At 33.0% G+C, this 57,671-nt stretch carries 60 protein-coding genes (2 of these 60 cut by a window edge); 42 read left to right on the forward strand and 18 right to left on the reverse strand.

Annotation, left to right across the window (positions count from 1 at the left end):
* A protein-coding gene (locus CIGN_RS03720) for an EamA family transporter (protein WP_086302252.1) crosses the window boundary here: on the reverse strand, positions 1 to 169 show its 5' portion. Its footprint begins 704 nt before the window's first position; the window shows 169 of its 873 coding nt (coding positions 1-169); it begins with the start codon at positions 167 to 169; its stop codon lies off the left edge, out of view.
* Between the two features lie 103 nt (positions 170 to 272).
* Here CIGN_RS03720 and CIGN_RS03725 point away from each other — a divergent pair, with 103 nt between their 5' ends.
* The 4 genes from CIGN_RS03725 to CIGN_RS03740 are packed head-to-tail and all read left to right on the forward strand — an operon-like array spanning position 273 to position 4,110.
* On the forward strand, positions 273 to 677 hold the full coding sequence (locus CIGN_RS03725; protein ID WP_086224586.1) for an RrF2 family transcriptional regulator: 405 nt from the start codon (positions 273 to 275) through the stop codon (positions 675 to 677).
* Positions 678 to 679: 2 nt separating this feature from the next.
* Positions 680 to 2,848 (forward strand): flagellar biosynthesis protein FlhA, encoded by a 2,169-nt coding sequence (gene flhA, locus CIGN_RS03730; protein ID WP_236844789.1) that lies wholly within the window; start codon positions 680 to 682, stop codon positions 2,846 to 2,848.
* Positions 2,849 to 2,860: 12 nt separating this feature from the next.
* Positions 2,861 to 3,874: a DHH family phosphoesterase gene (locus CIGN_RS03735; protein ID WP_086279819.1), complete on the forward strand. Its 1,014-nt coding sequence runs from the start codon at positions 2,861 to 2,863 to the stop codon at positions 3,872 to 3,874.
* Positions 3,874 to 4,110, forward strand: a complete 237-nt coding sequence (locus CIGN_RS03740) for a hypothetical protein (RefSeq protein ID WP_086302253.1) — start codon at positions 3,874 to 3,876, stop codon at positions 4,108 to 4,110. The genes CIGN_RS03735 and CIGN_RS03740 overlap by 1 nt, the downstream gene beginning before the upstream one ends.
* Here the strand turns inward: CIGN_RS03740 and CIGN_RS08195 are convergent.
* On the reverse strand, positions 4,096 to 4,266 hold the full coding sequence (locus tag CIGN_RS08195) for a hypothetical protein (RefSeq protein ID WP_179187299.1): 171 nt from the start codon (positions 4,264 to 4,266) through the stop codon (positions 4,096 to 4,098). The genes CIGN_RS03740 and CIGN_RS08195 overlap by 15 nt on opposite strands.
* A gap of 245 nt (positions 4,267 to 4,511) precedes the next feature.
* Here CIGN_RS08195 and CIGN_RS03745 point away from each other — a divergent pair, with 245 nt between their 5' ends.
* Genes CIGN_RS03745 through dnaK form a run of 3 tightly spaced genes read left to right on the forward strand, consistent with a single transcriptional unit; the run spans position 4,512 to position 7,721 of the window.
* A complete protein-coding gene (locus CIGN_RS03745; protein WP_086241341.1) occupies positions 4,512 to 5,300 on the forward strand; it encodes an HrcA family transcriptional regulator in 789 nt (262 codons plus the stop codon).
* Positions 5,297 to 5,827 carry a nucleotide exchange factor GrpE gene (gene grpE / locus CIGN_RS03750; RefSeq protein ID WP_086302254.1) on the forward strand — a complete coding sequence of 177 codons (531 nt, stop codon included), beginning with the start codon at positions 5,297 to 5,299 and terminating at the stop codon, positions 5,825 to 5,827. The genes CIGN_RS03745 and grpE overlap by 4 nt, the downstream gene beginning before the upstream one ends.
* A 22-nt stretch (positions 5,828 to 5,849) precedes the next feature.
* A complete protein-coding gene (dnaK, locus tag CIGN_RS03755; protein ID WP_086232130.1) occupies positions 5,850 to 7,721 on the forward strand; it encodes a molecular chaperone DnaK in 1,872 nt (623 codons plus the stop codon).
* Positions 7,722 to 7,737: 16 nt separating this feature from the next.
* Here the strand turns inward: dnaK and hemW are convergent, their stop codons facing one another.
* Positions 7,738 to 8,772 carry a radical SAM family heme chaperone HemW gene (gene hemW, locus CIGN_RS03760; RefSeq protein WP_086302255.1) on the reverse strand — a complete coding sequence of 345 codons (1,035 nt, stop codon included), beginning with the start codon at positions 8,770 to 8,772 and terminating at the stop codon, positions 7,738 to 7,740.
* A gap of 113 nt (positions 8,773 to 8,885) precedes the next feature.
* Between hemW and CIGN_RS03765 the strand changes: the two genes are divergently transcribed.
* The 12 genes from CIGN_RS03765 (at position 8,886) to CIGN_RS03820 (ending at position 19,721) form a co-directional block, all read left to right on the forward strand.
* Entirely contained in the window at positions 8,886 to 9,356 is a 471-nt protein-coding gene (locus CIGN_RS03765; protein WP_086224579.1) for an RNA pyrophosphohydrolase, read from the forward strand.
* Positions 9,356 to 10,573 carry an aspartate kinase gene (locus CIGN_RS03770; RefSeq protein WP_086302257.1) on the forward strand — a complete coding sequence of 406 codons (1,218 nt, stop codon included), beginning with the start codon at positions 9,356 to 9,358 and terminating at the stop codon, positions 10,571 to 10,573. Before CIGN_RS03765 ends, CIGN_RS03770 begins: the two co-directional genes overlap by 1 nt.
* Positions 10,573 to 11,112 (forward strand): HobA family DNA replication regulator, encoded by a 540-nt coding sequence (locus tag CIGN_RS03775; RefSeq protein WP_086302258.1) that lies wholly within the window; start codon positions 10,573 to 10,575, stop codon positions 11,110 to 11,112. Before CIGN_RS03770 ends, CIGN_RS03775 begins: the two co-directional genes overlap by 1 nt.
* Complete coding sequence (locus tag CIGN_RS03780; protein WP_086302260.1) at positions 11,109 to 11,732, forward strand: DNA polymerase III subunit delta'; 624 nt, start codon at positions 11,109 to 11,111, stop codon at positions 11,730 to 11,732. Before CIGN_RS03775 ends, CIGN_RS03780 begins: the two co-directional genes overlap by 4 nt.
* A complete protein-coding gene (gene folP, locus CIGN_RS03785; protein ID WP_086302262.1) occupies positions 11,729 to 12,868 on the forward strand; it encodes a dihydropteroate synthase in 1,140 nt (379 codons plus the stop codon). Before CIGN_RS03780 ends, folP begins: the two co-directional genes overlap by 4 nt.
* Positions 12,865 to 14,811: an NAD-dependent DNA ligase LigA gene (ligA, locus tag CIGN_RS03790; RefSeq protein ID WP_086302264.1), complete on the forward strand. Its 1,947-nt coding sequence runs from the start codon at positions 12,865 to 12,867 to the stop codon at positions 14,809 to 14,811. Before folP ends, ligA begins: the two co-directional genes overlap by 4 nt.
* A complete protein-coding gene (tlyA, locus tag CIGN_RS03795; protein ID WP_086233154.1) occupies positions 14,801 to 15,502 on the forward strand; it encodes a 23S rRNA (cytidine-2'-O)-methyltransferase TlyA in 702 nt (233 codons plus the stop codon). Before ligA ends, tlyA begins: the two co-directional genes overlap by 11 nt.
* Positions 15,471 to 16,364, forward strand: a complete 894-nt coding sequence (locus CIGN_RS03800; protein WP_086302266.1) for a bifunctional riboflavin kinase/FAD synthetase — start codon at positions 15,471 to 15,473, stop codon at positions 16,362 to 16,364. Before tlyA ends, CIGN_RS03800 begins: the two co-directional genes overlap by 32 nt.
* A complete protein-coding gene (gene cmoA, locus CIGN_RS03805) occupies positions 16,361 to 17,065 on the forward strand; it encodes a carboxy-S-adenosyl-L-methionine synthase CmoA (RefSeq protein WP_086238380.1) in 705 nt (234 codons plus the stop codon). Before CIGN_RS03800 ends, cmoA begins: the two co-directional genes overlap by 4 nt.
* Positions 17,066 to 17,267: 202 nt before the next feature.
* A complete protein-coding gene (locus CIGN_RS03810; RefSeq protein ID WP_086228038.1) occupies positions 17,268 to 18,701 on the forward strand; it encodes a catalase in 1,434 nt (477 codons plus the stop codon).
* A gap of 83 nt (positions 18,702 to 18,784) precedes the next feature.
* Positions 18,785 to 19,261 carry an ankyrin repeat domain-containing protein gene (locus CIGN_RS03815; protein ID WP_086224569.1) on the forward strand — a complete coding sequence of 159 codons (477 nt, stop codon included), beginning with the start codon at positions 18,785 to 18,787 and terminating at the stop codon, positions 19,259 to 19,261.
* Between the two features lie 46 nt (positions 19,262 to 19,307).
* Positions 19,308 to 19,721, forward strand: coding sequence for a hypothetical protein (locus CIGN_RS03820; RefSeq protein ID WP_086228036.1), 414 nt, complete (start codon positions 19,308 to 19,310; stop codon positions 19,719 to 19,721).
* Positions 19,722 to 19,748: 27 nt separating this feature from the next.
* Here the strand turns inward: CIGN_RS03820 and cysK are convergent, their stop codons facing one another.
* The 3 genes from cysK to CIGN_RS03835 are packed head-to-tail and all read right to left on the reverse strand — an operon-like array spanning position 19,749 to position 22,348.
* Complete coding sequence (gene cysK / locus CIGN_RS03825; protein ID WP_086228035.1) at positions 19,749 to 20,657, reverse strand: cysteine synthase A; 909 nt, start codon at positions 20,655 to 20,657, stop codon at positions 19,749 to 19,751.
* 9 nt (positions 20,658 to 20,666) lie between these two features.
* On the reverse strand, positions 20,667 to 21,080 hold the full coding sequence (locus CIGN_RS03830; protein WP_086232121.1) for an RrF2 family transcriptional regulator: 414 nt from the start codon (positions 21,078 to 21,080) through the stop codon (positions 20,667 to 20,669).
* Positions 21,077 to 22,348, reverse strand: coding sequence for an O-acetylhomoserine aminocarboxypropyltransferase/cysteine synthase family protein (locus CIGN_RS03835; RefSeq protein ID WP_086302268.1), 1,272 nt, complete (start codon positions 22,346 to 22,348; stop codon positions 21,077 to 21,079). The genes CIGN_RS03830 and CIGN_RS03835 overlap by 4 nt, the downstream gene beginning before the upstream one ends.
* Positions 22,349 to 22,605: 257 nt before the next feature.
* On the opposite strand from CIGN_RS03835, the gene pseA reads away from it, so the two are divergent.
* From pseA to CIGN_RS03915, 16 genes are all read left to right on the forward strand, one after another.
* Positions 22,606 to 23,742: a pseudaminic acid biosynthesis protein PseA gene (gene pseA / locus CIGN_RS03840; protein WP_086302270.1), complete on the forward strand. Its 1,137-nt coding sequence runs from the start codon at positions 22,606 to 22,608 to the stop codon at positions 23,740 to 23,742.
* A gap of 141 nt (positions 23,743 to 23,883) precedes the next feature.
* Positions 23,884 to 25,110 carry an argininosuccinate synthase gene (locus CIGN_RS03845; protein WP_086224564.1) on the forward strand — a complete coding sequence of 409 codons (1,227 nt, stop codon included), beginning with the start codon at positions 23,884 to 23,886 and terminating at the stop codon, positions 25,108 to 25,110.
* Between the two features lie 17 nt (positions 25,111 to 25,127).
* Complete coding sequence (locus CIGN_RS03850; protein ID WP_086302272.1) at positions 25,128 to 26,189, forward strand: tyrosine-type recombinase/integrase; 1,062 nt, start codon at positions 25,128 to 25,130, stop codon at positions 26,187 to 26,189.
* A 9-nt stretch (positions 26,190 to 26,198) separates the two neighbouring features.
* On the forward strand, positions 26,199 to 27,386 hold the full coding sequence (locus CIGN_RS03855; RefSeq protein ID WP_086233162.1) for an FtsW/RodA/SpoVE family cell cycle protein: 1,188 nt from the start codon (positions 26,199 to 26,201) through the stop codon (positions 27,384 to 27,386).
* Positions 27,383 to 28,399 carry a UDP-N-acetylglucosamine--N-acetylmuramyl-(pentapeptide) pyrophosphoryl-undecaprenol N-acetylglucosamine transferase gene (locus CIGN_RS03860; RefSeq protein WP_086242928.1) on the forward strand — a complete coding sequence of 339 codons (1,017 nt, stop codon included), beginning with the start codon at positions 27,383 to 27,385 and terminating at the stop codon, positions 28,397 to 28,399. Before CIGN_RS03855 ends, CIGN_RS03860 begins: the two co-directional genes overlap by 4 nt.
* A 151-nt stretch (positions 28,400 to 28,550) precedes the next feature.
* Complete coding sequence (locus CIGN_RS03865; protein WP_086224560.1) at positions 28,551 to 28,847, forward strand: HU family DNA-binding protein; 297 nt, start codon at positions 28,551 to 28,553, stop codon at positions 28,845 to 28,847.
* 99 nt (positions 28,848 to 28,946) lie between these two features.
* Positions 28,947 to 29,192 carry an RNA-binding S4 domain-containing protein gene (locus tag CIGN_RS03870; protein ID WP_086224676.1) on the forward strand — a complete coding sequence of 82 codons (246 nt, stop codon included), beginning with the start codon at positions 28,947 to 28,949 and terminating at the stop codon, positions 29,190 to 29,192.
* On the forward strand, positions 29,176 to 29,574 hold the full coding sequence (gene tsaE / locus CIGN_RS03875) for a tRNA (adenosine(37)-N6)-threonylcarbamoyltransferase complex ATPase subunit type 1 TsaE (protein WP_086228980.1): 399 nt from the start codon (positions 29,176 to 29,178) through the stop codon (positions 29,572 to 29,574). Before CIGN_RS03870 ends, tsaE begins: the two co-directional genes overlap by 17 nt.
* Entirely contained in the window at positions 29,567 to 30,295 is a 729-nt protein-coding gene (gene lptB / locus CIGN_RS03880; protein ID WP_086302274.1) for an LPS export ABC transporter ATP-binding protein, read from the forward strand. The genes tsaE and lptB overlap by 8 nt, the downstream gene beginning before the upstream one ends.
* The gene (locus CIGN_RS03885; protein WP_086302276.1) at positions 30,295 to 31,533 is read left to right on the forward strand and encodes an RNA polymerase factor sigma-54; all 1,239 of its coding nucleotides are present in this window, start codon (positions 30,295 to 30,297) and stop codon (positions 31,531 to 31,533) included. Before lptB ends, CIGN_RS03885 begins: the two co-directional genes overlap by 1 nt.
* A 50-nt stretch (positions 31,534 to 31,583) precedes the next feature.
* Entirely contained in the window at positions 31,584 to 32,618 is a 1,035-nt protein-coding gene (gene aroB / locus CIGN_RS03890; protein WP_086302278.1) for a 3-dehydroquinate synthase, read from the forward strand.
* Positions 32,615 to 34,168: a mechanosensitive ion channel family protein gene (locus CIGN_RS03895; RefSeq protein WP_086302280.1), complete on the forward strand. Its 1,554-nt coding sequence runs from the start codon at positions 32,615 to 32,617 to the stop codon at positions 34,166 to 34,168. The genes aroB and CIGN_RS03895 overlap by 4 nt, the downstream gene beginning before the upstream one ends.
* Positions 34,165 to 35,409 (forward strand): tRNA (N(6)-L-threonylcarbamoyladenosine(37)-C(2))-methylthiotransferase MtaB, encoded by a 1,245-nt coding sequence (gene mtaB, locus CIGN_RS03900; protein ID WP_086302281.1) that lies wholly within the window; start codon positions 34,165 to 34,167, stop codon positions 35,407 to 35,409. The genes CIGN_RS03895 and mtaB overlap by 4 nt, the downstream gene beginning before the upstream one ends.
* Positions 35,396 to 37,069 (forward strand): AAA family ATPase, encoded by a 1,674-nt coding sequence (locus tag CIGN_RS03905; RefSeq protein WP_086302283.1) that lies wholly within the window; start codon positions 35,396 to 35,398, stop codon positions 37,067 to 37,069. The genes mtaB and CIGN_RS03905 overlap by 14 nt, the downstream gene beginning before the upstream one ends.
* Positions 37,059 to 37,586, forward strand: a complete 528-nt coding sequence (gene mog / locus CIGN_RS03910) for a molybdopterin adenylyltransferase (RefSeq protein WP_086228986.1) — start codon at positions 37,059 to 37,061, stop codon at positions 37,584 to 37,586. The genes CIGN_RS03905 and mog overlap by 11 nt, the downstream gene beginning before the upstream one ends.
* Before the next feature lie 29 nt (positions 37,587 to 37,615).
* A complete protein-coding gene (locus CIGN_RS03915; RefSeq protein ID WP_086253281.1) occupies positions 37,616 to 39,364 on the forward strand; it encodes a DUF262 domain-containing protein in 1,749 nt (582 codons plus the stop codon).
* A 132-nt stretch (positions 39,365 to 39,496) separates the two neighbouring features.
* Here CIGN_RS03915 and CIGN_RS03920 read toward each other — a convergent pair whose 3' ends face one another.
* The 9 genes from CIGN_RS03920 to CIGN_RS03960 are packed head-to-tail and all read right to left on the reverse strand — an operon-like array spanning position 39,497 to position 47,568.
* Entirely contained in the window at positions 39,497 to 40,516 is a 1,020-nt protein-coding gene (locus tag CIGN_RS03920) for a bifunctional 3,4-dihydroxy-2-butanone 4-phosphate synthase/GTP cyclohydrolase II (protein WP_086302285.1), read from the reverse strand.
* Between the two features lies 1 nt (position 40,517).
* Positions 40,518 to 41,396 (reverse strand): GTPase Era, encoded by an 879-nt coding sequence (gene era, locus CIGN_RS03925; protein WP_086233172.1) that lies wholly within the window; start codon positions 41,394 to 41,396, stop codon positions 40,518 to 40,520.
* Positions 41,393 to 42,715, reverse strand: coding sequence for an ATP-dependent protease ATPase subunit HslU (gene hslU / locus CIGN_RS03930; protein WP_086302287.1), 1,323 nt, complete (start codon positions 42,713 to 42,715; stop codon positions 41,393 to 41,395). Before hslU ends, era begins: the two co-directional genes overlap by 4 nt.
* Before the next feature lie 3 nt (positions 42,716 to 42,718).
* A complete protein-coding gene (gene hslV, locus CIGN_RS03935; RefSeq protein ID WP_086234507.1) occupies positions 42,719 to 43,255 on the reverse strand; it encodes an ATP-dependent protease subunit HslV in 537 nt (178 codons plus the stop codon).
* Entirely contained in the window at positions 43,255 to 43,698 is a 444-nt protein-coding gene (gene rplI / locus CIGN_RS03940; protein WP_086302289.1) for a 50S ribosomal protein L9, read from the reverse strand. Before rplI ends, hslV begins: the two co-directional genes overlap by 1 nt.
* A gap of 39 nt (positions 43,699 to 43,737) precedes the next feature.
* Positions 43,738 to 44,484: a 4-(cytidine 5'-diphospho)-2-C-methyl-D-erythritol kinase gene (locus CIGN_RS03945; protein ID WP_086302291.1), complete on the reverse strand. Its 747-nt coding sequence runs from the start codon at positions 44,482 to 44,484 to the stop codon at positions 43,738 to 43,740.
* Positions 44,481 to 44,708 (reverse strand): carbon storage regulator CsrA, encoded by a 228-nt coding sequence (gene csrA, locus CIGN_RS03950; RefSeq protein WP_086224540.1) that lies wholly within the window; start codon positions 44,706 to 44,708, stop codon positions 44,481 to 44,483. Before csrA ends, CIGN_RS03945 begins: the two co-directional genes overlap by 4 nt.
* Entirely contained in the window at positions 44,696 to 45,523 is an 828-nt protein-coding gene (gene truB / locus CIGN_RS03955; RefSeq protein ID WP_086302293.1) for a tRNA pseudouridine(55) synthase TruB, read from the reverse strand. Before truB ends, csrA begins: the two co-directional genes overlap by 13 nt.
* On the reverse strand, positions 45,520 to 47,568 hold the full coding sequence (locus tag CIGN_RS03960; protein ID WP_086302295.1) for an ATP-dependent helicase: 2,049 nt from the start codon (positions 47,566 to 47,568) through the stop codon (positions 45,520 to 45,522). The genes truB and CIGN_RS03960 overlap by 4 nt, the downstream gene beginning before the upstream one ends.
* 185 nt (positions 47,569 to 47,753) lie before the next feature.
* On the opposite strand from CIGN_RS03960, the gene CIGN_RS03965 reads away from it, so the two are divergent.
* Positions 47,754 to 48,620 carry a LysR family transcriptional regulator gene (locus tag CIGN_RS03965; protein WP_236844738.1) on the forward strand — a complete coding sequence of 289 codons (867 nt, stop codon included), beginning with the start codon at positions 47,754 to 47,756 and terminating at the stop codon, positions 48,618 to 48,620.
* Here CIGN_RS03965 and CIGN_RS03970 read toward each other — a convergent pair.
* The 3 genes from CIGN_RS03970 to sstT are packed head-to-tail and all read right to left on the reverse strand — an operon-like array spanning position 48,607 to position 52,005.
* On the reverse strand, positions 48,607 to 49,053 hold the full coding sequence (locus tag CIGN_RS03970; RefSeq protein ID WP_086227014.1) for a hypothetical protein: 447 nt from the start codon (positions 49,051 to 49,053) through the stop codon (positions 48,607 to 48,609). The two genes, CIGN_RS03965 and CIGN_RS03970, sit on opposite strands and share 14 nt — an antisense overlap.
* A 2-nt stretch (positions 49,054 to 49,055) precedes the next feature.
* A complete protein-coding gene (locus tag CIGN_RS03975; RefSeq protein ID WP_086302297.1) occupies positions 49,056 to 50,768 on the reverse strand; it encodes a M3 family oligoendopeptidase in 1,713 nt (570 codons plus the stop codon).
* A gap of 4 nt (positions 50,769 to 50,772) precedes the next feature.
* Positions 50,773 to 52,005: a serine/threonine transporter SstT gene (gene sstT, locus CIGN_RS03980; protein WP_086302299.1), complete on the reverse strand. Its 1,233-nt coding sequence runs from the start codon at positions 52,003 to 52,005 to the stop codon at positions 50,773 to 50,775.
* A gap of 331 nt (positions 52,006 to 52,336) precedes the next feature.
* Between sstT and metK the strand changes: the two genes are divergently transcribed.
* The 6 genes from metK to CIGN_RS04010 form a co-directional block, all read left to right on the forward strand.
* Positions 52,337 to 53,530 carry a methionine adenosyltransferase gene (gene metK / locus CIGN_RS03985; RefSeq protein WP_086302301.1) on the forward strand — a complete coding sequence of 398 codons (1,194 nt, stop codon included), beginning with the start codon at positions 52,337 to 52,339 and terminating at the stop codon, positions 53,528 to 53,530.
* A 4-nt stretch (positions 53,531 to 53,534) separates the two neighbouring features.
* Positions 53,535 to 55,307 (forward strand): protein-disulfide reductase DsbD, encoded by a 1,773-nt coding sequence (dsbD, locus tag CIGN_RS03990; protein WP_086302303.1) that lies wholly within the window; start codon positions 53,535 to 53,537, stop codon positions 55,305 to 55,307.
* Between the two features lie 10 nt (positions 55,308 to 55,317).
* Positions 55,318 to 55,704 carry a rhodanese-like domain-containing protein gene (locus CIGN_RS03995; RefSeq protein ID WP_086228010.1) on the forward strand — a complete coding sequence of 129 codons (387 nt, stop codon included), beginning with the start codon at positions 55,318 to 55,320 and terminating at the stop codon, positions 55,702 to 55,704.
* Complete coding sequence (locus tag CIGN_RS04000) at positions 55,701 to 56,018, forward strand: hypothetical protein (protein WP_086242907.1); 318 nt, start codon at positions 55,701 to 55,703, stop codon at positions 56,016 to 56,018. The genes CIGN_RS03995 and CIGN_RS04000 overlap by 4 nt, the downstream gene beginning before the upstream one ends.
* Positions 56,011 to 56,625, forward strand: coding sequence for an HAD family hydrolase (locus CIGN_RS04005; protein ID WP_086224530.1), 615 nt, complete (start codon positions 56,011 to 56,013; stop codon positions 56,623 to 56,625). The genes CIGN_RS04000 and CIGN_RS04005 overlap by 8 nt, the downstream gene beginning before the upstream one ends.
* 111 nt (positions 56,626 to 56,736) lie before the next feature.
* Positions 56,737 to 57,671, forward strand: the 5' portion of a protein-coding gene (locus CIGN_RS04010; RefSeq protein WP_086302305.1) for an acetolactate synthase large subunit. 742 nt of this gene lie beyond the right edge of the window; the window shows 935 of its 1,677 coding nt (coding positions 1-935); it begins with the start codon at positions 56,737 to 56,739; its stop codon lies beyond the right edge, outside the window.

The following is a 57,671-nucleotide window of genomic DNA, read 5'->3' on the forward strand; positions in this document are numbered from 1 at the left end:
GCTTTAAATCAAATTTTAACTTTAAATTTAAAAATGGTAAAAATATCAAAAATGCTATACAAGAACGAAAAAGTATAGCAAAATAGTTATCAACAACTCCGACGATATAGTATCCAATAAGCGGAAATGAGAATGCCCATATAAAAGTTGTTACCCATAAATTGGTCATTTTTTATCCTAAAATTGAAATTTGATTTATAGTATCACTAAAAAAAGTTAATATTAATCTATTTTTTAGTAAAATATCCGATTAAAAATCTTAAGGAGTCTAGGTGTTATTTACCAAAGCCAGTGAATATGCTATGCTATCATTGATTTTATTATCACAAGCTAATCACCCAAAAGATGTAGATACTATATCGTCTGAACTTGGAATTTCAAAAAGTTTTTTAGCAAAAATTTTGCAAAATTTAGCAAAAGAGGGTATATTGCACTCCTTTAAAGGTGCAAATGGTGGGTTTGTTTTAGCCGATAAACCATCAAATTTAAGCATTAAGCGTATTTTAGAGAGTGCTGAAAAGCGTAAGGTAAATGTATTTGAGTGCGCAAATTCTAGATGCGATTGTCCTAGCAGCAAAGGCGATGAATGTAAAATTTGGCCTATGTTTAATGATTTACAAGGTCGAATTGATGAGTTTTTAGACCAGATTACCTTAACTGATATTATAAAGAAATAACCTTGGCTAAGCGCAATATTCTAACAATGGTGGCGCCATTTTTAGCGCCAGTGATGAAGGCAAAGAGTTTAACTGTAGTTTTTGTTATTGTAGCGATTTTAGCTATTATCATTGTGCCATTACCTAGTGCTGTGTTAGATTTTTTCTTAGCACTATCTATAGCTATATCTGTTCTTATAATATTAATATCTATTTATATACCAAAGCCTACAGACCTTAGTACATTTCCTACTCTTGTTTTAATTGTTACTCTATTTAGATTAGCGCTAAATATTGCAACAACTAGAATGATTTTAAGCGAAGGGCATAATGGACCAGAAGCTGTAAGTGAGATTATTGCTAGTTTTGGTGAATTTGTTGTCGGTGGAAACTATGTAATTGGGGTTATTGTATTTTGTATTTTAGTTCTTATAAATTTTATGGTTGTAACTAAAGGCTCAACTCGTGTAAGTGAAGTTCAAGCTAGATTTACCCTAGATGCGATGCCTGGTAAGCAGATGGCAATTGATGCTGATTTAAATGCTGGATTAATAGATGAACAAACAGCCAAACAAAGGCGTCAAGACATTATATCAGAAGCTAATTTTTATGGCGCAATGGATGGTTCATCTAAATTTATAAAAGGTGATGCTGTAGCTGGTATTATTATTACTATTATTAATATTATTGGCGGATTTTTAATTGGTGCATTTCAATATGATATGGCTATCAAAGATGCAGCAGCTACATATACTATTCTTACAATCGGTGATGGCTTAGTAAGTCAAATTCCAGGACTTATTACTTCAACTGCAACAGCAATTATAATTACTAGAGCTAGTAAAGATGAAGATAATTTTGCTGAAGGTGTTGTAAGTCAGTTACTTGGTGAGTATAAGACGCTTTTAATTGTCGGTTTTATACTATTTGTATTTGCTTTAGTGCCAGGTCTTCCAACATTCTCTTTAGGATTTATGGGCTTATTATTTTTAGGGATTGGATTTATTTTAAAAATGATAGAAGAGGGAAAAATCGATTTTAGTGCTGTCAAAACCGATAAAAATGGCTCTCAGCAAGCTGGAAATGGTAATAAGGCTGCACCATCGGCTAATAAACTACCTAAGAAGAGCGAAGAAGAGATTGCCCTTGAAGAACAAGCTAAGATTGATGATATATTAAAGATTGAAATTTTAGAGTTAGATTTAGGTTATGGACTTTTAAAACTTGCTGATGGGGATTTGGTTGAGAGAATCCGTGCTATGAGGAGAAATATGGCTACAATGCTTGGATTTTTGATGCCAAAAATTAGATTAAGAGATAATATCTTGCTTGGCCCAAATGAGTATAAATTTAAGCTCAAAGGCGTAGTAATCGGCTCTGGCATTGTCTATCCTGATAAGTGCTTGGCTATGGATAGCGGTTATGTAAGCGCTGATATTGATGGAATTGCAGTAAAAGATCCAGCCTTTGGGCTTGATGCATTATGGATTGATCAAAATTATAAAGAGGATGCGATTTTAAGTGGTTATACAGTAGCTGATGCAGCTAGTGTTATTTCTACTCATATGAGCGAGTTAGTTAAGCAAAACGCTAGTGAGTTACTAACAAAACAAGAGGTTCAAAATATTCTTGAAAAGGTAAAATCAGAATACTCCGTAGTAGTAGATGATGCTCTAAAAGTAGTTGGCGTGGGCGTTATCCAAAAGGTATTAAAAGCTTTGCTTAAGGATAATATCCCAATTAAAGATATGCTTAGTATCTTAGAAGCTATTAGTGATGTAGCTGAAGTTAGTAAGAATTTAGATATGATTATCGAACATGTCAGAGCGGCTCTAGCTAGAGTTATTACCTCTATTTATACAGATGAAAATGGTCAATTAAATTTCTATATTTTAGATGCTCCAGCCCAACAAAAGCTAATTGATAGCCTAAGTTATAAAGATGGAGCGTATACCTTAATGATAAATGTAGCCCAAACCTCAGCTATAGTTAGCGCACTAAGGGCAAAAAGAGAAAATAGACCTATAAGCGAACAAGGCGATATGGTGCTTTGCGTTGAGCCAAGTATTCGTAAATTTATAGCTAATATAGTTCAAAATTTTTCAATCGATATAGCAGTGCTAAGTTTTGCTGAGATTGCTCCAAATACTCAGTTTGAAACACTTGGCACTATAGAGATACCAGAACTTTAATAAAGGAATAAAATGAAGATTTATCATCTTAGTCATACTGATTTAGATGGATACTCTTGCCAATTTGTTAGTAGTTTTTATTTGAAAAATGTCGAATTTTATAATTCAAACTATGGTAAAGAGATTGATAAAAAGATGTCGCATATAATTTCAAAGATAGGCGATGAAAAGGCGGTGATTTTAATCACTGATCTAAATTTAACCAAAGCTCAATGTCAAAGCTATCAAGATCAGCTAAAAAACAAAGATGTTAAGCTTATTTTGCTTGATCATCATCAAACAGGAGCTGAGTGTGCAGCAGAGTTTTCTTGGTATTATTTAGATAATGCTAGAAGTGCGACAAAAATTTGTTATGATTTTTTTAGTGCAATTTTTGGCAAAGATGAGAGGCTAGGAGCATATTGTGATGTGGTAAATGCTGTCGATATATGGCTAAAAAATGATCCAAATTTTGAACTTGGTAAGGTCTGTATGGGTGCAATTGCTGGGGCAAAAGAGATAAATAAGGTAATGTTTGAAGATGAGCATATAGAGTATATCTTTTATCTTATGAGAAGCTTTTGTGAGTTTTTAAGTCTTAATAATGCCCATATTGAACTTGATAATAGACTCCATGGGATTAAGAAGGAGTTTTTTTACCTTAAAAATGATGATACTTTAAGTAATCTAAACTCTAGTTATCTAGTTAGACGCCTTGAAGCTAATAAGGATAAATTTAGTATAAACTACCGTGGTAGTAAAGGGATATTGACTTATAATATAGGAAGTGCTAGTGTGATTGGTAATGATTTTTTAGTAGCAAATCCTGAATTTGATTTTTTTATAGATATGACTAGTAAAAAAACTATGAGCTTTAGATCTAATGGGGATTTTGATGTGAGCCAAATGGCAAAAGAGCTTTGCGATGGTGGAGGTCATAAAAATGCTAGTGGCGGGTTTTTTGCTGGATTTGTAGATAGCTATAATTATGATGAGATAAAATCACAAGTTGTAAATTTGATAAACAAAAAAACAGGAGAATTATAATGAAAAATTACGAAAATGATGTTACGCTAGAAGAGATGAGCTATGAATTGGAGTTAGCTACTCTTGGAATGCTTTACTACGCTGGAGTAAAAAAAGAGCGTTTAAATGACGCCTTTGATAGATATATAGATGTTATAGATGATGTATTAGAAAACAGCGATGCAAATGGCGTCGATGAAGTTATTACTGTGATTGAATATCTCAAAAAGAGCTGCCCAGAACTATTTAAAAAATAGTCTTTTGCTCTTAAATTTTAGTAATCTGATCGCTAGTTGACCTTTTTTATTTAAGATTTTATAATAGTTCCAAATATTAAAATTAAATCTAGCGATCTGAATTTGGGCAAAGATTTGCTCTAAATCATCTCTTTCTTTTGCAGTTAAACTATTCATCAAATTATCTCCTTTGAATTAAAACGAAATTATACTTGATAGCTTATTAAAAATCAATAAAATTTAGATTGTTTATATTTTATATTTTTATTTTGTATAGATAATATTTAATAAAAATAAGCAATCAATCATATAAATTGCTAAATAAATTTATAAATTTTAATCTTTTTGCTTAAAATACTTGACAAAGATAGGCTCAATGTTGTATAATTATCTTAGCAATTAAATATAAAGAGTGCTAATAAATGAAACTAGATAAAAGAGATTTGATATTAGAATCTATCATTCATGCTTATCTTGAGGTTAATGAACCAATCGGCTCTAATGAGCTTGGCATGAGAATGAATGTAGCGATTCCAGCATCAACTATTAGAGTCTATTTTAAAAAGCTTAGCGACGAAGGAGCGATCACTCAACTTCATATTAGCGGTGGTCGCATACCAACAGCTAGTGCGATGGAGTTTTATTGGCAAAATAGGCTAAAATTTAGCTCTGTTTTATCTATTAATAATATAGATTTGCTAAATTTATTAGTTTATAAAAATGATATTTATTGCATGATTTTTAAAGATCAAAAGCTATTTTTACAAGATGTTTTAAATCTCAAAGATCGCTTTTTGGTGCTTGATTTTCTTACTGAGAGCATATCAATTAAATTTAGCTCAAAAGTTGAAAGATTTTTAAGTAACTTAATTGGCGTTAGCTTAGAAGAGCTTGAAAATATCTCTATACAAGTGGGATTGAGCGAGTTAAGAGCAAAGATTAAGGCTTTAAAAAGAGGCGAGATTTTATTTCAAGAAAATGAGAAAATTGCTTTTGAAATTTGTAAAGATGATAGCATAAAGGCGATTTTAGATCCATCATTTGGTGATAATTTTAATGGAAATTTAGCCTTTAGTCCGCTATTTTCTACTGGCTATATGGGGTTAAAAACTGATGTATTATATCAAGGTAAGCCCGCTGTAATGGTCTGTGCTAGTAGTGTGTATAGTGATTATGAAAAGTTTTTTAATATGTTAAAGGAGGCGGCGTGAGTCAAAACAAAAAAGAAAATTTAGATGAAAATCCAGCTTTGGATGAACAAGATTGCCAAGAGTGCGAATCAGATGGGCAAGATTGTCAAGATGATTTAGCAGATGAGCTTAATAAAGTTAAAGAAGATTTGATAAGGGCTACAGCTGATTTTGAAAATATCAAAAAGCGTTTAGAGCGTGAAAAAGCTGAAGCTTTGAAATTTGCAAATGAGAGCTTTGCTAGAGATCTTTTGCCAGTTATTGATGCTTTGGAGATTGCTGCGAATTTACAAAGCGGAGATGATGAGATAACAAACAAGATAAAAGATGGGATAAATCTAACTATTGAGCAGTTTAAAAAGTGCTTTGAAAAGTATGGTATAAAAGAGATTGATACTAATGGTGAGTTTAATCCTGAATTTCATAACGCTATAAATTATATAGAGACAGAGGAGGTAGAAAGTGGCAAGATAGCTACTGTTTATCAAAAAGGCTATCTATATAATGATAGAGTTTTAAGACCTTCAATGGTTGTAATAGCAAAATAAATTTTAATAAAAAGGATACAAAATGAGTAAAGTAATAGGAATTGACCTAGGAACAACAAATTCATGCGTAAGCATATATGAGAGAGGCGAAAGCAAAGTAATACCAAATAAAGAGGGAAAAAACACAACTCCTTCTGTGGTGGCTTTTACTGATAAGGGTGAAATTTTAGTTGGTGATACTGCTAAACGACAAGCCGTAACAAACCCTGAAAAAACCATATTTTCTATCAAAAGAATTATGGGTCTTATGATGAATGAGAAAAATGCTAGCGAAGCCAAAGCTCGCCTTCCATATCATATCGTAGATAGAAATGGTGCGTGTGCTGTTGAGATAGCTGGCAAAACATACACTCCACAAGAGATTTCGGCTAAAGTATTGATTAAGCTAAAAGAAGATGCTGAGGCGTTTTTGGGTGAGAGTGTTACTGATGCGGTTATAACCGTGCCTGCATATTTTAATGATAGCCAAAGAAAAGCTACAAAAGAAGCAGGAACGATAGCAGGATTAAATGTACTTAGAATCATAAATGAACCAACAGCGGCGGCTTTGGCTTATGGTTTAGATAAAAAAGAGGCCGAAAAAATCGTAGTTTATGACCTAGGTGGCGGGACTTTTGATGTAACTGTGCTAGAAACTGGTGATAATGTAGTTGAAGTTTTAGCTACTGGTGGTAATGCGTTTTTAGGCGGTGATGACTTTGATAATCGCTTAATTGACTTTTTGGTAAATGAATTTAAAAGCGAAAGTGGAATAGACCTTAAAAATGATGTTATGGCTCTTCAACGCTTAAAAGAAGCTGCTGAAAATGCCAAAAAAGAGCTAAGTAGCGCCATGGAAACAACTATAAATCTACCATTTATCACAGCTGATGCCACTGGACCAAAACACCTTACAAAGACTATTAGTAGGGCTAAATTTGAAAGTATGATAGATGATTTGGTATCTCAAACAATATCAAAAATTAGCGAAGTTGTCAAAGATGCAGGTGTGAGCAAAAGTGATATAAAAGAAGTAGTTATGGTAGGTGGCTCAACTCGTGTGCCTTTGGTACAAGAAGAGGTTAAAAAAGCATTTGATAAAGAGCTAAATAAATCAGTAAATCCTGATGAAGTAGTGGCAATTGGTGCCGCTATACAAGGTGCGGTAATTAAAGGCGATGTAAAAGATGTGTTGCTTTTAGATGTTACACCTCTTAGTCTTGGTATTGAGACTCTTGGTGGAGTTATGAGTAAATTGATAGAAAAAGGCACCACAATCCCAACTAAAAAATCTCAAACTTTTTCAACTGCTGAAGATAACCAAAGTGCCGTTACTATCAATGTTTTACAAGGTGAGCGTGAATTTAGCCGTGATAATAAAAGTCTTGGTAATTTCAATCTTGAAGGCATTATGCCAGCACCAAGAGGCGTGCCACAAATTGAAGTTACATTTGATATAGACGCAAATGGGATTCTCACAGTCTCTGCTAAAGATAAAGCTAGTGGAAAAGCTCAAAATATCACCATTTCAGGCTCAAGTGGCTTAAGTGAAGAAGAGATAAATAAAATGGTAAATGACGCTGAATTACACAAAGAAGAAGATAGAAAGAGAAAAGAGGCCGTTGAAGCTAGAAACGCAGCTGATAGCCTAGCTCACCAAACTCAAAAATCTCTTGATGAACTTGGTGAGAAAATTTCAAGCGAAGATAGAGCTAAAATTGAAGCAGCCTTAAATGATCTAAAAGAGACATTGAAAAATGAAAATGCCACAAAAGAGCAGATCGATACAAAGGTAAAAGCCCTAAGTGAAGCGAGCCATAAGCTAGCTGAGGCAATGTATCAAAATCAAACCGCTGGCGCTAACGCACAAGATAAGAAAAAAGATGATGATGTTATTGACGCAGAAGTAGAGTAAATTTATAAGCTGGCCTTTAAGGCTGGCTTAAATACAAAAATATCTCATCAGCTAATAAAAAATTTGGATTATAGATTCTCTCATTTTCTAATATCAATTTTTTCTCTTCAATTAAGATTTTAGCTCTTTGCCTCATCTCTAAGCTTAAATCTAATAAATCAACCCCGACACAGCTCCTAAGCCCTAAAAAGACTCTTTCATCTCTTTTGTTTTCATCATTTAAAATTTCAATAGATTTTTTAAAAGGATTATCGATATAACTTCTAAGATTAGTAGCACCTTTGTATCTTTTAAATCCAGTTGTCCCCACAGCATACGCACCAAATCCATAGTAATCATCGCCACGCCAATAGCTTAGATTGTGATTACAAATTTGACCAAAATTAGATATTTCATACTGCTTAAATCCGATATTTTCAAGTGAATTTATAAGATATTTAGCTAAGATTGGGCTATCTTTTTGATATGATTTTTTAGAGCTAAATTTACTCTCAAGCATTAAGCTATAAGCTGATATATGCGTAATTTCTAGCTTGTTTAGAGCTTGAATTTCACTAGATAGCAAGGCTTTTGTATCTAGCTTGGTGCCATACATTATATCTACATTTATATTTGTAAAACCAGCTATTTTAGCATCTTTTATGGCTTTAAAGACTCTTTTTGAGTCGTGAATTCTACCTAGAAATTTAAGCTTATTTTCATTAAAGCTTTGCGCACCAAGGCTTAGGCGATTTACGCCGAGTTTTCTCATATATTTTAGCCAATTTAAATTCGCTGAGTTTGGGTTTGCTTCGCTAGTGATTTCGCAATTGATATCTAAATTTGGCACTAAATACTCAAAAATCTCATCATATAACCCAGCTTCAACACTACTAGGAGTGCCGCCACCTATGAAAATTGTAGAGATTTTATCTTTGAATTTTATGCTTTTTATCTCTTTGACTAGGGCTTTAAAATACTCTTTAGTTATATTAAATTTATCACTATGAGAGCCAAAAGCACAATATGGACACTTGGATTCACAAAATGGAATATGGATATAAATATGCAACTTTTGTCCTAAAATTTATTCTAAATTTAACAAATAATTTATTAAATTTAGTTGATTTATTAAACTTTAAACGCTTTTAAGGTAGGATTTTACCAAATTTTTAGGAACAAAAAATGGATAAAGGCAAGAGATATCGCCCAAATGTAGCGGCTATTATCTTATCTCCATCTTATCCTTTAGAGTGTAAGGTATTTATCGCCCAAAGGCACGATATTAGCGGTGCTTGGCAGTTTCCACAAGGTGGAATTGATGAGGGTGAATCACCTAAGGAGGCTCTTTTTAGAGAGCTTGAAGAGGAGATAGGAACAAATGAAATAGAAATTTTGTGTGAGCACCCTAAGTGGCTAGAGTATGATTTCCCTAAAAGCATAGCTAAAAAGATGGCTCCATATGATGGACAGACTCAGAGATATTTTTTGGTTAGATTAAAGCCAAATGCAAAAATAGATTTAGCGACTAAACATCCTGAATTTGATGATTACTGCTTTATGCCTGTAAATGATGTATTAAGCAAGGTTAATCACTTTAAAAAGGGTGCTTATGCTAAGGTGCTTAAATATTTTAAAGATGAAGGGTTTATATAATGCTAATTGTACAAAAATATGGCGGAACTAGTGTTGGGAATTTAGAAAGAATAGAAGAAGTAGCTAAGAGAGTAATCGCTACAAAAGATGCTGGAAATGATGTAGTAGTAGTAGTTTCAGCTATGAGCGGGGTAACTAATCAGTTAATAGAATATGCTGAGCATTTTGCTAAAATTCAGCCACAAAGCGCTGATATGGATATGCTACTTAGCTCTGGTGAGAGAGTTACAAGCTCACTTCTTTCAATAGCATTAAATTCAAAAGGTTATAAGGCTGTAGCATTTAGCGGTGATATGGCTGGGATTATCACTAATGATGATTTTACTAAAGCTAGGATTATCGATATAGATGGCAAAAAGATAAAAGAGGCGCTAAAAGAAGGCAAAATAGTCGTAGTAGCTGGATTTCAAGGGGTCACAAAAGATGGAGATATAACAACTCTTGGGCGTGGCGGAAGCGATCTTAGCGCTGTGGCTGTGGCTGGAGCGTTGGATGCTGATTTGTGTGAAATTTATACCGATGTAGATGGGGTATATACCACAGACCCAAGAATCGAGCCTAAGGCTAGAAAACTTGATAAAATCAGCTACGATGAGATGCTAGAGCTAGCTAGTATGGGGGCGAAGGTATTACAAAATAGAAGTGTAGAGTTAGCTAAAAAATTAAAGGTGAAATTGGTCACTAGAAGTAGTTTTAACAATAATGAAGGAACACTAATAACAGGAGAAGCGGATATGAATACATCAGGAATGGAACAAGCACTAATAAGCGGTATAGCACTAGATAAAAATCAAGCAAGAGTAACTATGAGAGGGGTTGTAGATAAGCCAGGAGTTGCTGCTAGTATCTTTAAAAAATTAGCTGATAAAAATATAAATGTAGATATGATTATCCAAAATACAAGCCACGAAGATGGTACTACAAGTCTTGGCTTTACAGTGCCTCAAAATGAGATGGAAGCGGCTAGAAATGTTGTTGATGACGGTAGCGCAAAATCTATTGAGATAGATAGCGAAGTAGTCAAAGTAAGCGTAGTAGGCGTAGGTATGAAAAGTCATAGCGGTATAGCATCTATGGCGTTTTCTGTGTTGGCAAATGAGGGGATTAATATTCAGATGATCTCTACAAGTGAGATTAAAATTTCAATGATAGTAGCAGCAAAATATGGCGAATTAGCTGTTAGAGCACTTCATAAAGCTTATGAGTTAGAGAAGTAATGGATCTAATCAAATGGAGTTTGGACGCTATTAGGAGTTCAAGCAAGGAGCTAAGCTGGATGGAAGAGAGGCGTCTAGAGTGGGCGCCACTACTTGCATCTAGGCTTAGATATTTGATTGATGGAGCGCCGTTTATTGTAATATGCGATGAAGATAGAGATTGGTTTGAGAACTATTTTTTACGCAGTATTAATCGCAAAGGCTCTCATCGCCCCATATTGCCGTTTATCTCGCTTAAATCTTTATATCCAAGATTAAATGATATAAATTCCAAAGAGGAGATAAGCTTGCTTGATGATATGCTTAGTATCGCATTTCCAAATGGATTTGTATATTTTTACATTGGTAAAAGCAGCTCAAAACTATGCGCAATAGCTAAAAATCGCACCAGTAGCTATATGTGGCTATTTGACGAACAAGCAGAAAATAGCTTCTATCTTAGCTCTACAGATGAGAATTTGGATTTTAAGCTTTTATCTATGTTTAGACTATTTGATCGCACTATTGATGCTGTATTGTTTGGTCAGGTTGAGCTTTGAGTTTAGATAGTAAGATTATCATTAGTGATGATTTTGAGAGTATTAAGATTGAGTATTCTCAACTCTTAAAGCCTGAGTATCTAAAAATTTTTGAATATGAGAGTTTGCTTATAGATGGTGTAAAAGAGATATTATCACAAGCATATATTGCAGAAAAAGAGCCAAAAGTTTTGCTAATTATGGCTAATAAATATGGCATTGAGTCACAAAATGCTCTACTTAAAATCCTTGAAGAGCCACCAAGAAATATAATCTTTGTCTTAGTCGCACCAGCTAAAAATATATTTTTACCGACAATTCGCTCTAGATTAAGTATAGAAAATAGGGTTAAATTAACCAAAAGTGAGCCAACGGGAATAGACTTTACTAAGCTAAATTTAAGTTATATCAATGAGTATGTATCTACTCAAACAGCACTTGAAAAGAGTGATAAATTAAGCAAAACTCAACTTCTAAATTTACTTAAATCCATAATAATAGACGCAGTCAAAAATGGGGTTAAATTTACCCATGAAGATTATATATACTTTAATAAATTATATAGAATTACAGATCTAAATTCCAAAGCTCAAACCACGCTTTTACCGCTACTTTTACTAATAATGCAAAGGATAAAATGAGAGCGTATAAATTAAATACAGATAGCGATTTTGACCAAATTTGCCACTTTATATCACCACACAAAAGTGGGGCGAAAATTATGAGAAAAAAGGCAAATTTAAATTTCATTTTAATTAAAGATATAAAGGCTGTAGCCGTAAATATCTTAAAGCAAGATGCCCTTAGTATCGGTGCTGAATTGGTAAGTTCTCATAACGCAATTTTTGGTGGCGTGGGATTAGAAAACGCACTTTTAATAGCAAATGATAAGCAAATTCAAATTCTAGCCAAAAAGGAGCTAGCTCAAGATTTTGGCCTAGATAAATTGGCTAAATTTCTATCAAATTCATTTACAAAACCATCAAAATGCGAGATTATGGCGGTTTTAAATTTCAATAATGATAGCTTCAATCCAGCAAGTAGAGTTGGCATTGATGATGCGATTTTGCGCATTGAGAGCGTGATTGATTTGGGTGCCGATTATATAGATATAGGTATGGTAAGTTCACGGCCAGGGAGTGAGTATATCGGTGCTAAGGCTGAATTTCAAAGAGTTAAGCCAGTTGTAGATCTAATCTATGCTAATAGGCTTTATGAGAGGGTGGAGTTTAGCCTTGATAGCTTTGATCCATTGTGTTTGGAGTATGCGCTAGATCATGGATTTAGCTTTGTTAATGATATAACCGCAGATCCAAATTTGGCTTTTTTAGCCGGTAGATACAATGCCAAGTATTGTCTAATGCATAAAAATGGCGATCCTAAAACTATGCAAATCAATGTCAAAGATAGCGATATTTTAGGGCTTATAAGTGAGTTTTTCGCTCAAAAATTAGAAGAGATTAAAGAGTCTAAGGCTAAGCAAATTTATCTTGATATAGGTATAGGATTTGGCAAAACTGCTCGTGATAATATGGCTTTGATTAAGCATTTAGAGCATTTTTTGTCTTTTGGATATCCGCTTTTAGTAGGTGCTAGTAGAAAATCTATGATAGATTATTACAGCCCAAGTAGCGTAGATGAGCGTTTAGCTGGGAGTTTGTATCTACATCAAAAAGCGATAGAAAATGGAGCTAGTATCATTCGCACACACGACCCTAAAGAGCATATACAGATGTTAAAATTGCATAATGCATATAAGGATTTAGAGATAGTATGAATCATAAAGAGTATTTAGAAGCAGTAAATAAGCTAAATGATTGGGCTAGAGCCTACTACACAGATGATACACCTATGGCAAGTGATGATGAGTATGATGCTTTATATCATAAGGTAGCTGAGTTTGAGAGCCAAAATCCAAATTTAAAAGTGATATTTTCGCCTACTAATAGAGTTGGTGGCGAGATTTTAGAGCAGTTTGAGAAGCTAGCCCACAAAGCTAGAATGTGGTCGATGGAAGATATTTTTAGCGATGATGAGCTTTTGGCGTGGATAGAGCGAGGGGATAAACGCTCACAAAGATTTTTTGTAGAGCCTAAATTTGATGGTGCAAGCTTGAATTTAACCTATGAAAATGGAGTCTTAATAAGTGCAGCTACAAGGGGTGATGGATCCATTGGTGAAGATGTTACTAGCAATGCTAGGGTTATTAGTTCTGTTCCTTTACAGATTCCATATAGCGGTCTTATTGAAATTAGAGGTGAAGTGGTTATAACTAAAAGTGATTTTGAAAAGATTAATGCTAATCGTGCTAAAGATGGTCAAAATTTACTAGCTAATCCTAGAAATGCAGCCGCTGGTAGCCTAAGACAGCTAGATTCTAGCATAACCAAATCTAGAAGATTGAAATTTTATCCATGGGGCGTGGGTGCAAATGAGCTTAAATTTAGCACTCATAGTGATATGATGGATTTTGTTAGATCTTTAGGATTTTTAAGGGATGATTTTGTTAGGGTTTGTAATAGTATAGATGAGATTAGACAAGCTTATGATGAGCTTTTATCTTTAAGAGATGAAAAGCCTATAATGATGGATGGTATGGTAGTTCGTGTTAATAGCTTGTCAAAATGCGATGAATTAGGATTTACAGTAAAATTTCCTAAATTTATGGTAGCTTATAAATTTCCAGCTATTCAAAAATCAGCTAAGCTTATAGATGTAGCCTTGCAAGTTGGCAGAACAGGTGTAGTTACGCCTGTTGGAGTTCTTGATGGGGTTGAGATTGATGGGGCTTTTGTTAGAAATGTTACATTACATAACTTCGATGAGATTGAGCGTCTAGGTCTTATGAAGGGCGATATGGTTTGCGTGATTAGAAGTGGCGATGTAATACCTAAGATTACTGATGTATATAAGGCTAGAAGAGATGGCCAAGAAGTAGCGATAAGTCGTCCATGCAAATGCCCTGAGTGTGGAAGTGAGCTTTTAGATGAAGGGGCGTTTATTAAGTGTCAAAATCTAAATTGCAAGGCTAGAGTTGTAAGCTCTATTATATATTTTGCTTCTAAGAAGTGTATGAATATAGATGGTCTTGGTGATGCAATTATAGAGCTTCTTTATAAAAATGGTAAAATCTCAAGTATAATTGATATATATAGATTAGATAGTTCTAGTTTTGATGGATTAGAGGGTTTTAAGAGTAAAAAAATTGAAAATACTCTAAATGCTATAAAAGCAAGTCAAAGACCACCACTTCATAGATTTATAACTTCGCTTGGGATTGAACATATTGGTGAAGTAGCAGCTAAAAAGATAGCTACAGTTTATCCTAACAAATGGCTAGACCTTAGTATGGATGAGCTTTTAAATTTAGATGGTTTTGGCGAAGCGATGGCGCTTAGCTATTTGGAGTTTATGCGTGTTAATCATATCAAAGTAGTAGAGTTATTAGAGTATATAACTCCAATTATAGATGAAATAAACACTACTCAAAATATATTTAGCGGTAAAACGGTAGTAATAACTGGCACTCTTTCTCGCCCTAGAGATGAGATTAAGGCTGAATTAGAGAGCTTTGGAGCAAAGGTTAGCGGGTCAGTATCATCTAAAAGTGATTTTGTATTAAGTGGAGAGTCAAGCGGAAGTAAATATCAAAAGGCTCTATCTTTAGGTATTAAAATAATAGATGAGATAGAGTATGAAAGATTAAAAAATGAGAGCTGATCTAGCTGTATCAAAGGCTTTAAATATTAGTAGAAATCAAGCAGCTGGACTTATAGAAAATGGCGTAGTATTGGCTGATTCAAAAATTATCAAAAAAGCTAGCCAAGAGATTGATAAAGATCAAATCATAGAGATAAAATCTCAAATTTATGTTAGTAGAGCAGCACTTAAATTGGCTGGATTTTTAGACGAGATTAAGCTAAATTTAAAAGATAAAATTGCTTTAGATATTGGCTCAAGCACAGGAGGCTTTGTGCAAATTCTATTAGAAAATGGCATTAAGCAAGTTACAGCTCTTGATGTAGGAACTATGCAACTTAGTGCAAATTTAAGAGATGATAGCAGAGTAATAATTCAAGAAAATAGAGATATTAGAGATTTTGTAAGTGAGTTTAAATTTGATCTTATTACTGCTGATGTGAGCTTTATTTCGTTGTTAAATATTATTATGCATATTGATAGACTTGCACTTGATGATATTATACTATTATTTAAGCCGCAGTTTGAGGTGGGAATAAATGCTAAACGCACCAAAAATGGTGTAGTAAAAGATGAAAAAGCTATAAATAAAGCGATGATAAATTTTGAGACTCAGTGTAATGCTTTAGGTTGGAAGTTAATTAAAAAAAGTGAATCAAAAATAAAAGGCAAGGAAGGCAATATTGAACTATTCTACTATTTCAAAAAGTAGTGTAAAATCTGTAGCTATTGGAAGTTTTGATGGTATTCACAAAGGACATAAAGAGTTAATTAAAAAGCTTGGCGATGGTGGCGCTTTGGTTGTAATATGCAATGGCAGAGCTTGTTTAACTCCAGGAGATAGACGCCAAGAGTATAGCGGTGTGCCGTGTTTTTACTATGATTTAGATGATATATCTGGGCTTAGGGGTGATGAGTTTATAGATATGCTTAAAAAAGATTTTGTGAATTTAAAAAAAATTGTAGTTGGTTATGATTTTAAATTTGGCAAAGATAGAGCATGGGATAAGCACGATTTAAAGCATCTATTTGATGGTGAAGTGGTTGTGGTAGATGAGTTTTGCTTTGATGGGCTTGGAGTGCATAGTTCAGCTATTAGAAGATTTTTACGCGATGGTGATATATATAGGGCCAATAGGCTTTTAGGGCGTGAGTATAGCGTAGTTGGTAGGGTTGTAGATGGTCAAGGAATTGGCAAAAAATATCTATATCCAACTTTAAATTTAGATATAACCCCATATCTAGTGCCTAAAGATGGAGTATATGCTACAAGGACAAAGATAGATAATACCACTTATAGCTCTATAACATTTGTTGGATATAGGCTTAGTACTGATGGCGAGTTTGCTATTGAAAATCATATCTTAGATAATGATATAGATGTAACGCCTAGTAGTGTGAGAGTTTGCTTTGTAGAGTGGATTAGAGATAATAAGAAATTTGATAGCCTTGATGAGCTTAAAAATCAGATCGCAAAAGATATAATAATAGCTAAAAATGTTGCTAAAAGCTGTGATTTAAGCATAGATGAGATAAGCTTGCACTCAAGAAATTTAGAAGGGGTTTATAAGTGAGAGATGAGGTCTTTAAAAATGTAATAAGCAAGCAGTTTGAATTTGATGAAAGTGTAGCTAGTGTATTTGATGATATGGTATCTAGATCGGTGCCATTTTATAAACAGACTCAAGAGCTTATTGTTTTATTTTTATCTAAAAGATTAGGGCAGGATGCTAAAGTTGTCGATCTTGGATGCTCTACTGCTACTACGCTTTTAGAACTTTATAGATTGCGTCCTGATCTTGAACTTGTAGGTTTAGATAGTAGTCCTGCTATGTTACAAAGAGCTACAAATAGGGCTAATGGATATGGTGCAAAGCTTAATCTTATACAAGCTGATATTTTAGAATATGATTATGGCAAGGCTGATGCAGTGCTTTTAAATTATACATTACAGTTTATTAGACCTATTAAAAGAGATGATTTTGTAAAGAAAATTTTTGCTAGTTTGGAATATGATGGTTTATTTGTATTTAGTGAAAAGCTAGTATATGATGATAAAAAGCTAGATTTAGAGATGATTAATATATATCAAGAGTATAAAGAAGCTCAAGGTTACTCTAAATTTGAGATAGCTCAAAAGCGTCAAGCGTTAGAAAATGTTTTGATACCATATAGTGAAAATGAGAATAAAGAGCTATGTAAAAATGCTGGATTTAGCAGCGTAGAGACATTTTTTAAATGGGCAAATTTTGCTTCTTTTATAGCTTTTAAATAAACTATTAATTAAAATGGGTTAATATTTGATTTTAATATCAATTTTAATCATACTAAGATTGCACTAAAACCAATATTTATAAAATATCCTTAGAAAAAATAGTTTTATATTTTGTAAATAATAATTTTTATTATTTACAAAATATTTTAAAAAAATCCATATAATTTTGCTACATATTAAATTTATTAAAAAGGAAAATTATATGGCAAAACAATTAAATACAGCTAGCGGAAATCCGATTAGCTCAAATCAGTTTAGTATCACAGCAGGTGCTAAGGGCCCAGTATTACTTCAAGATTATCAATTGATTGAAAAACTTGCATTTCAAAATAGAGAGAGAATCCCAGAAAGAACAGTTCATGCTAAGGGTAGTGGTGCATATGGTGTTTTAGAGATTACTGAAGATATTAGTAGATATACTAAAGCAAATGTACTTCAAAAAGGTGAAAAAACTAAATTATTTTTACGCTTTAGCACGGTTGCTGGTGAGGCTGGTGCAGCAGATGCAGAAAGAGATGTTAGAGGATTTGCAATTAAATTTTATACTAAAGAGGGCAATTGGGACTTAGTAGGTAATAATACACCGACATTTTTTATCAAAGATGGTATGAAATTCCCAGATTTTATCCACTCGCAAAAAAGAGACCCAAGAACACACTTAAGATCAGCAAATGCTGCGTGGGATTTTTGGACGCTAAACCCTGAGACAATGCACCAAGTAATGATCTTAATGAGCGATAGAGGAATTCCAGCAAGTTATCGTCATATGCATGGTTTTGGCAGTCATACATATAGCTTAATAAATCAAAATGGTGAGAGATTTTGGGTTAAATTTCACTTCAAAACTCGCCAAGGTATCAAAAATCTAACAAACAAAGAAGCTGCTGAGCTTATCGGTAAATGCCGTGAGAGCCATCAAAGAGATCTATATGAGGCAATTGATAGAGGTGAGTTCCCTCAGTGGGATTTTAAAATTCAAATTATGAGTGAAGAACAAGCAAATAATGCTAAATTCAACCCATTTGACCTAACCAAAATTTGGCCACACGCCGATTATCCGCTAATACCAGTTGGTGTGATGACCTTAAATAAAAATCCTGAAAACTACTTTAACGAAGTAGAACAAGCAGCATTTAGCCCAAGCAATATAGTCCCAGGTATCGGATATAGCCCAGATAGAATGCTGCAAGCTAGAATTTTTAGCTATCCAGATGCTCAAAGATATAGAGTTGGTGTGCATTATCAACAACTTGAAGTTAATAAGCCAATAGTTGAAGTCAATAACTACTATGTAGGTGGAGCTATGAATAATGGTAGCTATGCACAAGAAAAATCAGCATATTATGAGCCAAATAGCTTTGGTGGGCCAGTAGAGAGTGCTAAATTTGCTGAGCCAGATCTAGCTATTGGTGATATAGCGCAAAGATTTAGCCATAGAGAGCATTATGCTGATTACTACACAGATGCAAGAGCTTTATATAAGATACTTCCGGCTGATGAAAAAGATAGATTATACTCTAATATCGCTGAGAGTATGGAAGGGGTCAAAGATGAGATAATCCAAAGAGCGATTAATCACTTTGAACAGATAGACCCAGAATACGCAAAAGGCGTTAAAGCAGCTTTGGCTAAATAATAAAACATCCCCCATATTTGGGGGACATATTGTAAATTTAAGTATCATAAAAATGGAATTTAAATTTACAATAAGGATAGAAAATGATAACTCCAGAAGAAGAAAAACGCTATGAAGAGCTGTGCGGATATGCATTTAATTTTGCTAGAAATAATGAATTTGCTCAGCTAGAGTTAATGTTAAATGCAGGATTAAATGTAAATCTTAAAAATCATAAAGGCGATAGTCTGTTAATGCTAGCTAGTTATAATGGCGCATATGAGACAACTAAGATGCTTTTAGAGCGTGGTGCAAATGTTGATGAGAGAAACGATCGAGGTCAAACCCCGCTAGCTGGAGTATGCTTTAAAGGGAATCTTGAAATAGTTAAGCTACTTGTAGAAGCAGGAGCTAATATCGATGCAAATAATGGAATGGGGCTTACTCCATATAGTTTTGCTATTATGTTTAATAGAGCAGAAATTGCTAAGTATCTATTAAGTAAGAGTAAAAAAAGAGGTATATTTAAAATAATAAGTGCTAAAATACTTGGAATATTTAGTAAAAATAGTGCTGCTTAAGGAATAAAAATTGCTTATTTTATCTAATAATTATTAAGGATAAAATATGCAAATAAATAATATATCAAAATATCAAAATGAAGTATATGGCACTTCAAAGCATTATAAAAGCGATGCTGAATTTAAAGATATATTATCTCAAATGCTACAGAGTGATAGCAAAAGTAGTAGTGTAGATAGCGTTGATACTTTTAGAGATAATATAAATAAATACGGTATAATGAATACTGTAAATATTATGAATAATGAGAAAATTGAAAAGCAATTAGAGATCAAAAGAGCCGAGCTTTTAAAGGCATTAGATGTTTCAAATATGAATCCATCTGATAAAGCAGCAGCGCTTGCTAGTATCGAAGAGACACTAGATAGGTATAAAAAAGATTTACAAAAATTAAATTCAGCCTACGATAGTGAAAAATTAGAAAATAGCAGTCTTAAAAAGTTATTTGCAGTTATATGATTTGGAGTGAAATCACTCCAAAAAATTTTAATCATAAAGCACAGTTGATAGATATCTCTCGCCAGTATCGCATAAGATTGTTACGATTGTTTTGCCTGGATTTGCCTTTGCTACTTGGCTAGCGGCGTATATATTTGCTCCACTTGATATCCCGACTAATAATCCTTCTTTTTGAGCTAATGCTTTAGCAGTTGCGATAGCATCTTCATTTGAGACAGTTAAAAACTCATCTATAACATCTCTATTTAAATTTTTTGGTATGAAGTTAGCACCTATACCTTGGATCATATGTGGGCCGGCTTCACCTTTGCTTAGAAGTGGAGATTTGGCTGGTTCAACGGCGATTACTTTGATATTTGGATTTTTAGATTTTAGTATCTCGCCAACACCGCTTACCGTCCCGCCAGTACCAAATCCAGCGACTAATATATCAACCTTACCATCTGTATCATTCCAAATTTCAAGTGCGGTTGTCTTTTTATGCATTTCTGGGTTTGCAGGGTTATCAAATTGACTTGGGATAAAGCTATTTGGTATCTCTTTTGATAACCTTAATGCTTCATCTACAGCACCTTGCATACCATATTTTGGATCTGTTAATACTAGCTCAGCACCAAATGCTTTAAGTAATTTTTGGCGCTCAATACTCATTGAGCTTGGCATTGTTAAAATAATTTTAAGCCCACGCTCAGCTGCTATCATAGCTAGGCCTACACCTGTGTTGCCACTTGTTGGTTCTATGATTGTAGTGCTTTTATCAATTTTATTAGTTGCGATTGCGCTCTCAATCATATTTAAAGCGATTCTATCTTTAACCGAGTGGCTAGGATTTAGAAATTCGCATTTAGCTAAAATATTAGCCTCAACGCCGAATTTATTTATTTTGATAAGCGGAGTGTTGCCGATTAATTCGCTTACGCTATTTGCAATTTTCATCTTTATTCCTTAAATTATATAGTTCAGATATTTACCAGCTTGAGCTTGATCTATTTTAATACTGCTTAAAGGCTGCATAAAAAGCTCTTTTAACTTATCATTATACTCTTTGAAAAATAGATTATATAGATTATTTTCTAACTCTATATTTATTAGATTAAATTCATTTTCTAAGCTGTTAAATAGATCATAAAGGGTGATCTCATCTATAGGTTTGCTAAGATAATACCCACCCTTAATTCCTTTAATGCTACCTACTATACCATCTTTGCGAAGACTATTTAAGAGTTGTTCTAAATAGTTTTTTGAAACATTTATAGCTAATGAGATATCTTTTAAGGAGATAGGATTGCTTCTATCTCCTTTTGATATCTCGAGAATAGCCATCAAGCCATACACACCTTTGGTTGTAAGTAGGCTCATTTTAATGCTTCTTGAAGATCGCTTATTAAATCATCAGCGTTTTCTAGGCCTATGCTTAAGCGTATTAAGCCTGGGCTAATGCCAGTAGCTGCTAATTCATCAACCGGAATTTGTTGATGAGTTGTGCTAGCTGGGTGAGTGATTATGGATTTACTATCACCGATATTTACGACTACGCTAAAGATTTTGACGCTATCTAACACTTTTTTAGCTGTTTCATAATCAACTACTTCAAAGCTTAAAAGCCCACTAGCTAGGCCATCTGTGAAATTAGCTTTGACATATGCGTTTAAATTTGAGCTTTTTAAGCCTGGGTAATTTACAGATTTTACCTTTGGATGAGATTCTAAGAACTCAGCTACTTTTAGTGCGTTTTTAGAGTGCTCTTTGACTCTGATACTTAGAGTTTCTAAGCCTTGTATTAATTGCCAAGCGTTAAATGCTGAAAGTGTAGCGCCAATATCTCTTAATAGGCTTAGGCGAATTCTTAAAGTATAGATATCAAAAGCCCCCACCAAATCAGCATATACTAAGCCGTGATAGCTCTCATCGGCTAGATTGAAGTGGTCATATCTTTTGTTGCCGACTAATTTTTGGTTTAGTTGTTCGCCAGCTACGATGGCACCAGCTACGCTAATACCTTGTCCGCTGATATATTTGCTAGCACTATGAACTACGACATCTACGCCTTTTTTGATTGGGTTAAATAAAATTGGAGTCGCAACTGTATTATCAGCTACTGTCACTACGCCATATTTGTTAGCTATTTCAACGATTTTTTCTACATTTGCGATAGCTATTTGCGGATTTGATAGAGTTTCAAAGAATATAGCCTTGGTTTTATCATCTATCAAGCCTTCTAAATCATCAGCACTATCAGAATCAAAAATTTTAGCTTTTATACCAAATCTTTTAATAGTGTGAGTTAGAAGTGTAGTGGCACCACCATAAATTTTCTTAGCTACTATTATATTGTCGCCAGCTTCAGCTAAATTTGCAATTGCAAAGAATATTGCTGCTTGACCACTTGAAGTGCTAATAGCCGCTTTACCACCTTCAAGAGCTGCAATACGAGCTTCAAATATATCAAGAGTTGGGTTTGTAAGACGAGAATATATAGGCCCAAGCTCTTTTAGAGCAAATCTATTTGCCGCAGTCTCAGCTGTACCAAAATCATAAGCTGTACTTTGATAAATAGGCACTGACATAGCACCTGTGCCAACCTTTGTATCATAACCATAATGTGTTGCTAAAGTTTCCTTTTGCATTTTATCTCCTTTTTACTCAAATTAATAAGCAAATTGTAGCAAAAAAATTTAATAATGTCAAGTAAATCAATAATATATCTATATTTTATTAAATTTATTCAATTTTTTTCGGTAAAAAGGGATATTAAAATTATATACTATATTTATATTTATTTTTAAATATATCTATATATATGATTATAAATTTTAATTTTTTATTTTTTTTTTTTTTCAATTCAAGGTATAATTTGGCAAAAATTTTAAATTTAGGAGTTGTAATGAAATTCTGTAAAAGATGTGTCATGCCAGATACCAAGCCAAATTTAAATTTCGATGAAGATGGAATTTGCGATGCTTGTAGATCTCAAGAGACAAAAAATAGGGATATTGATTGGCAAAGTAGAAAGGCTGAATTATTAGAGATTGTTAAAAAACATAAAAAGCACCCAATTTATGATTGTGTGATTGGAGTAAGTGGTGGCAAGGATTCTACTTTTCAAGTTTTAACAATGTTAAATTTGGGTCTTAAACCACTTTGTGTATGCTTTGAGCCGACTATTCCAACGAAAGTAGGTCGCAAAAATTTAAAGAATTTAAATGGCATAGGTGTAGATATTATCCATATAAAAAGAGATCCAAATGTCTATAAAAAACTGGCCAAAGCAGCTTTTAAAAAAACTGGAGATAATGAGTGGCAAAACCATCTTGGGATATTCTCTTGTGTGCCACGCATTGCTGTGAGTTTTGGAATTCCATTAATAATTTGGGGTGAAAGTCCGCAATTAGAGTATGGTGGCCCAGCTTCATCAAAGGATAATAATATCTTAGATAAAGCTTGGCTAGATAGATTTGGCGGGCTTTTAGGAAGTAGTATAGAAGATATGATAGGTGTAGATGGTCTTACTCAAAAAGATCTATATTTTTACACTTACCCAAGTGACGAAGAGTTAAAAAGGGTAAATGTAACTGGTGTATTCTTAGGGTATTATGTAAAATGGAATTATAAAGAGAATTTAAGGATTGCCAAAGAGCATGGCTTTAGCTGTTCTGATCGCCCAGTAGAGACTACATATGAAAATTTTGAGAATTTGGATTGCTATTCTAATCATCTACATGATTATTTAAAATATTGCAAATACGGCTTTGGTAGAGCCACTGATAATGCGTGTATCGATATTAGATTGGGTTATATAGATAGAGAAGAGGGCGTAAGATTAGTAAATAAATATGATGGTAAACCGCCTAAAAAGGCTATTAAAAAATATCTTGAGTATAGCGGATTTAGCGATGATGAGTTTTGGGAAATTGTAGATTCATTTACCAATAAAGATATATTTAAATGTGATGAAAATGGCAAATTTTTGCGTGATATAGATGGCTCATTAATCCGCAAAGAAAATACAATACTCAAATAATTTTATAAATTTGGAGCAACTCTAGCTCCAAATTTAACCAAGCTTCATAATAACTTAAATTCAAAATAACCAAATCATATAAAATATCAAATTTTAAGCATATTTTGGCTACAATACCCCATTTTATTTAAGGGAGCAAAGATGAAAGCAAAAGATGTCAAAAAGGTAGTTTTGGCCTATAGTGGCGGACTTGATACTAGTATAATTTTAAAGTGGCTACAAGATGAGTATAAATGCGAAGTTGTTACATTTACAGCTGATATCGGTCAAGGCGAAGAGGTAGAGCCAGCAAGAGCAAAAGCGATTAGCCTTGGTATAAAACCTGAAAATATATTTATTGAAGATCTTAAAGAAGAGTTTGTGCGTGACTTTGTATTTCCTATGTTTAGGGCAAATGCTATATATGAAGGTGAGTATCTTTTAGGCACATCGATTGCTAGACCATTAATAGCTAAAAGACTTGTAGAGATAGCAGCAAAGACTGGGGCTGATTGTATCAGCCATGGTGCTACGGGCAAGGGAAATGATCAAGTTAGATTTGAGATTGGTGCTTATGCTTTAAATCCAAATATCAAAGTTATTGCCCCTTGGAGAGAGTGGGATCTAGATAGTCGTGAAAAACTTCTAGCTTACGCTGCAAAACATGGAATAGATATTAGCAAGAAAAAGGGTAAATCTCCATACTCAATGGATGCGAATTTGCTTCATATATCTTATGAAGGGTTGATTTTAGAAGATCCAAATAACGCACCTGAAGATGATATGTGGCGTTGGACTACAAGTCCAAAAGATGCTCCAAATGAGAGTGAAATCATTGAAATCACATACAAAAATGGCGATCCAGTAGCACTAAATGGCAAAGAGTTAAATCCTAGCCAAATGCTTCAAGAGCTAAATAGACTTGGTGCTAAGCATGGTATCGGCAGACTTGATATAGTCGAAAATCGCTATGTAGGGATGAAAAGCCGTGGCTGCTATGAAACCCCAGGTGGGACTATAATGCTAAAAGCTCATAGGGCAATTGAGAGTATAACCTTAGATAGAGAGGCAGCTCATTTAAAAGATGAATTAATGCCAAGATATGCTAAATTAATCTACAATGGATATTGGTTTTCTCCAGAAAGAAAGATGCTTCAAGCCGCTATCGATGAGAGCCAAAAGCATGTAAATGGAGTAGTAAGAGTAGAATTATATAAAGGCAATGTTATAATAATCGGTAGAGATAGCAAGAGCGATAATCTATTTAACGAAGCTTATTGCACCTTTGAAGAAGATAGTGTATATGACCAAAAAGATGCAAATGGATTTATCAAACTAAATGCTCTTCGTTTTATCATCGCTGGTAAAAATGGTAGAAAAATTGATTAATAGAATTTAACCAAGCTATGAAGTATAAGTTAGATTGTAAAGATAATTTCAAAAGCTCTATGCTATTTTGGCTTGGTAGGTTTGTAAAGTATAAGTTAAATTCTTTATCAAATAAAGAATTAAAAGATCCTAAAGCCCTAGCTAGTATCAATTTAGCTCTATCAAAGAATATAGATAATATTGATGAGCTTGATATTTTAGCAAAGGCTGCTAGAAATGCAGGATTAACAGGGATAAATACATATTTTAACCCACTGAAAAAAATTTACGAAACGCTATGTTATTATGAATTAGAAAGCATTACACAGATTGATGAGGATTTAATCAGTGAGGTGTTAGCTAGTTGCACTGGCTCATTAAGCGATGCGAGTAAGAAAAATTATAGGATAGCGGCTATAAATTTTTTTAGTTATTTAAGCAAACAAAATGAAGAAAATGGCAAATCTCATATATTTGATATTGAGCTTAAAAATTGGGGTGGAATTAGCGGAAGGCGTGGTGCTAAGCTGCCTGAATTTATGGGTGAGGATGAAGTAAAGAGATTTATAGCGGCTATTGATACGGCTGAATTTAAGAGCAATACGCATAGAAATAGATTAATTATAAAGATTATTATTTTTACTGGAATGCGTGTGAGCGAAGCTATAAATTTAAAACGAAAAGATATTAGCCAAGAGGGCGATTTGTATATCATTAGGATACGAGGCAAGGGCAATAAATATAGGGTTGTGATGGTCAAAAAACATCTCATAGATACGCTTTTAGACTCTATGGCTATCAACTATATAAATCAAGATGGATATATATTTGTCAATCGCAATGGTGGAAAATTAACCCAAGCTTATGTGAGTAGGATAGTGGAGCAAATTTTATTTCAAGCTGGCATTAGAAAGGGCAAAAATGGCGCTCACATGCTTAGGCACACATTTGCCACAATGCTATATAAAAAGCAAAAAGACCTAGTCTTGGTCCAAGAAGCACTAGGTCACGCTAGTCTAGACACATCTAGAATTTACACACATTTTGATAGTGATAAGCTCAAATTAGCCGCCAAAGTGGCTGAAGAGTTAAATGATTAGGAGAGCTAAATGTATGAGGTAGATTCTAGGCTATTTTATGCTTGTATTGTGCTGATTGCTATTGGAATGATATTTTCGCTCTCATTGCCAGCTTTTACTGTGCTTTATTACGATTATTCTAGTTATCATTTTTTCCTTAGGCAGTTTGTGGTTGGATTTGTGGGGATTTTTATTATGTGGAAGCTCTCACAAATAGACCCAGATAAGCGTTGTATTGGTTCACTTACAACATTTGAAGTAATTGGTTTTACGCTATTTTTTGGTTCATTTTTAGCAATGATTGTGATGCAATTTTTACCCACATCGCTTGTACCAGTTACTGGTGGGGCAAAGCGTTGGATACGGCTTGGTCCAATTTCTCTCTCTCCGGTTGAATTTTTTAAAATCGGTTTTGTGTTTTTTTTAGCATGGAGTTTTACACGCAAACTAGATCACAATAAAAAGCGTTTAAAAGATGAGTTTGTCTTACTTTTTCCATATTTTATTTTATTTGCTATTGCGGTATTTTTGATCGCAATTTTACAAAAAGATCTAGGTCAAGTGGTGGTTTTGGCACTAACTTTGATAGTTTTGGCGACATTTGCCGGGACTAGTAAGAGATTTTTTGGTTTGTTTGGTTTGGCTGGGGTGATTTTAGTGTTTTTTGCTATTATAACCCAAGAGCATAGGATTAGGAGATTTCAGTCTTGGTGGGTAACAAATCAAGATTTTGTATTGTCATTTTTACCTGCTAGTATGGCTGATATTTTAAGAGTTAGCGGAGCAGAAGAGCCATATCAAATAGGCCACTCACTAAATGCAATTTATCATGGTGGGTTTTTTGGTGTGGGGCTTGGTAATGGGACTTTTAAGCTTGGATTTTTAAGTGAGGTTCACACAGATTTTGTGCTTGCTGGAATTGCTGAAGAAATTGGATTTATTGGTATTTTTTGTATTACTTTGATGATGATTTATGTAATTTTTAGAATACTTAAGATCTCTTCAAGAAACAAAAATAGAGTATATCATCTATTTGGGCTAGGTGTTGGTACGATTATTACTATGGCATTTTTGATTAATTCATATGGCATTACATCAATTACGCCAATTAAAGGGATTGCTGTTCCGTTTTTAAGTTATGGTGGTAGCTCTATTTTAGCACTTTGTGTAGGAATTGGAATGGTACTTATGATTAGTAAAAAGGCAGATTTATCATGATTGCTATAACCGGTGGTGGAACTGGCGGGCATTTGGCTATTGCTAGAGCGCTTGGACGTGAGCTAAATTTGCGTGGCCTTAAAGCTATTTTTATTGGTTCAAGTAGTGGGCAAGATAGAATGTGGTTTGAAGATTCAGATATATTTGAAGCTTGCTATTTTTTAGATAGTAGTGGTGTAGTAAATAAACGTGGATTTGGCAAGGTATTATCTTTAGTTAATATTTTAAATTTAGCATTTAAATGTAAGCATATTTTTGATACTCATGGCATTAAAATGATAATTAGTGTAGGCGGATATAGTGCAGCACCTGCGGCTATTGGAGCGATTATATATAATAAAAGGCTATATATTCACGAGCAAAATGCAATAATTGGTAGATTAAATTTATTGTTAAAACCGTTTGCTAAAGGATTTTTTAGCTCATATTTTAAGCCAAAATTTGATTATCCAGTGGATGATAGATTTTTTAAAATTGCTAGAATTAGGCAAGATTTTAAAGTAATTTTATTTTTAGGTGGTTCACAAGGAGCTAATTTTATTAATACTTTAGCATTAAATTTAGCTCCAAATTTAGCCCAAAATGGTATAAAAATTATTCATCAATGTGGCCAAAAAGAGTATGATGCAATGATACGTAAATATCAAGAACTAAATATAGAGGCTGAAGTTTTTGCTTTTAGTAAAGATATTGAACATTATATGAATAGAGCTGATTTTTGTATTAGTAGGGCTGGGGCTAGCACTATTTGGGAACTTTGTGCGGCTGGGTTACCTACGATTTTTATTCCATTTCCTTATGCTGCTAATAATCATCAATTTTATAATGCAAAATTTTTGTGCGATCAAGGTGCTGGAATGATTGTAAGTCAAGATGAGTTAAATTTAGATAGTGTAAAAGAGATGATTTATAGTGCAAATTTAAAAGAAATTTCTCAAAAACTATTAAATTTAATAGATAAAAACGGCTCAAAAATTATCATTAATGAGATTTTGAAAAATTGTAAAAAATAGTGATTTTATGGCTATTTACTTAGAAGTTTTAAATTTATATCAAAAAATTGTGCAAAATGGCTTAATTTTTATGTAAAAATGGACTAAACCCTTGAATTTAGCGGTAAAATAGTGTAGAATTAGAATGTAAATTTCCACATAAGGATTAACAATGACAAAAGCAGAATTTGTAGGCCTAGTAGCTGCTAAAGCCAGCTTAACTAAAAAAGATGCAGAAGCTGCACTTGATGGTGTGCTTGAGACAATTAGCGAAGTGCTAACAAAAGGCGATAGCGTAACTTTTGTTGGTTTTGGTACTTTTAGTATATCAGAAAGAGCTGCTAGAACAGCTAAAGTTCCAAGTACTGGTAAAGAAGTTAAAGTTCCAGCTAAAAAAGTTGTTAAATTTAAAGTTGGTAAAAATTTAAAAGATGCAGTTGCTAGCTGCAAAACTTGTAAGAAAAAATAATCTTCTCCCTCTTCACTTGAAGAGGGTTTTATGTTATATTCCATCATAAAATTTATAAATTAAAATCAAAATTCAGCCAAATTTAGCTAAAATATGTCTATGAGAGTAGATAAATTTTTAAATACAGTTAATATTACTAAGCGTAGAGCCATTAGCGAAGATATGTGTAAAAGTGGCGTTGTGAGTATCAATGGTATTGTAGCAAAACCTAGCAAAGATGTTAAAATTGGCGATAAGATTACGATTAAATTTATTGCTAAAGAGGTGAGCTATGAGGTTGTAGCTATTCCAGCAACTAAATCAATTCCAAAAAGCGATCAAAATAGCTATGTTAAAGAGATTTAAGTTAGGCTTAAATGAGCTAGATACTCTTATAAATGAGTTACCAAATAGTGGAATTATTGCCCTTAGAGGTAATCTAGCCAGTGGCAAAACAACACTTAGTAAAGCTATCATAAATAAGAATAATCCAGCTATTGTAACCTCTCCAACTTTTAGTATAATGCAAGATTATGGTCAAATTTACCATTATGATATTTATCAGGGCGGATTTGAGGCTATTAAAAGAAATGGTCTGTATGAGAATTTATATGAAGATGGTTTACATATTGTTGAATGGGCCGATGATGAGCTGCTTAAATTTGCTAACAAAAATGGGTTAGATATCTGTATTGTGGATATTATAGTTAGTGGGAATGAGAGAGTTTATGAGGTAAGATATGCATAGATTAGAAGTCTTAAATTTAAAGAAAAATATTAAAAAAACAAATATTATAAACGGTGTTTCGTTAGAGATTAAAAGCGGTGAAGTCGTAGGACTTTTAGGGCCAAATGGTGCTGGTAAAACTACGACATTTTATATGATTTGCGGATTAATCTTGCCTAGTAGTGGACAGATTATGCTAGATGGTAAAGATATAACGTCTAATCCATTACATAAAAGAGCTATGCAAGGTATTGGCTATTTACCTCAAGAAAGTAGTATTTTTAAGGATTTAACAGTTGAAGAAAATCTAACTTTAGCAGCACAAATAGTATATAAAGATAGCAAAAGCATCGATGCAAAGGTTGAAGAGATGCTAAATTTGCTAAATATAGAGCCGATTCGTTCTAGAAAAGGGCTTAGTCTAAGTGGCGGTGAGAGGCGAAGATGTGAAATTGCTAGAAGTTTGATGATTATGCCTAAATTTTTACTACTTGATGAACCTTTTGCTGGGGTTGACCCAATTGCAGTAGCTGATATTCAAAGTATTATAAATGATTTAAAAAAGCTAAATATTGGAATCTTAATCACTGATCATAATGTGCGTGAAACTTTAGCAATCTGCGATAGAGCTTATGTAATAAAAAGTGGAACGCTGCTAGCTAGTGGAAGCGCAAAAGAGGTGGCAAATAATCAGCTTGTTAGAACCCATTATCTGGGTGAAGAGTTTAGATTGTTAGACTAATGAAACTCTCTCAAAAGCTCACTGCAAAAACTAAATTAAATCAGACTCTACGTAGCTGGTTGCCAATTTTACAGGTTGCTAGTGATGAGTTAAAGGAGACTTTAGAACCATTTATCGAGAAAAATCCATTTGTACAGCTTGAGCCAAACCCAAAAAGTAGATCGTTAAATTTCTACAGCGATATCTATAAAACAAGTATTAGCGATACTATAGAATCTAGTATCATTTATAAAGAGAGCTTGTATGAAAAGCTAAGTTCGCAAATTGATGATAAATTATTTCCATCTAAAAAATCCAAAGAGATTGCAAATTTGATTATAGAGTGTATTAATAGTGAAGGTTATTTTGAGTGGGATGATGGAATTTTTATAGGATTTAGTAAAGATGAAGTTGAGCGAGTTCGTGCTAGATTTGCCTATTTAGAGCCTGTTGGGGTGGGGGCCGTAGATTATAAAGAGAGTTTTATATTTCAACTTGATGAGCTTTGCGATAATGATGAGATTTATGAGCTTTGTGTTGAAATTATTCAAAATTTTGAAAATATAAGCAAATTTACAAAGCGTAAAAATTATGAAGCTGCTATGAGCTTACTAAAGAAATTTAAAAATCCTCCAGCAATTGAGTATATGGATAATGAGATGTTGGTAATACCTGATATATTTGTCTATGATAGTGATGGCGGGATTGAAGTAGCTATAAATGATGAATTTTATCCAAATATTCATATAGATATTGAAGGTATAGATGAAAAAAGTGAATTCGTCTCAAGTAAAATAAAAGAGGCAAAAGATCTAATTGATGCTTTAGAGATGCGTAAATCCACACTTCATAAAATTGGCTTAATGATAATAGAGTATCAATACGACTACTTTTTTGGTGGCGATATAAAGCCGATGAAATTAAAAGATATTGCTGAGGATTTAGGTAGAAATCCATCTACAATTAGCCGTGCGATCCAAAATAAATATCTAAGCTCAAAGCGTGGAATCGTCCCGCTTAAAAACTTCTTTGCCGCAGCCGCTGCCGAGGAGGTTTCAAATGCTGCTATTAAGGAGTTTTTATTAAATTTAATTAAAAATGAAAATAGGGCTAAGCCACTTAGTGATGAGGCGATTTTGGCTAAGATTGAAGATGAATTTAATATCAAGCTAGTTAGAAGAACAATAACCAAATATCGCAAAATGCTAAATATCGCTAGCTCAAGCGAACGCAAAAAATTATACGCAATTCAAGGATAATTAAAGAGTAATTAAAGGTGAGTTGGATAAAATCAAAAAAAGGATAAAATATGCAAATTGATATAAATTTAGATAAAAATAGCTACAAAGTATATATAGATGAGCTTTCTAAGCTTAAATTCAAAGGCAAAGTCGCAATCATCACAAATTCCAAAGTTGGTGGATTATACCTAAATGATATCTTATCAATAGTTGAAGCTGATGAAAAGTATGTAATCACCATAGCAGATGGAGAAGAGTATAAAAATTTAGCTACAATCGAAGATATTTTAGAACAGCTTTTTGTAAGTAGATTGGATCGCTCTAGCACTATAATTGCTCTTGGTGGTGGGGTGATTAGCGATATGAGCGGATTTACGGCTAGTATTTATGAGCGTGGGATTGACTTTATTGCTATCCCTACTACTCTTTTGGCTCAAGTTGATGCTAGTGTGGGTGGCAAAACTGGGGTAAATAATAAATTTGGTAAAAATCTAATCGGTAGTTTTTATCAACCTAAGGCAGTCTATTGTGAGAGTAGATTTTTAAAGAGTTTGCCTAAGCGTGAGTTTGCCGCTGGGATCGCTGAGGCGATTAAGATGGCTATTATGTTTGATAGGGAGTTTTTTGAATTTTTTGAGAGTTGTGATATAAATAATCAAGATGATTTAACCAAAATTATCAAACGATGCGTTGAGTTAAAAGCTATGGTAGTTAGCCAAGATGAGCGTGAAAAGGGGCTTAGAGCGGTGTTAAATTATGGGCATACCTTTGCTCATGTGATAGAAAACGAGCTAAATTACAAGGGGCTTTTACACGGTGAAGCGGTGGCTATAGGGATGAATATGGCAAATAGATTAGCGGTAAATTTAGGGCTTTTAAGTGTTAAGGAATTTGATAGGATAGAGAATTTATTAATCAAATTTGATCTACCAACAAAGTATAAAATCAAAGATGAAAACGCATTTTATAACGCATTTAGTCTAGATAAGAAGAGTGAAAATAGCGTGATTAAATTTATCCTACCTAATGGAATTGGCAAAAATCTTATAAAAAGTGATATTTCTAAAGAGCGAGTATTAGAAGTTTTAGGGCTATTTAAATGAGTAAAATTATAAAAATTTTGCTATTTTTGGCTCTCTCTTTAATGGCTGAGGAGAGTCAAATTTCGATACTAAATGAGAATATAAATAGATTAGACGCAACTTTAAAAGGCAATATCTGGCTGATAAAATATGCCAATTACAACACATATCAAAATCTTCTTTTGGAGTTAGAACAGGCTCAAAATCAATTAAAAAATGGTAAATTTGAACAAAATAAAGATGAATTAAATAGCAGAGTTTCAAGCTTAAAAGAGCAGATTGAGTTATTAAAAGAGTATGAAAAATCTCCATTTCAAAGTATGCTAGCTGTGCCAGATGTAGAAGAGGAGTACAAAATCACAAATCCGATTGCTATAATCGGTGGATTTTCATATATTAAGCGTTTAAAAGGACAAAAAAGTGAGTATTATAGTCGCTTAGCTCAGCTTGAAGTAGCTGTAGATATTCTTAGCAAGAAGCAAAATTTGCTTCAAGAGCTATATGATTTAAATAAAACAGCAGCAAATTACGCAAATTTAGTTGAGATTAATAGAACTTTAAGTGAATTTAATATCGCCAAAGAGATTGCCACAACAACATTTGGAGTATATCAGACTAGATTAGATGAGACAATTAGCCGTGCTACTGATAGCCTAACTTCACAGATCAAAGAGACATTAACTATATTTTTTACTATTATTATTGTGATTTTGATTGGATTTTTACTTAAATTTACAGCCAAAAAATATGTAATTGATAATCAAAAATTCTACACTATAAATAAATTTATAAATGTTATAAACTTTACTATCATAATATTTATTTTGCTCTTTGCATATATAGAAAATGTTAGCTATATGGTTACGATTCTTGGTTTTGCCTCTGCTGGTTTAGCAATTGCTATGAAAGATATGTTTATGAGTTTACTTGGGTGGAGTGTGATTATATTTGGTGGGACATTTCATGTGGGTGATAGAATTCGTGTAAGATATCAAAATGGAGATTATGTAGGTGATATTATAGATATTAGCTTACTTAGAATGACAATTTATGAAGACATTACACTAACGACATATAAAGTAAATCGCAGAAGCGGCAGGATTATATTTATACCAAATAACTATATATTTACAGAGTTAATAGCTAATTATACTCATAGCGGTATGAAAACCGTATGGGATGGGATTGATATAATGCTAAGTTATGATAGTAATCACAAAAAAGCGATGCATATAATTAAAAATATTGCAAGAAAGTATTCAAAAGGTTATACTGATATAGCTAAGCAGCAGATGAATAAATTACGAGATCAGTATAATATCAAAAATACAAATGTTGAACCTAGGATATTTAGTTTTTTTGAGCCTTATGGGATTAATATTAGTGTTTGGTATATGAATAACTCATATGGCACACTAGCCCTTAGAAGCACTATTAGCGCCGAGATTATAGAGGCATTAAATGCTGAAAATGATATCAAAATCGCTTATCCGACTCAGACGCTATTTATGGGAAGACATACTGGTAAAATCGATCAACAATTAGAATTAGATAAGGAAAATTTAGATTGAAAGTATATTTTAAAACATTTGGATGTAGGACAAATATCTATGATACTGAGCTTTTAAAAAGTTATGTAAAAAATTATGAAATAGTTAATGATGATAATATCGCTGATATTATAGTGGTAAATTCATGTACTGTTACAAATGGTGCAGATAGCGGAGTAAGAAACTATATAAACAGTATGCGTAATAGCGGCAAAAAAGTAATCTTAACTGGTTGTGGAGCAGTTAGCAAAGGTGATGAATTATTTAAAAGTTCAGCTATTTTTGGAGTTCTTGGTGCTAGCAATAAGAGTAAAATTGATGAAATGTTAGGCAAGAGTGAGCCGTTTTATGAGCTAGGAGATCTAAATTTCATCGATAAAAATATAGTAAGTAACTATGAAAATCACACCAAAGCTTTTATTAAAATTCAAGAAGGATGCGATTTTGCCTGTAGCTACTGTATTATTCCAAGTGTTAGGGGATTTAGTAGAAGTATAGATGAGGATATAATATTAAAAGAGGCTAAAATTTTAGCAAGTAATGGCTATAGCGAGATAGTATTAACTGGTACTAATATCGGTAGCTACGGCAAAGGTATTGGAACTAGTCTTGGCAGATTAGTAGCGCATTTGGGTAAAATTAATGGAATTAAGCGAATTCGTCTTGGAAGTATTGAACCAAGTCAGATTGATGAGAGTTTTAGAGAAATTTTACATGAGCCATGGTTAGAGAGGCATCTGCATATAGCACTTCAGCATACCAGTCAACAGATGCTTACTATAATGAATAGAAGAAATAGAGCCTTAAGAGATTTAGATCTATTTTGTGAGCTAAGCTCAATGGGGTTTGCGTTAGGAACTGATTTTATCGTAGGGCATCCAGGTGAAACGCCGCAAATATGGAATGAAGCTATAGAGAATTTTAATAAATTTCCATTAACGCATATTCATGCCTTTATCTTTAGCCCACGCAATGGCACCAAATCAGCCACAATGCCTATGGATGTTGATTCTCAAATTGCTAAAGAGCGGCTAAAAACGCTTCAAAATATCGTAGCACAAAATAATCTAAAATTTAGACAAAACAATGCCGATAGACCGCTAGATGTGTTAGTAGAGAAACAATCAAATGGAGATATCTATGAGGGTTGGGATCAATATTATAATAAAATCAAAATTAAAAGTTCTAAAAATATAGCAAAAGAGTGGATACATATAACAGATTATGAAATTATGCAGGAATCTAATTATGCTCAAATTTAGCCAAATAAAGCTACCTAAATTTAATAAAAAATCAGCCATAATCGCAGCTAGTATTGTTTTAGTATTGCTATTTGTAATTGCTATTTTTCGCTCGATGCCTAGTAAAATTACCCTATTAGAGTATGATAATTTTTTGCAAGCTGGAGCTATTCAAAATGCTATAATAGATGGCGATAGTGTGATAATTAAAGCATTAAATAGAAGTTATATAATTCCAAAAGAGATGATAAGCTTAAGCGAGTTAGGTCAAAGGGTCGCAGTAGAGAGTAGTGGTGATGGTGGCTTGATTTGGGTAATTTTGATTTTAATGCTTTTAGCTGTAGTGGCATTTGTGGTTATTAAATTTACACCACTTATTAAGGTGGCAAAAAAACCACAAGAAAAAAGTGAGTCAGCCAATCTACTTGAGAGTGTATCTAATCAGATAACTCCAGTAGTCTCAGATATCTCATTTAACGATGTTGCAGGGATTAAAGATGTAAAAAGTGAGCTAATTGAGATAGTAGATTTTTTAAAAAATCCAACTAAATATTCAAATTTAGGCATTAAAATGCCAAAAGGCGTGCTAATGGTAGGCCCTCCAGGTGTTGGCAAAACACTAATAGCCAAAGCAGTAGCTGGAGAGGCAAATGTGCCATTTTTTTACCAAAGTGGAGCAAATTTTGTCCAAATTTATGCTGGTATGGGGGCAAAGCGTGTCAGAGAGCTTTTTAGTATGGCTAAAACATATGCACCAAGTATAATCTTTATTGATGAGATTGATGCAGTAGGCAAAGCTCGTGGCGGCAATAGAAGCGATGAGAGAGAGGCTACACTAAATCAGCTCTTAACTGAAATGGATGGGTTTTTAAGCAGTAGCGGTGTAGTTGTAATAGCAGCAACTAATAAGATTGAGATGATGGACGAAGCTTTATTGCGTAGTGGAAGATTTGATAGGCGTATATTTGTAGGAATGCCTGATATTAGCGATAGAAATGATATACTTAGTATATATTTGCAAGGCAAAAGACACTCAGTAGATATTGGTTTTGTAGCTAGAAGTACAACTGGATTTAGCGGAGCAGCACTTGCAACACTAGTAAATGAAGCAGCCATAAATGCATTAAGAAATGGCAGAGAGATTATAAATAATGATGACTTCAAGGCAGTGGAAAATAGGGTAATTGATGGTAAAAAACACCTTCATAGTCTAAGTCAAAACGAAAAGCAAATCCAAGCTATTTATCAATCAGCTAAGGCGCTAATGGCTGAGTTTTGCGGTATTAATTTTAATCAAATTTCACTTTTAAATGATAAATTTGGTGCTAGCGATACATTTTTAAGCTCAAAAAGTGATCTTTTGGGGCTTATTAAAGTTCATTTAGCTGGTATTTGTGCGATGAATTTAATCACTGGTGAACTATATACTAATTCTAAAAATGATATAAAAATAGCTAAAAATATCGCTAGGGAACTAGTAATGGAGTATGGAATGGGGGATAGGATTATGCCTAGTGATGATGAGACTAGAGAGCTTTTAGAACGAATTCGCAGCGAAGTAAATGGACTAATAGATAAGATGAGATCTGAGATAGATGCCTTGGCTAAATTTTTACTAGAGAATGAATTAGCAAGTAGAGCTGATGTAATAATGATAATACAAAGGATAAATAATGGCTAAAATAGGAGTATTAACACTAAGCGATAGAGCAAGTGCTGGAGTCTATGCAGATGAGAGCGGTGTGGCGATTCAAAATATACTAAAAGAGTGGGTAATAAGCGATTTAGAGTTTATTTATAGGGTTATACCTGATGATTATGAGTTAATAGTAAATAGTCTAGAACAAATGTGTGAGCAAGGTTGTGATATAGTATTTACTACTGGCGGGACAGGGCCAGCACCTAGAGATGTAACACCTGAAGCAACTGAGGCTGTATGTGAGAAAATGCTACCAGGATTTGGTGAATTAATGCGAAGTAGTAGTTTAAAGTATGTTCCTACAGCTATTTTATCTCGCCAAACAGCCGGCATTAAAGACCAGAGCTTAATAATTAATCTACCAGGTCAGCCAAAAGCGATTAAAGAGTGTTTGGAACCTATTTTCCCAGCAATTCCATATTGTCTAGACCTAATTGGTGCGGCTTATATTGAGTGCGATGAGAATATTATAAAAGTATTTAGACCAAAGAAGAAGTAGATAATTAAAAATAATAAAAGGAATATTAAATGGCAGAAATGAGAGCGGAAAGAAAGAGTATATTTGAGTATCTATCAAAAAATAAATTTTTAATCCCTATGTATCAAAGAAATTATGTCTGGAGCGAAGATGAGTGTGAACAGTTATGGGAAGATGTTTATAATTTCTTTGAAAATAAAGAAGAAGATGAGGAATATTTTTTAGGTTCTGTGGTGATTTATAAGGAAAATGGCAAACAAAACATTATTGATGGACAACAAAGAACTACAACTTTATGTTTATTTATTCGTGCATTATATGAAAAAGCAAGAGGGCAAAATGGTATTGATAAACTAAAAGACAATTTGGCTTCTTGTCTTTGGGATATAAACTCTTTGACTGGAAATATTAATTTTGATGAAGCTCATTTTAAAAGCGAGGTGGCTACAGATTTAGACAATCAAAGCTTGGAAAATATTTTTAAAGATAACTTAATTATTGATAAAGAGAGTAAAAAATTATCTTTATATGAGAAAAATTTTATATTATTTCAAAATAAAATTGATGAATTAGCAAAAGACAAACCTACGGAGTGGTTTAATTTTTGTTTATGTTTATTGCAAAATTGTGTAATTTTACCAATTGAATGCGATGGTCGTGATAAAGCTTTAAGAATTTTTAATACATTGAATAATAGAGGTGTCTCTTTAAGCCCAGCTGATATTTTTAAAGGATTGATTTTTACTAATAAAAATGATAAAGATAGGATGGAATTTGCAAAAGAGTGGAAAGCTTTAGAAAATCAAATTCAAAACTCAAGCTATCTTAAAAAAGAAGATATTAGTTTCTTATTTACTCAATATGAACACATCATTAGAGCGCAGTATAGTGAGGTTGATACAGTTATTCCTGGCGTGCTTGAGTTTTGGACTAAAAAAGATAAAGAAAACTCTAAAAATAAAAAAGCGAATTTTGCTGCAAATGAAGATTTATTAAATAAAGAAGAAACTTTTGAATTTATTAAACAATTGGGTGAGTTTTGGTGCAATCCTTATAATTATTTAAATCCACAAGCTCAAAAATATTTTGCGATTTTAAATGCCTTTCAAAATAGATTATGGCAAATGGTTGTAAGTGTGTGTTTTTATGAGTATAAAAAGAATAAAAATAGTGATATTTTTGATATAATCTTGCCGCAACTTGTAGCGTATAATGCATTGGGGCTTATATATGGAAAAGGTGGAAGTTCTGGATTATTCTGGGGTCTTATGAAAGCAAATGTAAATATTATTAGAGAAAATAAAAGAACAAATATTTTTGAGCCAAGTATAAATTTACCGGATTTAAAAATACCATCATTAGAAAATTTTATAGACTTCTCAAAAAAAGCTAGACCTCAGCAAATTCGCTATATTTTAGCTCTTTATGCTATTATGTATAATCAAAATCAAGTAATGGAATGGAACAAAGATAATAAAAATTATAGTTTAGTAAAAGCTGAGATTGAGCATATTTTTCCTAGAAATTGGCAAAATACAAATTATAATGGCTGGGATGAAAAAGAAGCACAAGAATATTTAGAACAAATTGGTAATAAAATGTTTTTAGAGAAAAAATTAAATATTCAGGCTGGAAATGGGTATTTTAATAAAAAGAAAGAGATATACAAAGATTCTTATTTTATAGAAGCACGAGATTTATCTGCAAGTTCACAAAAGGATTGGTTAAAATGCGATATAGAAAAAAGAAATAAGCAAATTTATGATGCATTTAGTAAATTTTTTACCAGTGTATTTTAAGAACTTTTATCATGAGGATAGATATAAAGCTATTAAGATTTTACCTGGTTTAATTTGATAAAATCTAGCTTAAATTGATTAGAATATTTATAAAACTTATAAATATTCTAACATTATAACTTTCAATTGATTTTATTGTGATTTTTGTCCTAAAATATTTAACCCAAATCCACTAATAGCTACAAACTCTTTAAATTCGCTCGAACTTAAAATCTCAATATCGCTAGCACCAAAGTATTTTAAAATCTGCGCTCCTATACCATAGTTTTTAATAAGTCCGCTATCATCTTCATTGCCGGCTAAAAATATCAGTATTCCACCTTCACTATCTAGTAGTTCTATGTGAGATAAAAACTCATTAAATTTATATGAATTTAAAAGCTCTATATCATCTTTTATCTTATGAAATTTTACATTTGTTTTGGTATTTATATTGCCAAAAGTAAAAGCAAAATGCGTATTACCCAAATGATCTGTTATGCTATATTTGTGTGCTTTTTTACCAGCTATTTGCGACTCTCCTAGCTCATCAACACTAATTAATTTTTCATGATGGAGGCGATACTCTATAATCTCAGCTATGCTTACCATATTTAGATTAAATTTATCGCAGAATTTTTCTAAATCATCGCGTCTAGCCATCGTACCATCATCATTTACTATCTCGCAGATTACAGATACTGGAGCAAGACCAGCCAATCTACATAGATCTATACTGCCTTCAGTATGTCCAGTTCGCTCTAACACGCCACCACTTTTAGCAATTAGTGGAAATATATGACCTGGACGGACAAAATCATCAGCCTTTGTAGCACTATCTACTAACATTTTAATTGTCATATCTCTTTCATATGCGCTTACTCCAGTGGTCGCCTTTTTAGCATCAATGCTAATAGTAAATGCTGTCTCATGAGAGCTAGTATTTGTTCCAACCATAGGATATAGATCAAATTTATCAGCTAACTCTTTACTAAGTGGGGTACATAAAACACCTCTAGCGTGAGTGATCATAAAATTGACTTTTTGCACATCGCTAAAGGCTGCAGCAAATACTATATCGCCCTCATTTTCTCTATCTTCATCATCTACCATGACTATCATTTTGCCATTTTTTATATCATCTATAGCTTGCAAAACTCTCTCAAAAGCCATCTTAATTTCCTTTTAAATCTAAATATTTTTTAATGCTATTTTCATTAGTATGCCAGTTTTTATCTATCTCTACATTTAATTTAATAAATACTTTTTGATTATTAAATTCACTTATAATTTTGCGAGCCACAATTCCAATACGCTTAATAGTAGCACCATTTTTGCCTATTAAAATTGCCTTATGGTGGGTATTATCTGTTATAATTTTAGCCTCGATTTCTAAGATATCGCTCTTTTGTTTTACCTTTGATACAATCGCATCAGAACTATATGGTACCTCTTGACTAACACACTCAAATATAGCCTCTAATATAAAATCTCTATAAATATCTTTTTCATTTGTTGTGGTGATAAACTCTGGATCATAGTAATGAGGATGCTCTGGAAGCAGGGGGGTAAGAGCATCTAAAAAAATCTTTCTATAGGCTTGTTTTTTAATAGTTATTGGGACTATAGCTTGAAAATTATTTGAGTATTTTTGATACTCATTTAACTTTTGAAATAGCTTATCTTGGCTCGCTTCATCTATCTTTGTAAGTGCGATTATATGAGGTAAAGTAGTATTTAAGCTTAAGAACTTTTCGTAATTTTCTAAACTATCAAAAACACTAGCTACAAATACTACTGCATCTGCATCACCTAAAGATTTAATAGCGCTTTGAACCATTAGTTTGTTTAATGTCTTAGCGCTATCATGAAGACCTGGGGTATCTATAAAGATTGCTTGGTCTTGCTCATTCATTACAATGCCTAAAATTTTTCGTCTTGTAGCATTTTGCTTATGTGAGACCATAGATATTTTTTGATCAAGCAAGTAATTTAAAAGGCTGCTTTTACCAGCATTTGTTCTGCCTATTAAGGTTACAAATCCACTTCTCATAATATATATTTTGCCCTATCTTCATCTTGGCAAATTTGCCCTAATTTTTCATCAACTAACTCTTTTGTTATGTTAAATTTCTGGCCTTTATATTCATCAGCATTAAAGCTAATATCCTCAAGTAGTTTTTCGATAACAGTATGAAGTCTTCTAGCTCCGATATCTTCTACTTTTTGATTGGTACTTTGAGTTAGTTTAGCAATTTGTCTTAAAGCATCATCACTAAATTCAAGTTCTACACCCTCTACATTAAGTAAGGCTTTATACTGATTTAAAAGTGAATTTTTAGGTTTTGTTAGAATTTCATATAGGGCATCTTCATCTAAGCTATCAAGGCTTACACGCAGTGGAAATCTACCTTGAAGCTCAGGAATTAGATCGCTTGGCTTTGAGATGTGAAATGCTCCAGCAGCTATAAATAGTATATGATCAGTTTTAATAGTTCCAAATTTAGTAGATACATCACTACCTTCTACAATAGGCAAAAGATCTCTTTGAACGCCTTCTTTGCTAGGGTCTTGGCGAGATGAACCAGAGCTACTCACAGCTACTTTGTCAATCTCATCGATAAATATTATTCCTTCATTTTGAGCTCTTCTTAATGCTTCGGCTTTAATGCTTTCCATATCTAATATTTTCTCGCTAGCTTCGTTTTTTAGGCTCTCTTTTGCGTCTTTTACTTTAAGTTCTTTTTTGACTTTTTTGTTTGTAATTCCAATTACTTTTATAAAGCTTTCTTGCATAGCAGCCATATCAGGTGGTAAATTCGCCCCAGCTTCAAAGCTTGCTTGGTCGATTTCTAGCTCAATAGTAAGGTCGTCAAGCTTGCCATCTTTTAGTTTTTGTTTCATCTTTTCATAGCTGATTTGGTATTGCTCTTTTTTCTCATCAGTTGCGCCATTTGGTAGTGGTGGAAGGAGCTTTTCTAGAATTCTCTTTTCTATATACTCTTCTATTTTATCGCTATTTTTCTCACGATGCTCTTGTTTGACTAAATTTAGCGCCGCCATCGCTAAATCTCTTATCATCGACTCTACATCTCTACCTACAAAGCCAACTTCTGTATATTTACTAGCTTCGACTTTGATAAAAGGCAAACCAAATAGTTTCGAAAGACGCCTAGCAATCTCTGTTTTACCTACGCCTGTTGAGCCTATCATTAAGATATTTTTAGGCACTATATCATCTTGAATATTAGCTGGCAATTGCATACGCCTATAGCGATTACGAAGTGCAATAGCGATAACTTTTTTAGCATCATTTTGACCAATTACATAATCATCTAAAAATTTTACTATATCTTTTGGTGTTAAGTTCATATTTTAATCCGTTAATGTATAAGTTTTTATATTTGTATTTGTATAGATACATATCTCTCCGGCTATTTTTAGACTCTCTTTTACCAATTCCTCACTACTAAGAGATCCAAATTTATCTAAAGCCCTAGCAGCTGAGAGTGCGTAATTTCCACCACTTCCGATAGCAGCTATCTTGCCATCTTCTGGTTCTACTACATCTCCAGTTCCACTTAGTAAAAATATATGATCACGATTTAGTACTAACATCATAGCCTCTAATTTTCTTAATACTTTATCTTTTCTCCACTCTTTGCTAAATTCAATTACAGCCTTAAGTAAATCACCCTTGACTCCATCAAGAATTCTCTCAAACATATCAAAAAGATTAAATGCATCAGCAGTAGAACCAGCAAATCCGGCTAAAATTTTCCCGCCATATAGCTTTCTAATCTTTGTAGCATTGCCTTTTAAAATTGTAGAACCAAAGCTTACTTGACCATCGCCACCTATTACAGCAGCATCTTTGCCTCTATAAGCTAGTATAGTAGTAGCATGAAACATTACTCACCTACTACTTCTATTTTAAATTTAGCATGAATTTGGTGAGTTAGTTTTATTGAAATTTCATGTTCGCCAAGAGCTTTTATATTATCACATTCTAGGGATTTTTTGTCTATTTCATAGCCTTTTTGCTCTTTTAATGCTTTTGCAATCTCATCTTTGGTAATGCTACCAAATGGGCTTCCATTGGCGCCTAATTTTGTTTTTATAGTGATTTTGACACCAGCTAGCTCATCTTTTAACTTCTCATTTTGGCTAATCTCATACTCTTTAATTTGAGCTTCATTTCTTTTGGCTGCTTCCCACTGCCTTAAAACAGCGTCTGTAGCAGCCTTAGCATATCCTTTGCCTATTAAAAAATTATTGCCATAGCCATCTTTTACATCTTTTACCTCTCCGGCTTTACCTAGACCTTTGACATCTTTTATTAGTAGTACTTTCATTACTTTTCCTTTAAATTTGATTTGGGTTATTTTACTTTTTTATGTTAAATTTTTGGTTTTAAATTTAGTGCTTCCACTTCCACTTAAAAACTCATCGTTAGCAATATCTAGCTCACGATAAATCTGCTGACATGGCTTTAAAAGATCATTTAACTGTATATTTGTAAAATTTACTAAAATTTCGCTACTTTTTAGCTTTTTTAAATCTCTAGCTAAATTCTCATCAAATCCATCAAAATTAGCTCTATATTGGTTAAAAACTTTTGGAGTAGAGCAAAAAATAGGGCTAGTGATAATATCTAAATTTGGTATATCATCATCAAATTCTTCTACAATCTCGCCAATTCCACTTACATTTGCAGCTTTAAATTTGCTTACAAAAAATGCTACATCAGCACCAATTTTATGAGCTATTTGCATTAATTTTTTTTGTGAAATATTTAAATTTAATGTATCATTTACTAAGTGTAAAAAGGTTGCTGCATTACTGCTACCACCACCTAAGCCACCACCAACTGGAATATTTTTAATTAGACTTACTTGATGGAATTTAAAAAACTCTTCAAGCTGTTTGCTAAAACCAAGCGCTACTAAAGCATCATAAGCCTTAAAGATAATATTATCGCTAAATGAATTATTTATAATCAGGCCATCACTTATTCGTTTAACTAGCTCAACCTCATCATATAACCAATCACAAATAATAAATCTAGAGCTTAGTTCATGATAGTTCCCACGAAATCCAGTAATTTTTAAGAAAATATTAATCTTAGCAAAACTTCTCATTTAAATATCTTTTTGGCTAGAATTTCTAGCAAATTTTGCTTTGGCTCGCTAGCAACTGTGTTATTATCGGCAATCTCTCTTACTAACTCTTTGCGTAGAATTAAGATATCTTTTGGTGCTTGAATTGCTATTTTTACATTTTGTGTACCAATACCTAAAATTGTAATTTCGATATCATCTCCAATTTTGATTGATTCTGTAACTTTTCGTGTTAATATAAGCATTTTTCCATCCTATTTATCATATATTTTACTTCTTGATTTTCTATTTTAATTATGCTAAAAGTATCATCTAATTCAATTAGATACTCCCCATCGCTACTAGTTTCAAAATCACTACATTTAAGTTTTTTACCTAAAACTATATCTAAAATATCGCCTTTATAGCTATTTTTAGTTAAATTTAGATATTCTAATGGATTTAGTGGAGTTTCGTTTTGAAATTTAAATTTTCCTTCACTGATTCTTTCAAGCGCACTTAATGTACCTATTAATCCTAAATTTTTTGCTAGAATTTGTGCATAAGAGCGTATATATGACCCAGCTGAAACTGCTATATCAAATGTGATAAATGGGTGGCAATAGCTTATAAATTTAGTACTAAAAACTTCCATTTGACACTCTTTTAACTCAAATTCACTCCCAGATCTAGCTAGTTCATAGGCTCTTTTGCCATCAATTTTTTTTGCACTAAATTTTGGTGGTATGTAGTTTATTTTGCCTTGAAGATTTTGTAAGGCGTTTTTTATCTGTGTTTCATCTAGAGTAGGTGGAAGGTGAATTTGGTTGATATTTTCATTATCTCCACTATTTGAACTAGCCCCTAGCCAGAGCGTGGCTCTATATACCTTAGGCTCAATTTTAAGATAGTTAAATAGCCTTGTATATGCCCCAAATGCCACAATCAAGCATCCGCTCGCAAATGGATCTAAAATCCCAGAAAATCCAGCCTTTTTGACTCCATATTTTCGTTTAAGTCTGCTTAAAAAGTGGTTTGATACCATACCTTTTGGCTTATACGCTACAAATAGCCTATTCATATAACCTTCTCTACAAAAGATGAGATAATATCTTTGATATTTCCACCAAAATTTATTTTTAGTTTAAATTCATTTTTGATTTTAGTTACTTCTACAACTCGTCCGATACCAAAAATTTTATGCTTGATTAGATCGCCTTTTTTAAACTCATTTTGGCTCTCTATCTTTAAAGAGCCTTTGCAAAGGCCAGCTTCACTTAGAAATCTTGATCTATTTAGCCTTGATCTTTGGCCTTTGTAAAACCGTGAATTTGAGTATGATAAATTTAACCCCCTTTTAGCCCTAGTGATGGCTACATACGCTAGGCGTCTCTCTTCTTCTATATCGCTTCCATCGCCAAGAAGCGGGAAAAATCCCTCTTCAAGCCCAATTACAAATAGATGCTCAAACTCAAGCCCCTTGCTAGCATGCACACTCATAATAGATATAGCATCATCGCTAATTCTATCTTGTTCGCTCTCAAGCGCAAGCTCATTTAAAAACTCTTCTAAATCGAAATTCTCCGTATTTAATATATGATCTTTTAATAAAGCATAAAATTCATCAATATTTATAACCCTCTCAGCTCCATCAGGCAGACTCTCATAATATGCCTTTATCCCAAATATAGAGTCAAGTCTACTTATCAAATCGTATGGCGATAGAGTTGATAGCTCTTTGATGTTATCTGCTAACTGGATTAATGTTTGGCTTAATTTCTTGCTCAATACATCCTCACCAGCAATATATATAGCATTATATAAAGAAGTTTTGCTATCAAAGGCAAATTTCTCTAATTTAGCTAGACTCACCTTGCCTAGACCCCGTTTTGGGCGATTGATAATGCGAGTTAGAGAGAAGTCATCATTTGGGTTTAAAATCAGCCTTAAATAGCTTATAATATCTTTGATTTCAGCCCTTTCATAGAATTTGACTCCGCCTACCATTTTATATGGAATTCTAGCTTTGTTTAACCCATCTTCTAAGCTTCTTGATAGAGCATTAACTCTATATAAAATAGCAATTTCGTTAGCCGATACGCCACTTGATAGGAGTTTATTTATCTTTGTAGCGATGTTTTTAGCTTCAGCATTTTCATCACTATGCTCTAAAATCTCTATAGGATTTTCATCTGGCAACTGACTTACTAAGCTTTTGCCAAGCCTTGATCTGTTGTGATCTATTAGCTCATTGGCTGCTTTTAGGATTGAAGGAGTAGAGCGGTAATTAGTCTCTAATTTGATTAGTTTGACGCTACTGAATTGATCTTTGAAATTCAAGATATTTTCTATCCTTGCACCTCTCCATCCATATATGCTTTGGTCATCATCTCCTACTACTACTAAGTTTTGATGATTGTAGCATAGTTGGCGAAGTAGTTTGTATTGTAAATCATTTGTATCTTGATACTCATCAACCATTATATACTTATATCTATCTGAAATTTGATCGCTCAAATCTGGATTTTTAGCCAAAATATTATAAGTCAAGCATAAAAGATCATCAAAATCAACTAAGTTATTACTCTTTAAATACTCTTCATATAATTTATAAGCTTTTGCTATTTTTTCGTAATTTGTCTTTGTGTATTGAGCGTCTAATTTAGAGCTATCCATCACAGCTTCAACACTTAAAAGCATATTTTTGTATTTTGATATCTCATTTGCTACTATGGCGGTTTGGACTTCGCTCTCTATCTCTTTTATAATCTTTTTTTTATCATCAGTATCAATTATTATAAAGTTATTGCTTCTATCTAGTTCATTTATATGAAATTTTAAAAATAATAGACCAAACTTATGAAATGTGCAAAGCAATGGATTTGTATTATAATTACCAAGCATAGCCATAGCACGCTGTTTCATAGTAGTGGCTGCTTTATTAGTAAATGTGAGCGTAAGAGTGTTTAGTGGATCTATGCCAACTTCACTTATTAAATAGGCTAGACGCGAAGTTATGGTTTTTGTTTTACCGCTTCCAGCTCCAGCTAAGATTAGCATTGGGCCATCTATATGGGTGGCGGCTATTTTTTGATTTTCATTAAGTGAATTTAATAAATTGTTCATAAATTACTCTTTTTTGTTAATAAAACTAAGATTATATCAAATTTTAACTTAATAATAATACGTGTTACAAAAAGTTACAGATTAATTATTAAATATTAATATAAGTAAACATTATATAAAATTAAAATCTAGTTTAAGGATTAAATTAATAAAATTGAAAAAGTAAATTTACTAAAGGGGTTGCTTTGATAGATTTTAATAAGATATATACATTTATGACGATTGTTAAGGAAAAAAGTTTTTCAAAAGCTTCAGCCACTTTAGGCCTTTCTCAGCCAGCCGTTACTTTACAGATTAAAAAGCTTGAAGAAATGTTGCAAACTACGCTTTTAGTTAGGCGTAAAAATGGGATTGTTTTAACAAAAGAGGGGGATAGATTTTATAAATTATGTCTTAAATTTGAAGGAGCTATGTTTAGATTTAAAGAGGAAGCTCATAGAATAAAAGATGAGAAATTTAAAATCTCAGTTGCTACAAACTTACTTATAGCTCATGCTATTTTGCCATTTATGTTAGATAAAATTTGCAATGTTATAAATAGCGATTTAGATGTAAAAATAGCCGATACAAATAATGATCTAGTATCAAGTTTAATGGATAAAAGATGCGATATTATAATGACGCAAGAGAGATTATATAATGATCATTTGATATTTAAAAAGCTATTTGAGTATGAGATAATTTTAGTCTCAAATAAAGTCCCAAATCAAAAAATAACTCCAGCAAAGCTTAGTGAATTTAACTTTATAACAGATAGAACGAAGGCGTTTTTAAAAGGTTATTTTGAGCAATTTGGTGTAAATTATGATGATCTACACACTGTCTATACTCTTGATGGTGCTATAGCTACTAGGTGCGCAATGCTAAATAATAAATCTAGAGAGTATGTAGCGTTTTTGCCTAAATTTTTGGTGAAAAAATCAATTGCCAATGGCACTTTATTTCCAGTAGAAATTGAGGGTGTTAATATTATTCGTCCAGTATTTATAGCAGGACTCAAAGAGAATGAGTCCATACTAGAAAAGGTTAGTAAAATATCTATTGACCTTTAAAAATATCTCTATTTTTAGGGTTATTTAAAAATATCTGCTTTGAACGCTCCTGTTTTGTTTTGGAGTCGCTTGGGCTATATGTGGCAAAATTTATTAATATGGGATTTTCATCTATACTAATTCTAATAATAGCACCAATTGGTATGTTTACTACGCTAGCAAAATTATCTGGCCCAAATCCAGCTTCAAATTTTATCTCATCTTTAATAATTTCAACACTGCTTAGCGAATATCCAGCTAGACTAAATAAAATAACAGATGGATTAAAACTAGATTTGATCTCATCAGGCAATTCGGGATTAAAGCTTACAAATTTAGTATTTACTAAAATATCAAATGTAGCCCCTTTTTTTATCAAAAAATTTAATAAATCATAAACATTTCTATGCATCATAGATGCAAACTCACTATCTTTTAAAAACTCTTCAAGCACTACTACTCTCCTTGTATAAACTCATCTACTAAATTTGCTACTTGAGCAATTCCTACACTCCAAAACTTCTCATCATCAATATCAAATCCAAACATAGCGACAAGCTCTTTTGGACTCTTGCTACCGCCAAGAGATAAAAACTTAGTATATATCTCTATAAAATTTTCACATTTTCCACTTTTATATAGTCCAAAAAGAGCAAGCACTAAAAGCTGAGCGTATGAGTAGGCATAGCAATAAAATGGTGAGTGGATAAAATGCGGTATATAGCTCCACCAAATTTTATAATACTCATTTAATTCTAAAGAGTCGCCAAACATCTTTTTAGACTCTTCTAGCCAAATTTGATTTAGCTCATCGCTACTTATTTCGCCATCATAAGCATGAACTCGTCTTTCAAATGTAGTAAAATTAATCTGTCTATAAAGTGTAGCAAAAATATCTTCTATTTTGCCAGCTAGTAGGGCAGTTTTTTGTTCTTTTGGTAGAGTGTTTTTAATATATTCAAAAACCAACATCTCACAAAATACCGAAGCTGTCTCAGCAGTAGTAAGCGGAGTATGTGAGTTAAGATAGCCTACTTCATAGCTAAGATATTGATGTATGCTATGGCCTAGTTCATGTGCTAAAGTAAAAAGATCACGCCTTCTACCTGTGAAATTTAAAAGTACAAATGGATGCACATCGCTACTAGCAGAGTGAGAAAATGCTCCAGCTTGTTTATTTTTATCTGGATATACATCGCACCAATTCTCATCAAAAGCTCTCTTGGCCAAAGTGCCAAAAAGTGGATTAAAACTATTAAAAGCATCAATTACAATCTCTTTAGCCTCTTCATAACTTATCTGTTCATCGCCACCAAGAGGAGCATATCTATCATAATCATATAGTTTATCATAACCTAATATTTGACGCTTTTTATTATAAAATTTACTCACCAAATCAAAGCTATTTTCACTAGCTTTGATTAGCGCATCTACGCTAGCTTTTTCTATTTGATTGCTTAGGTGTCTACTTGATTCACCTAGCTCATATCCGCGTAACTCACAGCTATTTTTTAGATCTGTTTTTATCATATTATATATGTATGTTAGTAGGTGTTGCATCGGCTCTAAACCTTTGCTTAGTGAGTATGCAGCATCTTTTCTAACGCTTCTATCATCGCTACTAAGCTTAGATAAAATCTCCTCTTCTTTTAAGCTTTGTCCACGAAACTCAAACCTAGCTCTAGCCATACTCTCATCAAACAATCTACTAAATGCACTAGCACCAGTATTTGCAGTTCTTAGCAAAATTCTCTCTTCTAAAAAACTCAACTGATGGGCTTTATTTTTAGCTAGATTTTCTAAGTAGTAGCTAAATTTAGGATTTATGGCTATAAAGCTAGATTGTCTATCTTTATCAAGCTCATTAAATTCAATCTCAAAAAATAGAATTTGCTCTTCAATCTTAGTACAAATCTCTTCATATTTAGCCAAAAACGCCCCTTGGCTTGTATCTTTGGCAAATTTTAAATACGCATAGCTCATTATCTTGCCAATATCAGCTAAAATTTGCTCATATTCACTTATTGCAGTTTTAAATTCATTAGGCTTTAATGAGTTTAGATTTTTATTAAATTTAGAATTAAACTCATTGGCATTTTTTTGTAAATTTAAACAAAATGTATCTAGCTCATCGCTACTAGCAAAAAATTTAGATAGATCCCATATCATATTATTATACTCCCTTAGTGTTATTTGATGCAATAGCAGTAAATAAAACATCTGTAGAGCTATTTAGTGCAGTCTCTACTGAGTCTTGAATCACTCCAATAATAAATCCTATAGCTACAACCTGCATAGCTATATCATTGCTAATTCCAAATAATGAACATGCTAATGGAATAAGCATAAGCGAGCCACCAGCTACACCGCTAGCACCACATGCTCCAATTGCTGCTATAATGCTAAGTAATAAGGCATTCCAAAATCCAACTTCAATCCCTAAAGTATAAACTGCACTAAGAGAAAGCACAGCTATGGTAACAGCTGCACCGGCCATATTGATAGTAGCTCCAAGAGGTATAGAGATAGAGTATAGATCTTCATTTAGTTCTAATTTTTTACATAAATTCATATTTACAGGAATATTTGCAGCACTACTTCTGGTAAAAAACGCCGTAATAGCACTCTCTTTTATACATGTCATTATAAGTGGATATGGATTTTTTCTAGTAACTATAAAAGCAATAACAGCATTTATCACAAAAGCCACAAATAGCATAGTCCCTACAAGAACAAATAAAAGCTTTGCATATCCACCAAGTGCGGCAAATCCAGTCTGAGCTACGCTAATGCTTACAAGACCAAAAATACCAAATGGCGCTAGACGAATTACAAATTTAACTATTCTTGTAATTGCTTCACTAATATCTTTAAATACTTTTTTTGTTTCATTGCTACAATGTCTAAGAGCCAAACCAGTTGCAATAGCCCAAGCTAAAATCCCAATATAATTACCAGTTGCAATAGCATTTAGTGGATTATCTACAATCTTATATACTAAATCTTTTAATACCACTGCTATATTACTAGGTGCTGCACTCATAGCTACAGATGTATTTTGTAACACTAAAGCAGTAGGAAATATAAAGCTAACACACACAGCAGCCAAAGAGGCTAAAAATGTGCCAATTAGATATAATATTATCACATTTTTCATTCCATTAGTACGGCCAAATTCTTTAAGCACTATAGAGGCGCTTACTAACACAAATACTAAAACAGGCGCCACAGCTTTTAGCGCACCTACAAAAAGAGAGCCTAAGATCGCTGCTAAATCAGTTAAATTTAGAGCAAATGAATTACCACTATGAGCTATAAATCCTAAAATCCCACCAAAAACAATACCAACTAAAATTTGAATTATCAAATTCCCATCTTTATATCGCTGAGCAATATGTCTAATCATTAAAATCCTTTTTAATTAATAAAAACTAATATTATATTTGAAATTTAATTAAATTTGGCTTTACATAATTTTGAAAAATACACTAAATTTTTAACTCAATTTTATATTGTTCTAAATATAATAAGTTACAAATTATTTTATATTTGTCGTATTATTTATATTGTTAATTATTTGAATATAGATTAACCTAATATTTTATATTATTAAATTTTTAAAATCTATTAAAAAGATATCCAAACCATTGCTACTATTAATTTAGGGTAGAATTAATATATAATTTACAAAAATTATGCTAAAATCCACGCCAAAAATTGCAAAAATAAGGAAAAATATGTATCTATTTACAAGCGAAGTTGTAAGCCCCGGACACCCAGATAAATGTGCTGATATCATAGCTGATAGCATTGTTGATGCGATACTTTCACAAGATTCAAAAGCAAGAGTAGCTAGTGAGGTTTTTGTCGCTGGAAAGCATATTGTAATTGGCGGCGAAGTCAACTCAAGTGTAAATTTAAGCCACCAAGAGTATAGATCTATAGTAAAATCAGCTTTAGCAAAAATCGGTTATAATGGTAATCCACACTTTAGCAAAGCTCAATGTCTCCATCCAGATGATATTGAGGTAGATGTATTTTTAAACCAGCAAAGCCCAGATATCAATCAAGGCGTAGATCAAAGCAGTGGTGAAATTGGTGCTGGAGATCAAGGAATTATGTTTGGTTTTGCATCAAATGAGACAAGCAATTTTATGCCAGCAGCTATTACATATGCTAGAATGATATGCGATAGAGTCTATAGCTATGCGCTTAAAAATCCTGATAAACTAGGCGTAGATATTAAAACTCAAGTCACAGTAGATTATGGTAGCAAGGCTAATTTTGAAGATTGTCACCCTGAGAAAATTCATACCATAGTAGTCTCAGCCCCAAGTGTAGAGAGCTTAAAAATACAAGAGGTTAGGGAGCTTATTAAAGAGCTTATAGATGATTCAGGATTACCACAAAATCTATATGATAAAGATAAAACCATAATCTATATAAATCCAACAGGTAGATATGTAAATCATAGTTCACTTCATGATAGCGGTCTAACAGGTAGAAAATTAATAGTAGATAGCTTTGGTGGATACTCGCCAATAGGTGGTGGCGCACAAAGTAGTAAGGATTATACAAAAGTAGATAGAAGCGGCCTATATGCTGCTAGATGGATAGCGAAAAATATAGTCGCAGCAGGCCTTGCTAAAAAGTGTATAGTCCAGCTAAGTTACGCTATAGGTGTGGCAAAACCTGTTAGCGTAAGCGTGGATTGTATGGGTACAAATATAAATAGCAATGATGATAAGCTATCTCAATTTGTCCATGATAAATTCGCTCTAACCCCAAAATGGATAACAGATAAATTCGGCCTTGATAAGCCTAGCAAAGATACATTTTTATACGCTGATGTAGCAGCTAAAGGGCAGGTTGGCGATCCTAGTTATCCATGGGAGCAGCTAGATGCTATAGAGTTATTCCAGCAAATTTAAATCTATGAAAAAGCTCTTATATATTTTTTTATTCTTTGGGATTTTGTGCTTTGGTGGTGTGCTAGATCCCAAAGATGCTTTTAAGCTTAATATTAGCGGAGATAATCAAAGTGGTATAATAGCTAAATTTGATATTGCAGATGGTGTATATTTATATCAAGATAAAATCAAGATAATGCTAGATAATAACGATATCACAAGACTTTTAAATATTCCTAAGGCGATAAAATATGAGGGCTATGATATTTATAGGAATTTAGAGATTTTTATCCCAGCAGGAATTGTATTGGGTAAAAATAGCTTTAATCTTGATATCTATTACCAAGGTTGCAGCGATAGTGGCTTTTGTTATCAGCCATTAAAGGATGGCTTTGGAGTTGAATTTGACTCAAGTGGTAGCGTTATATCTAGTAGATATCTAGTAGACTCTACAAACAAAACAAATTTAGCTACTAGAAATGATGAAGAATTAGTTAGCTTATCTAAAGATATAGCATCAGGCCAAAATTTGTCTAATCAAAAAACTCAAAATGAGCAGTCACAAATAGCTATAAATTTAGCAAACAACTCCATCTTTTGGGCAATATCAACATTTTTTATATACGGCGTTTTGCTATCTCTTACCCCATGTATTTTTCCAATGATTCCAATTCTCTCAGGCTTGATTGTCGCTAAAGGGGCTAAAAGTGCCAAAAGTGGCTTTATAATCAGCCTTATATATGTATTAGCTATGAGTGTTACATATGCTATAGCTGGAGTATTAGCAAGCTCTTTGGGTGCTAGTGTCCAAGGAATGCTTCAAACTCCAGTAGTACTGATTGGTTTTAGTATTGTTTTTATTGTATTAGCACTTTCAATGTTTGGACTTTTTGAGATAGAATTACCAAAATCATTGCAAGCTTACCTAAATACTAAAAGTTCTAAATTTAGCGGAATGGGTGGCGTTATTTTTATGGGCGTAGCATCAGCTTTAATAGTAGGACCATGCGTGGCAGCACCGCTAGCTGGAGCGTTACTTTATATCGCAAATAGCGGGGATATTGTTATTGGCGGATTATCTTTATTTGTAATGAGTTTAGGTATGGGGCTTCCACTTTTAGCTATTGGGCTTGGTGGAGGTAGGGTTTTACCAAAGCCAGGTGAGTGGATGGTAAAAATTAAGATTATATTTGGCTTTATTATGCTTGCGATGGCACTTTGGATTATTTCACCCGTAATTGGCGATGAAATTTCGTTGCTAGGGCAGGGCGTTTTAGGTGTTATTTTAGCTGTGATTTTTGGTGCGTTTGAAAATGCTAGCAGTATAATTCAACGTGCAATAAAAGGAGTAATGCTTATAATCTTTGCTATTAGTATGGTGATAGTTATTGATTTTAGTGTGAGTAAATTTGGATCAAATTTAAAATCAAGTTTGCTAATTACGCAAGATAAAAGTAATATTAATTTTAAATATGTAACCAATTTAAAAGAGCTAAAAGAGATTATAAAATCTAGTCAAAAGCCAATTTTGATAGATTTTTGGGCGAGTTGGTGTGTTAATTGTAAAGAGCTTGAAAGCGATGTTTTGACCCAAAGCGATGTGGCTAAGAAGCTTAATGAGTTTATACTAATAAAGATTGATTTAAGCCAATCAAGCCCAGAAAATGAGGAGTTAATGAGAGAGTATCAAATTTATGGACCCCCAGTTTTATTAATATATAATAATGGTGAGCTAAAATCTCAAATTACTGGATTAATTAGTCCTAATGAGTTACTACAAAGGCTAAATCAAATTTAAGGCAAATTAAATGATAAAGGTGTTAATAGTGATGTTTTTGGCAACTTCGATGGCGATGGCTAAATATATTTCTGTAGATATTAATAAGAGTATAATGAGTGATAATAGTATACAAATTATCGATATTAGAACTTCAAATGAGTGGAAGCAGGGCGTTTTAAAGGGTGCCATTTTAGTAAATTTAACTGATAACAATGGTGAATTTAATGAGAAATTTCTAGAAAATATCAAGGAGAAAATCGATCCAAATAAGAAAATTGCTATAATTTGTCGAAGTGGAGTACGTAGTCTAAGAGCCTCTGAATTGCTAGTTCAAAATGGCTATAAAGATGTGATAAATCTCTCTGGTGGTATGATACTAGCATCGCAAAAAGGGTTAGATATAGTAAAACCATGAATGATAAAGTAAAGCGAGTTAAATATCTGCGTGGGCTTGAAAAATTTGCTAAATTAGTTATAAGAAATCTAAAGCGTGATGACTATGATAGTATTAAATTTCGCACGCTAGTAGAAAAAAATGCAGAAATTTTAGTTAAAATAGAGCCAGTTTATCTTGATCAACCATATGCAAAATCACTTTGTGAATTTGTAAATTTAGTCATTGCTATAGATGATAAGGCGATGCTTTTAAAGGCTGCTAATTCACTTCAAAAGCTCAAAAATTCAAAAAGCTATAAAAAAGATAAGCATAAAGGTCATGTTTATGAGTAAAGTTATAATTTTTGATATGGATGGAACGCTAATTAATAGCACGCAAGCTATTTGTGAGACTATTAATTATATGCGCTTAGGGTTAAATTTAACTCCGCTTAGTTATAGTTATATTATCGAAGTTATCAACAATCCGGCAAAAAATTATATGATAGAGTTTTATGGTGTTGATAAAATCAGTAATAATATGATGAAAATCTTTGAAGATGAGTATCAAAAAAATTACTTTTTACATGCTAAAGTATATGATGAGGCTATGGCAGTTATGGAGTATTGCGAGGATAAAAATTATGCTATGGCAGTAGCATCTAATGCACCTAATTCTAGTCTAGAGATAATCTTAAAAAATGCTAAAATTCTAGATAAATTTAAGATGATTATAGGTGCTAGTAATAAAGTTCCATGCAAGCCAGCCCCTAATATGTTAAATTTGATTATGGATAGCCTTGGTAAACGAGCCATTTTTATTGGTGATAGCTATAAGGATTCTATGGCGGCTAAAAACGCAAATATAAAATATATAAATGTAACTTGGGGTAGAGATATCCAAATTCTAGGTGAGATAAATTGTAAAAACGCTAACGAAGTTATAAAAAACATAGGCTAACTGTGTAAATTCGATACATTTAGAAATTTTATTTAACTAAAATTCATATTTTTAAACTTTATGATTAAAATTTAATGCTATAATCAAAGAATTTTAATTAAAGGTAAAAATATGAAAAAGCTAAATGGCTCGCAAATGATAAGCGAAGCGCTAAAACATGAAGGTGTTAGTGTTGTTTTTGGTTATCCTGGTGGCGCAGCATTAAATATCTATGATGAGACATATAAACAAGAGTATTTCACCCATATTTTAACTCGCCATGAACAAGCAGCCCTACATGCAGCCGATGGCTACGCAAGAGTTAGTGGCGAAGTCGGCGTGGCATTTGTAACTAGCGGTCCAGGATTTACAAATGCTATAACCGGTCTAGCTACGGCGTATGCTGATTCAATCCCATTAGTTTTAATTAGCGGTCAAGTTGGCCTACCATTAATCGGCACAGACGCATTTCAAGAGATTGACGCCGTAGGCATATCAAGGCCTTGTGTGAAGCATAATTTTTTAGTCAAAAGTATTGAAGAGTTGCCACTTATCTTAAAGCAAGCTTTTTATATAGCAAGAAGTGGCCGCCCAGGCCCAGTCCATGTAGATATACCTAAGGATGTAACGGCTGCTATTGGCGATTTTGAGTATCCTAGCGAGATAAAGATGAAAACATATAAGCCAACCACAAAAGGCCATCCAAATCAGATTAAAAAGGCCTGTGAAGTCATTATGGCATCTAAAAAACCAATAGCCTATATAGGCGGTGGCGCTGTAAGTAGCGGAGCTAGTGATGAGATTAGAAAATTTATCCAAAAGACCCAAATTCCAGCAGTAGAGACACTAATGGCACTTGGAGTTTTAACCCCTGTTAATCCTTTAAATTTAGCTATGGTTGGTATGCATGGTAGCTACGCTGCAAATATGGCATTAAGCGAGGCTGATCTGATCATCTGTCTTGGGGCTAGATTTGATGATAGAGTTACAGGCAAACTAAGCGAATTTGCCAAAAATGCCAAAATCATACATATAGATATAGACCCAAGTAGCATTGGTAAAATTGT

This window comes from Campylobacter devanensis, assembly GCF_002139915.1.
Lineage (GTDB): Bacteria > Campylobacterota > Campylobacteria > Campylobacterales > Campylobacteraceae > Campylobacter > Campylobacter devanensis.

Bases quoted from the DNA above. Each gene is read 5' to 3' on its own strand.
- CIGN_RS03735 (WP_086279819.1), top strand. From the start codon at position 2,861: ATGAAGATTTATCATCTTAGTCATACTGATTTAGATGGATACTCTTGC.
- CIGN_RS03740 (WP_086302253.1), top strand. From the start codon at position 3,874: ATGAAAAATTACGAAAATGATGTTACGCTAGAAGAGATGAGCTATGAA.
- CIGN_RS08195 (WP_179187299.1), bottom strand. From the start codon at position 4,266: ATGAATAGTTTAACTGCAAAAGAAAGAGATGATTTAGAGCAAATCTTT.
- CIGN_RS03745 (WP_086241341.1), top strand. From the start codon at position 4,512: ATGAAACTAGATAAAAGAGATTTGATATTAGAATCTATCATTCATGCT.
- dnaK (WP_086232130.1), top strand. From the start codon at position 5,850: ATGAGTAAAGTAATAGGAATTGACCTAGGAACAACAAATTCATGCGTA.
- CIGN_RS03765 (WP_086224579.1), top strand. From the start codon at position 8,886: ATGGATAAAGGCAAGAGATATCGCCCAAATGTAGCGGCTATTATCTTA.
- CIGN_RS03770 (WP_086302257.1), top strand. From the start codon at position 9,356: ATGCTAATTGTACAAAAATATGGCGGAACTAGTGTTGGGAATTTAGAA.
- CIGN_RS03775 (WP_086302258.1), top strand. From the start codon at position 10,573: ATGGATCTAATCAAATGGAGTTTGGACGCTATTAGGAGTTCAAGCAAG.
- folP (WP_086302262.1), top strand. From the start codon at position 11,729: ATGAGAGCGTATAAATTAAATACAGATAGCGATTTTGACCAAATTTGC.
- ligA (WP_086302264.1), top strand. From the start codon at position 12,865: ATGAATCATAAAGAGTATTTAGAAGCAGTAAATAAGCTAAATGATTGG.
- tlyA (WP_086233154.1), top strand. From the start codon at position 14,801: ATGAGAGCTGATCTAGCTGTATCAAAGGCTTTAAATATTAGTAGAAAT.
- CIGN_RS03810 (WP_086228038.1), top strand. From the start codon at position 17,268: ATGGCAAAACAATTAAATACAGCTAGCGGAAATCCGATTAGCTCAAAT.
- CIGN_RS03815 (WP_086224569.1), top strand. From the start codon at position 18,785: ATGATAACTCCAGAAGAAGAAAAACGCTATGAAGAGCTGTGCGGATAT.
- CIGN_RS03820 (WP_086228036.1), top strand. From the start codon at position 19,308: ATGCAAATAAATAATATATCAAAATATCAAAATGAAGTATATGGCACT.
- cysK (WP_086228035.1), bottom strand. From the start codon at position 20,657: ATGAAAATTGCAAATAGCGTAAGCGAATTAATCGGCAACACTCCGCTT.
- CIGN_RS03830 (WP_086232121.1), bottom strand. From the start codon at position 21,080: ATGAGCCTACTTACAACCAAAGGTGTGTATGGCTTGATGGCTATTCTC.
- CIGN_RS03835 (WP_086302268.1), bottom strand. From the start codon at position 22,348: ATGCAAAAGGAAACTTTAGCAACACATTATGGTTATGATACAAAGGTT.
- pseA (WP_086302270.1), top strand. From the start codon at position 22,606: ATGAAATTCTGTAAAAGATGTGTCATGCCAGATACCAAGCCAAATTTA.
- CIGN_RS03845 (WP_086224564.1), top strand. From the start codon at position 23,884: ATGAAAGCAAAAGATGTCAAAAAGGTAGTTTTGGCCTATAGTGGCGGA.
- CIGN_RS03850 (WP_086302272.1), top strand. From the start codon at position 25,128: ATGAAGTATAAGTTAGATTGTAAAGATAATTTCAAAAGCTCTATGCTA.
- CIGN_RS03855 (WP_086233162.1), top strand. From the start codon at position 26,199: ATGTATGAGGTAGATTCTAGGCTATTTTATGCTTGTATTGTGCTGATT.
- CIGN_RS03860 (WP_086242928.1), top strand. From the start codon at position 27,383: ATGATTGCTATAACCGGTGGTGGAACTGGCGGGCATTTGGCTATTGCT.
- CIGN_RS03865 (WP_086224560.1), top strand. From the start codon at position 28,551: ATGACAAAAGCAGAATTTGTAGGCCTAGTAGCTGCTAAAGCCAGCTTA.
- CIGN_RS03870 (WP_086224676.1), top strand. From the start codon at position 28,947: ATGAGAGTAGATAAATTTTTAAATACAGTTAATATTACTAAGCGTAGA.
- tsaE (WP_086228980.1), top strand. From the start codon at position 29,176: ATGTTAAAGAGATTTAAGTTAGGCTTAAATGAGCTAGATACTCTTATA.
- lptB (WP_086302274.1), top strand. From the start codon at position 29,567: ATGCATAGATTAGAAGTCTTAAATTTAAAGAAAAATATTAAAAAAACA.
- CIGN_RS03885 (WP_086302276.1), top strand. From the start codon at position 30,295: ATGAAACTCTCTCAAAAGCTCACTGCAAAAACTAAATTAAATCAGACT.
- aroB (WP_086302278.1), top strand. From the start codon at position 31,584: ATGCAAATTGATATAAATTTAGATAAAAATAGCTACAAAGTATATATA.
- CIGN_RS03895 (WP_086302280.1), top strand. From the start codon at position 32,615: ATGAGTAAAATTATAAAAATTTTGCTATTTTTGGCTCTCTCTTTAATG.
- CIGN_RS03905 (WP_086302283.1), top strand. From the start codon at position 35,396: ATGCTCAAATTTAGCCAAATAAAGCTACCTAAATTTAATAAAAAATCA.
- CIGN_RS03915 (WP_086253281.1), top strand. From the start codon at position 37,616: ATGGCAGAAATGAGAGCGGAAAGAAAGAGTATATTTGAGTATCTATCA.
- CIGN_RS03920 (WP_086302285.1), bottom strand. From the start codon at position 40,516: ATGGCTTTTGAGAGAGTTTTGCAAGCTATAGATGATATAAAAAATGGC.
- era (WP_086233172.1), bottom strand. From the start codon at position 41,396: ATGAGAAGTGGATTTGTAACCTTAATAGGCAGAACAAATGCTGGTAAA.
- hslU (WP_086302287.1), bottom strand. From the start codon at position 42,715: ATGAACTTAACACCAAAAGATATAGTAAAATTTTTAGATGATTATGTA.
- hslV (WP_086234507.1), bottom strand. From the start codon at position 43,255: ATGTTTCATGCTACTACTATACTAGCTTATAGAGGCAAAGATGCTGCT.
- rplI (WP_086302289.1), bottom strand. From the start codon at position 43,698: ATGAAAGTACTACTAATAAAAGATGTCAAAGGTCTAGGTAAAGCCGGA.
- CIGN_RS03945 (WP_086302291.1), bottom strand. From the start codon at position 44,484: ATGAGAAGTTTTGCTAAGATTAATATTTTCTTAAAAATTACTGGATTT.
- csrA (WP_086224540.1), bottom strand. From the start codon at position 44,708: ATGCTTATATTAACACGAAAAGTTACAGAATCAATCAAAATTGGAGAT.
- truB (WP_086302293.1), bottom strand. From the start codon at position 45,523: ATGAATAGGCTATTTGTAGCGTATAAGCCAAAAGGTATGGTATCAAAC.
- CIGN_RS03960 (WP_086302295.1), bottom strand. From the start codon at position 47,568: ATGAACAATTTATTAAATTCACTTAATGAAAATCAAAAAATAGCCGCC.
- CIGN_RS03975 (WP_086302297.1), bottom strand. From the start codon at position 50,768: ATGATATGGGATCTATCTAAATTTTTTGCTAGTAGCGATGAGCTAGAT.
- sstT (WP_086302299.1), bottom strand. From the start codon at position 52,005: ATGATTAGACATATTGCTCAGCGATATAAAGATGGGAATTTGATAATT.
- metK (WP_086302301.1), top strand. From the start codon at position 52,337: ATGTATCTATTTACAAGCGAAGTTGTAAGCCCCGGACACCCAGATAAA.
- dsbD (WP_086302303.1), top strand. From the start codon at position 53,535: ATGAAAAAGCTCTTATATATTTTTTTATTCTTTGGGATTTTGTGCTTT.
- CIGN_RS03995 (WP_086228010.1), top strand. From the start codon at position 55,318: ATGATAAAGGTGTTAATAGTGATGTTTTTGGCAACTTCGATGGCGATG.
- CIGN_RS04000 (WP_086242907.1), top strand. From the start codon at position 55,701: ATGAATGATAAAGTAAAGCGAGTTAAATATCTGCGTGGGCTTGAAAAA.
- CIGN_RS04005 (WP_086224530.1), top strand. From the start codon at position 56,011: ATGAGTAAAGTTATAATTTTTGATATGGATGGAACGCTAATTAATAGC.